The sequence below is a fragment of the Nocardia miyunensis NBRC 108239 genome (assembly GCF_001613065.1).
Taxonomy (GTDB): domain Bacteria; phylum Actinomycetota; class Actinomycetes; order Mycobacteriales; family Mycobacteriaceae; genus Nocardia; species Nocardia miyunensis.
The window spans coordinates 1-57,144 of sequence record NZ_BDBQ01000095.1 but is presented as its reverse complement, the minus strand read 5'-3'; the positions used below and the strand labels follow the sequence as shown (position 1 = coordinate 57,144).

Annotated in this window: 55 protein-coding genes (1 of these 55 only partly in view); 30 read left to right on the top strand and 25 right to left on the bottom strand. The window is 65.4% G+C overall.

The genetic code is table 11. The annotated features are described in order from the left end of the window. Positions 1–7,210: part of a LuxR C-terminal-related transcriptional regulator coding region (locus NM2_RS37205; RefSeq protein WP_169816312.1), annotated on the bottom strand (this coding region is incomplete at its 3' end). The annotated region extends 8,307 nt beyond the left edge of the window; the window shows 7,210 of its 15,517 annotated nt. 94 nt (positions 7,211–7,304) lie between these two features. On the opposite strand from NM2_RS37205, the gene NM2_RS50435 reads away from it, so the two are divergent. Then, positions 7,305–8,981 (top strand): hypothetical protein, encoded by a 1,677-nt coding sequence (locus NM2_RS50435; protein WP_169816311.1) that lies wholly within the window; start codon positions 7,305–7,307, stop codon positions 8,979–8,981. Beyond that, positions 8,978–9,664 carry a hypothetical protein gene (locus tag NM2_RS50430; protein WP_169816310.1) on the top strand — a complete coding sequence of 229 codons (687 nt, stop codon included), beginning with the start codon at positions 8,978–8,980 and terminating at the stop codon, positions 9,662–9,664. Before NM2_RS50435 ends, NM2_RS50430 begins: the two co-directional genes overlap by 4 nt. Here NM2_RS50430 and NM2_RS37200 read toward each other — a convergent pair. Together NM2_RS37200 and NM2_RS37195 are read right to left on the bottom strand one after the other, a co-directional pair. Beyond that, positions 9,594–10,025: a YbaB/EbfC family nucleoid-associated protein gene (locus NM2_RS37200; RefSeq protein WP_067679355.1), complete on the bottom strand. Its 432-nt coding sequence runs from the start codon at positions 10,023–10,025 to the stop codon at positions 9,594–9,596. The genes NM2_RS50430 and NM2_RS37200 overlap by 71 nt on opposite strands. A 61-nt stretch (positions 10,026–10,086) precedes the next feature. Then, a complete protein-coding gene (locus NM2_RS37195; RefSeq protein ID WP_067679352.1) occupies positions 10,087–11,724 on the bottom strand; it encodes a hypothetical protein in 1,638 nt (545 codons plus the stop codon). A gap of 194 nt (positions 11,725–11,918) precedes the next feature. On the opposite strand from NM2_RS37195, the gene NM2_RS37190 reads away from it, so the two are divergent. Genes NM2_RS37190 through NM2_RS37180 form a run of 3 tightly spaced genes read left to right on the top strand, consistent with a single transcriptional unit; the run spans position 11,919 to position 16,209 of the window. Beyond that, positions 11,919–12,971: an NAD(P)-dependent alcohol dehydrogenase gene (locus NM2_RS37190; protein ID WP_067679349.1), complete on the top strand. Its 1,053-nt coding sequence runs from the start codon at positions 11,919–11,921 to the stop codon at positions 12,969–12,971. 41 nt (positions 12,972–13,012) lie between these two features. Further along, positions 13,013–14,839, top strand: a complete 1,827-nt coding sequence (locus NM2_RS37185; protein ID WP_067679384.1) for a glycoside hydrolase family 15 protein — start codon at positions 13,013–13,015, stop codon at positions 14,837–14,839. Next, positions 14,836–16,209 carry a glucose-6-phosphate dehydrogenase gene (locus NM2_RS37180; RefSeq protein WP_067679346.1) on the top strand — a complete coding sequence of 458 codons (1,374 nt, stop codon included), beginning with the start codon at positions 14,836–14,838 and terminating at the stop codon, positions 16,207–16,209. Before NM2_RS37185 ends, NM2_RS37180 begins: the two co-directional genes overlap by 4 nt. A 70-nt stretch (positions 16,210–16,279) precedes the next feature. On the opposite strand, the gene NM2_RS37175 is transcribed toward NM2_RS37180, so the two are convergent. Next, the gene (locus NM2_RS37175) at positions 16,280–16,999 is read right to left on the bottom strand and encodes a MerR family transcriptional regulator (RefSeq protein ID WP_067679344.1); all 720 of its coding nucleotides are present in this window, start codon (positions 16,997–16,999) and stop codon (positions 16,280–16,282) included. 41 nt (positions 17,000–17,040) lie between these two features. Then, the gene (locus NM2_RS37170; RefSeq protein WP_218026061.1) at positions 17,041–18,465 is read right to left on the bottom strand and encodes a serine hydrolase domain-containing protein; all 1,425 of its coding nucleotides are present in this window, start codon (positions 18,463–18,465) and stop codon (positions 17,041–17,043) included. 155 nt (positions 18,466–18,620) lie between these two features. Between NM2_RS37170 and NM2_RS37165 the strand changes: the two genes are divergently transcribed. After that, complete coding sequence (locus NM2_RS37165) at positions 18,621–18,857, top strand: hypothetical protein (protein WP_218026060.1); 237 nt, start codon at positions 18,621–18,623, stop codon at positions 18,855–18,857. Positions 18,858–19,086: 229 nt separating this feature from the next. On the opposite strand, the gene NM2_RS37160 is transcribed toward NM2_RS37165, so the two are convergent. Both NM2_RS37160 and NM2_RS37155 read right to left on the bottom strand, forming a co-directional pair. Continuing rightward, entirely contained in the window at positions 19,087–20,556 is a 1,470-nt protein-coding gene (locus NM2_RS37160; protein ID WP_157121597.1) for a flavin-containing monooxygenase, read from the bottom strand. After that, positions 20,549–21,622, bottom strand: coding sequence for an FO synthase (locus tag NM2_RS37155; RefSeq protein ID WP_245718395.1), 1,074 nt, complete (start codon positions 21,620–21,622; stop codon positions 20,549–20,551). Before NM2_RS37155 ends, NM2_RS37160 begins: the two co-directional genes overlap by 8 nt. A gap of 792 nt (positions 21,623–22,414) precedes the next feature. Here NM2_RS37155 and NM2_RS37150 point away from each other — a divergent pair. Further along, entirely contained in the window at positions 22,415–23,227 is an 813-nt protein-coding gene (locus tag NM2_RS37150; protein WP_245718394.1) for an SAM-dependent methyltransferase, read from the top strand. Positions 23,228–23,258: 31 nt separating this feature from the next. Here NM2_RS37150 and NM2_RS37145 read toward each other — a convergent pair whose 3' ends face one another. Together NM2_RS37145 and NM2_RS37140 are read right to left on the bottom strand one after the other, a co-directional pair. Further along, a complete protein-coding gene (locus NM2_RS37145) occupies positions 23,259–23,924 on the bottom strand; it encodes a TetR/AcrR family transcriptional regulator (RefSeq protein ID WP_245718393.1) in 666 nt (221 codons plus the stop codon). 186 nt (positions 23,925–24,110) lie between these two features. Continuing rightward, complete coding sequence (locus tag NM2_RS37140) at positions 24,111–25,409, bottom strand: AMP-binding protein (protein WP_245718392.1); 1,299 nt, start codon at positions 25,407–25,409, stop codon at positions 24,111–24,113. A gap of 213 nt (positions 25,410–25,622) precedes the next feature. On the opposite strand from NM2_RS37140, the gene NM2_RS37135 reads away from it, so the two are divergent. The 6 genes from NM2_RS37135 to NM2_RS37120 all read left to right on the top strand — a co-directional run bounded on the left by NM2_RS37135 (position 25,623) and on the right by NM2_RS37120 (position 29,307). After that, positions 25,623–26,483, top strand: a complete 861-nt coding sequence (locus NM2_RS37135; protein ID WP_084531960.1) for an oxygenase MpaB family protein — start codon at positions 25,623–25,625, stop codon at positions 26,481–26,483. A 113-nt stretch (positions 26,484–26,596) separates the two neighbouring features. After that, positions 26,597–27,820: an oxygenase MpaB family protein gene (locus NM2_RS37130; RefSeq protein ID WP_067679326.1), complete on the top strand. Its 1,224-nt coding sequence runs from the start codon at positions 26,597–26,599 to the stop codon at positions 27,818–27,820. 93 nt (positions 27,821–27,913) lie between these two features. Next, positions 27,914–28,234 (top strand): hypothetical protein, encoded by a 321-nt coding sequence (locus NM2_RS49705; RefSeq protein WP_157121595.1) that lies wholly within the window; start codon positions 27,914–27,916, stop codon positions 28,232–28,234. Then, positions 28,231–28,947, top strand: a complete 717-nt coding sequence (locus NM2_RS52105; protein ID WP_245718391.1) for an FAD:protein FMN transferase — start codon at positions 28,231–28,233, stop codon at positions 28,945–28,947. Before NM2_RS49705 ends, NM2_RS52105 begins: the two co-directional genes overlap by 4 nt. Beyond that, positions 28,845–29,204 (top strand): hypothetical protein, encoded by a 360-nt coding sequence (locus tag NM2_RS52100; RefSeq protein ID WP_245718390.1) that lies wholly within the window; start codon positions 28,845–28,847, stop codon positions 29,202–29,204. The genes NM2_RS52105 and NM2_RS52100 overlap by 103 nt, the downstream gene beginning before the upstream one ends. After that, positions 29,125–29,307, top strand: a complete 183-nt coding sequence (locus tag NM2_RS37120; RefSeq protein WP_245718396.1) for a ferredoxin — start codon at positions 29,125–29,127, stop codon at positions 29,305–29,307. Before NM2_RS52100 ends, NM2_RS37120 begins: the two co-directional genes overlap by 80 nt. Before the next feature lie 241 nt (positions 29,308–29,548). Here the strand turns inward: NM2_RS37120 and NM2_RS53145 are convergent, their stop codons facing one another. Both NM2_RS53145 and NM2_RS37115 read right to left on the bottom strand, forming a co-directional pair. Then, a complete protein-coding gene (locus NM2_RS53145; protein WP_369690355.1) occupies positions 29,549–29,707 on the bottom strand; it encodes a TetR family C-terminal domain-containing protein in 159 nt (52 codons plus the stop codon). A gap of 31 nt (positions 29,708–29,738) precedes the next feature. Then, entirely contained in the window at positions 29,739–30,923 is a 1,185-nt protein-coding gene (locus tag NM2_RS37115; RefSeq protein ID WP_084531959.1) for a DUF5005 domain-containing protein, read from the bottom strand. A gap of 166 nt (positions 30,924–31,089) precedes the next feature. Between NM2_RS37115 and NM2_RS37110 the strand changes: the two genes are divergently transcribed. Together NM2_RS37110 and NM2_RS37105 are read left to right on the top strand one after the other, a co-directional pair. Next, positions 31,090–31,992, top strand: a complete 903-nt coding sequence (locus NM2_RS37110; RefSeq protein WP_067679316.1) for an alpha/beta fold hydrolase — start codon at positions 31,090–31,092, stop codon at positions 31,990–31,992. A gap of 261 nt (positions 31,993–32,253) precedes the next feature. Next, entirely contained in the window at positions 32,254–32,940 is a 687-nt protein-coding gene (locus tag NM2_RS37105) for an arsenate reductase/protein-tyrosine-phosphatase family protein (protein WP_067679313.1), read from the top strand. 51 nt (positions 32,941–32,991) lie between these two features. Here NM2_RS37105 and NM2_RS37100 read toward each other — a convergent pair whose 3' ends face one another. Then, positions 32,992–33,171 carry a hypothetical protein gene (locus tag NM2_RS37100; RefSeq protein ID WP_067679310.1) on the bottom strand — a complete coding sequence of 60 codons (180 nt, stop codon included), beginning with the start codon at positions 33,169–33,171 and terminating at the stop codon, positions 32,992–32,994. Between the two features lie 18 nt (positions 33,172–33,189). On the opposite strand from NM2_RS37100, the gene NM2_RS37095 reads away from it, so the two are divergent. Genes NM2_RS37095 through NM2_RS37085 form a run of 3 tightly spaced genes read left to right on the top strand, consistent with a single transcriptional unit; the run spans position 33,190 to position 35,999 of the window. Further along, positions 33,190–33,867, top strand: coding sequence for a hypothetical protein (locus NM2_RS37095; protein ID WP_067679307.1), 678 nt, complete (start codon positions 33,190–33,192; stop codon positions 33,865–33,867). A gap of 54 nt (positions 33,868–33,921) precedes the next feature. After that, positions 33,922–34,764, top strand: coding sequence for an aminoglycoside adenylyltransferase domain-containing protein (locus NM2_RS37090; RefSeq protein WP_067679304.1), 843 nt, complete (start codon positions 33,922–33,924; stop codon positions 34,762–34,764). Continuing rightward, on the top strand, positions 34,761–35,999 hold the full coding sequence (locus NM2_RS37085) for an alkaline phosphatase family protein (protein ID WP_369690354.1): 1,239 nt from the start codon (positions 34,761–34,763) through the stop codon (positions 35,997–35,999). Before NM2_RS37090 ends, NM2_RS37085 begins: the two co-directional genes overlap by 4 nt. On the opposite strand, the gene NM2_RS37080 is transcribed toward NM2_RS37085, so the two are convergent. Further along, the gene (locus tag NM2_RS37080; protein WP_245718389.1) at positions 35,915–37,333 is read right to left on the bottom strand and encodes an MFS transporter; all 1,419 of its coding nucleotides are present in this window, start codon (positions 37,331–37,333) and stop codon (positions 35,915–35,917) included. The two genes, NM2_RS37085 and NM2_RS37080, sit on opposite strands and share 85 nt — an antisense overlap. Before the next feature lie 54 nt (positions 37,334–37,387). Further along, complete coding sequence (locus tag NM2_RS37075; protein ID WP_245718388.1) at positions 37,388–37,825, bottom strand: MarR family winged helix-turn-helix transcriptional regulator; 438 nt, start codon at positions 37,823–37,825, stop codon at positions 37,388–37,390. 124 nt (positions 37,826–37,949) lie between these two features. On the opposite strand from NM2_RS37075, the gene NM2_RS37070 reads away from it, so the two are divergent. Continuing rightward, positions 37,950–38,738, top strand: a complete 789-nt coding sequence (locus NM2_RS37070) for an acyl-CoA thioesterase domain-containing protein (RefSeq protein ID WP_067679297.1) — start codon at positions 37,950–37,952, stop codon at positions 38,736–38,738. 105 nt (positions 38,739–38,843) lie between these two features. On the opposite strand, the gene NM2_RS37065 is transcribed toward NM2_RS37070, so the two are convergent. Next, positions 38,844–40,466 (bottom strand): class I adenylate-forming enzyme family protein, encoded by a 1,623-nt coding sequence (locus tag NM2_RS37065; RefSeq protein WP_067679294.1) that lies wholly within the window; start codon positions 40,464–40,466, stop codon positions 38,844–38,846. After that, complete coding sequence (locus NM2_RS37060; RefSeq protein ID WP_067679291.1) at positions 40,463–43,507, bottom strand: alpha-mannosidase; 3,045 nt, start codon at positions 43,505–43,507, stop codon at positions 40,463–40,465. The genes NM2_RS37065 and NM2_RS37060 overlap by 4 nt, the downstream gene beginning before the upstream one ends. Positions 43,508–43,790: 283 nt before the next feature. Between NM2_RS37060 and NM2_RS37055 the strand changes: the two genes are divergently transcribed. From NM2_RS37055 to NM2_RS37045, 3 genes are all read left to right on the top strand, one after another. Then, a complete protein-coding gene (locus tag NM2_RS37055) occupies positions 43,791–44,900 on the top strand; it encodes a hypothetical protein (RefSeq protein WP_067679288.1) in 1,110 nt (369 codons plus the stop codon). Between the two features lie 16 nt (positions 44,901–44,916). After that, entirely contained in the window at positions 44,917–45,705 is a 789-nt protein-coding gene (locus tag NM2_RS37050; RefSeq protein WP_157121593.1) for a hypothetical protein, read from the top strand. A 179-nt stretch (positions 45,706–45,884) separates the two neighbouring features. Beyond that, positions 45,885–46,202 carry a hypothetical protein gene (locus tag NM2_RS37045; protein WP_157121591.1) on the top strand — a complete coding sequence of 106 codons (318 nt, stop codon included), beginning with the start codon at positions 45,885–45,887 and terminating at the stop codon, positions 46,200–46,202. Between the two features lie 68 nt (positions 46,203–46,270). Here NM2_RS37045 and NM2_RS53140 read toward each other — a convergent pair whose 3' ends face one another. From NM2_RS53140 to NM2_RS53500, 5 genes are all read right to left on the bottom strand, one after another. Next, complete coding sequence (locus NM2_RS53140) at positions 46,271–46,561, bottom strand: VOC family protein (protein ID WP_369690353.1); 291 nt, start codon at positions 46,559–46,561, stop codon at positions 46,271–46,273. 372 nt (positions 46,562–46,933) lie between these two features. Continuing rightward, a complete protein-coding gene (locus NM2_RS37035; RefSeq protein WP_067679274.1) occupies positions 46,934–47,701 on the bottom strand; it encodes a hypothetical protein in 768 nt (255 codons plus the stop codon). Between the two features lie 82 nt (positions 47,702–47,783). After that, the gene (locus NM2_RS37030; protein ID WP_067679261.1) at positions 47,784–48,692 is read right to left on the bottom strand and encodes a hypothetical protein; all 909 of its coding nucleotides are present in this window, start codon (positions 48,690–48,692) and stop codon (positions 47,784–47,786) included. A 75-nt stretch (positions 48,693–48,767) separates the two neighbouring features. Next, positions 48,768–49,166, bottom strand: a complete 399-nt coding sequence (locus NM2_RS37025; RefSeq protein WP_067679258.1) for a VOC family protein — start codon at positions 49,164–49,166, stop codon at positions 48,768–48,770. Between the two features lie 43 nt (positions 49,167–49,209). Next, entirely contained in the window at positions 49,210–49,491 is a 282-nt protein-coding gene (locus NM2_RS53500; protein ID WP_439956963.1) for a DUF397 domain-containing protein, read from the bottom strand. A 567-nt stretch (positions 49,492–50,058) separates the two neighbouring features. On the opposite strand from NM2_RS53500, the gene NM2_RS49690 reads away from it, so the two are divergent. Genes NM2_RS49690 through NM2_RS49685 form a run of 4 tightly spaced genes read left to right on the top strand, consistent with a single transcriptional unit; the run spans position 50,059 to position 52,305 of the window. Further along, positions 50,059–50,595, top strand: a complete 537-nt coding sequence (locus NM2_RS49690) for a hypothetical protein (RefSeq protein ID WP_157121589.1) — start codon at positions 50,059–50,061, stop codon at positions 50,593–50,595. Next, entirely contained in the window at positions 50,595–50,909 is a 315-nt protein-coding gene (locus NM2_RS37020; protein WP_067679255.1) for a hypothetical protein, read from the top strand. Before NM2_RS49690 ends, NM2_RS37020 begins: the two co-directional genes overlap by 1 nt. Then, entirely contained in the window at positions 50,909–51,754 is an 846-nt protein-coding gene (locus NM2_RS37015; RefSeq protein WP_067679252.1) for a hypothetical protein, read from the top strand. The genes NM2_RS37020 and NM2_RS37015 overlap by 1 nt, the downstream gene beginning before the upstream one ends. Continuing rightward, positions 51,739–52,305: a hypothetical protein gene (locus NM2_RS49685; protein WP_157121587.1), complete on the top strand. Its 567-nt coding sequence runs from the start codon at positions 51,739–51,741 to the stop codon at positions 52,303–52,305. The genes NM2_RS37015 and NM2_RS49685 overlap by 16 nt, the downstream gene beginning before the upstream one ends. Before the next feature lie 360 nt (positions 52,306–52,665). Here the strand turns inward: NM2_RS49685 and NM2_RS37010 are convergent, their stop codons facing one another. Together NM2_RS37010 and NM2_RS37005 are read right to left on the bottom strand one after the other, a co-directional pair. Continuing rightward, entirely contained in the window at positions 52,666–52,872 is a 207-nt protein-coding gene (locus NM2_RS37010; protein WP_067679358.1) for a DUF397 domain-containing protein, read from the bottom strand. Positions 52,873–52,877: 5 nt separating this feature from the next. Then, positions 52,878–53,762: a helix-turn-helix domain-containing protein gene (locus NM2_RS37005; protein WP_067679248.1), complete on the bottom strand. Its 885-nt coding sequence runs from the start codon at positions 53,760–53,762 to the stop codon at positions 52,878–52,880. Positions 53,763–54,220: 458 nt separating this feature from the next. On the opposite strand from NM2_RS37005, the gene NM2_RS37000 reads away from it, so the two are divergent. Next, positions 54,221–54,409, top strand: a complete 189-nt coding sequence (locus NM2_RS37000) for a hypothetical protein (RefSeq protein WP_067679245.1) — start codon at positions 54,221–54,223, stop codon at positions 54,407–54,409. A 143-nt stretch (positions 54,410–54,552) separates the two neighbouring features. On the opposite strand, the gene NM2_RS36995 is transcribed toward NM2_RS37000, so the two are convergent. Then, positions 54,553–54,795, bottom strand: a complete 243-nt coding sequence (locus NM2_RS36995) for a hypothetical protein (RefSeq protein WP_157121585.1) — start codon at positions 54,793–54,795, stop codon at positions 54,553–54,555. A gap of 75 nt (positions 54,796–54,870) precedes the next feature. Between NM2_RS36995 and NM2_RS36990 the strand changes: the two genes are divergently transcribed. The 3 genes from NM2_RS36990 to NM2_RS36980 all read left to right on the top strand — a co-directional run bounded on the left by NM2_RS36990 (position 54,871) and on the right by NM2_RS36980 (position 56,649). Continuing rightward, a complete protein-coding gene (locus tag NM2_RS36990; protein WP_067679239.1) occupies positions 54,871–55,305 on the top strand; it encodes a MarR family winged helix-turn-helix transcriptional regulator in 435 nt (144 codons plus the stop codon). Next, positions 55,302–55,751 carry a hypothetical protein gene (locus NM2_RS36985; RefSeq protein WP_067679236.1) on the top strand — a complete coding sequence of 150 codons (450 nt, stop codon included), beginning with the start codon at positions 55,302–55,304 and terminating at the stop codon, positions 55,749–55,751. The genes NM2_RS36990 and NM2_RS36985 overlap by 4 nt, the downstream gene beginning before the upstream one ends. Before the next feature lie 64 nt (positions 55,752–55,815). Continuing rightward, positions 55,816–56,649, top strand: coding sequence for a class I SAM-dependent methyltransferase (locus NM2_RS36980; RefSeq protein WP_067679233.1), 834 nt, complete (start codon positions 55,816–55,818; stop codon positions 56,647–56,649). Positions 56,650–56,749: 100 nt separating this feature from the next. Here the strand turns inward: NM2_RS36980 and NM2_RS49680 are convergent, their stop codons facing one another. Beyond that, the gene (locus tag NM2_RS49680) at positions 56,750–56,920 is read right to left on the bottom strand and encodes a hypothetical protein (protein WP_157121584.1); all 171 of its coding nucleotides are present in this window, start codon (positions 56,918–56,920) and stop codon (positions 56,750–56,752) included. Between the last annotated feature and the right edge of the window lie 224 nt (positions 56,921–57,144).

The following is a 57,144-nucleotide window of genomic DNA, read 5'->3' as shown; positions in this document are numbered from 1 at the left end:
GCATCGCGTAACGAGCCGCTACCCACGCCGCGCGGGTGAAATTACCTGGCGGAACGAAATTCAGCATGGCCGCGAGTATCGCCTCGGCGGCCTGTTGCATGAGGTCATGGCGCAGGTCATCTGAAGTCGCCCAGCGCGGAGCTACCGCACCCGGGATCCATGCGTGCTTTTCGTAAATCTGGTTCCGAATCGTCCGCTCTTCGTCGGATCCTGGCCGGGTTGCGATAAGATCCCAGAACAGACCTTCCTCATCCATATCGATTGATGTCGCACCCGAGCCGGAATAGAAGCGCCGCAGCGCCCTGACAAGGATTTCGTTAGGGAATCCGAGAGCATCCCGGAGTGTGCGTAGGTAGGTGATGGTGGGCTTGGTGGGATTGTCGTGGATGGAATCAGGAACTCCCGCTCGGCCACGCCGGTGAAGGCCACGTTCAATCCTTCGAATCGATGAGCTATGCCTTCCCGTGAGTTCGCCGAGCTTTTCCGGGCTAACCCTTTTATTCAGACGTACTGCCTTGAGCCAGTCGTGCAGCGAACCGAAGAGCTCCGGATCGAAGTTGATCTCTCCGTCCGGATACACGCGGTACTTGAATCCCCATGCTTCGGCCAGGTCGTTCCAGGATATCCCTCGCTGTGAGAAGCGGCGGATCATCTCCAGAATGTGGAGTTCGTCGATCTCGTCCGTTTCTCCGTCTTCATGCAGCCGCAGCGTCAGCGGATGCAATCCTAGGATTCGCGCCGCATTCGCACGTGTCAGATTGTTTATCCGGCGCAGGTGGCGAAGGTACTCGCCGAACGATTCGGAGGCACGGGGATCCGGAAAAACCAACGGTTCCCGCGGCAGGTACGGAAAGCACGCGGCGACCTCGTCGTAAGTGGCTGCAATGCGAGGGGAGAAGCTCCGCAGGTACGTATCGACAATCTCTGGGGGTGGCTGCGCCCGGCCCGTCTCTATGTTTCTGATAACATTGAGAGGCATTCCGGAAATATTGGACAACTGCTGTCTGGTCAGTTTCTGCCGGGCGCGCAGCGAGCGAAGATAGTCGCCGATGAAAGTGTAGCCTTCGGGATTCCCGGGTGATGCATCTCGCGTGTGCAATTCTGGGTAGGACTGCGCGATGTTCGAGTAAAGATCGCGGGCTCCCGGCACCAGACGCAGCAGCGCCCGCAGGTGACGAACTGCCAGCTTGCCTTCACCCCGCTCGGCTGCCTGCCATGTCCCGGGCCGCGCGTCCAGTAACTCATCCATTCGTTCCGGTGAGATTCCCAGGAACCGACGCATTTCCGACAACCATGCTTCTACCCCGTCAGCTCCTGGTTCCGGAAGCGGTTGTGCCGGCTCGTTTTGGTAATGGCCGATATCCAATTCGGATTCCATCAGCCATCGGCGAACCTGGCTCATCTCCAGCCGGTGCATTTCGACGTAACCCGTGAGACTCAGGCGCGGCAGGCCCGACTCGTCATTCAGCCGGTTTCGGAACCATTCCAAGAAGTTTTTCTGCTCGGAAGGCCTGAGATAGAATTTGCGCAACGCCGCTGCCGATATTTTATCCGGAATTCCCAATACAGCGCGTAGGTCGCGAGTGAAATCAATACCCGGCGAACCGGATGTTTCCATCTCGGCTATCCGTGCTCGGGATCTCCTCATCCGTGCGCCGAACTCCGACTGAGACATTCGGTAATACAGTCGCACCGCTCTCACCCAATCGGAGGGCGTTTTACAGTCAGCGGGGTCCGGAATTTTCTCTCCGGCCTCATCCATTCGATAGCCGAACCCCCAGGCTTCGGCGATATCGTTCCACGGGCCGGAACGATGCAGCGCGCGGTCATACGCCTGCAACATTACCAGTTCGTCACTGGTCTCCCTAGTGCCTTCTTCGTGTGCCTGTATGGTCTGCTTGGACAAGCCGAAAATGCGTGCTGCGTCCGCCCGTTTCAGATTGTTCAGCAAGCGAAAGTGCTTCAAATACTCGCCGAACGACTCGGCGACGCGAACGCTTGGGAATGCTACCGAATCTTTTTGCAGGTGCGAATAATTTTCGGCTAGCTCTCCGTATGTTACCTCGGATGGAAATGGGAGCACTCCGGTCAAGCGTTCAATTGTTTCAGCCGGAGGGGCAGCTTTCCCGTTCTCCCATAGTCTTACAATGCTACTGGAGTTGCCGATGCTCTCGGCGAGCGCAGTACGAGAAAGATTGGCAGATTCGCGGAGTGACTGGATATATTCCCCAATATGAGAATATCCTTCCGGATATGCGGCAGCCCCGTCCGCGGTCAGCAGAGCGGGGTAGTGATGTGCCGCATCCGGGTATGTATCACGGGCGCCCGGGACCCTCCGTAGCAAGGCCCGTATCTGCTCTGTGCTCAGGTCTTCGGTACCCCGCTCGGCGGCACTCCACCCGCCGCGTCGCATACCCAGCAACTCGTCCATATGTTCCGGGTCGACGCACAGGAACCTGCGTATCGCCGACAACCAGGTCGTCGCATTTCCCCCACTCGGCGCGGGGAAACGACCAGCCCCGGTAGCGTGGAGCGCATCCGCATCCAGTTCGGCTCGAGCCAGCCACCTGGCTACCTGCGACGGCACCAGACTGTGCATGGCTGCATACTCGGCAAGGCTTTGGCGCGGCTGTCCGGATCGGTCTGCCAGTCGTGTCCGGCACCAGTCCACGAACAGTTGCTCCGCGACGGACGTCGCCGTGTTGATCGGCCCGGGTTGGGCGGACGGCTTGCCTCCGACGGCGGTGTGCGAGCCGATGGGGTTGTCGGGGTTGATCGCCGTTACGAGGGCGGGGTCGAACTGGCCGACCGGTTTGGCGACGCCGGGCTCATCGAACGCCTCGTCCAGTCCCGCAACGGGTGCTTTCGAGTTGGCAATCGGTTCTGCCGGGGCCGGATCGGCCGGTTGCGCCGGGGGCGGAGAAGGCGCTGCGACGACGTCGGTCCGGGCGGTCGGCCCGGTGGAGTCCTCACCCCGGGACCGTAGATGTGCCACCGTCGCCAGGCGCTCGATCGCGGCGACCTGGTCGTCGTCGAGGTCCTCGCCGCGGTGCGATGCGCCGATCGCGGCCGAGACGAGTTGGCGGTCGGCAGTGCCCAGGTGGTCTAGATTGTCGAGCAGTGTGTCCTGAGCTACGGCGAACATCCAGTCGCCGATGTCCTGCCCCGCGGGGACGGGCCAACGGTTGTTTCGGGCGAAAGTCAGGACACCGAAGTGGATCGCGTGTGCCAGCCGTGCGATCTGCGTGGGCGGCTCGCCGCGCGCCGGGTCCCAGCCCAGCAGCGCCAGCACACGCCGGACATCGGCGCGACTGTACCGGCGATCCAGCGACTGCGAGGCAGCCTTGTCGCCCGCCTGTGCCCGGGACAGCGTCGAGGTGTCGATCGGCCACTCGTCCAGCGCGACGAGACCCGGGGGCGTCGGCCTGCCACCAGGATGGACGGCGGTGACGACAGACCCTGGGCCCGAAGGGGATTCGGCTGTGGCGGTTCCGTCCCGGTTCGACCACCCGGGACCGTTGACGTCGACCAGACCCTCCCGAATCCCGGCCGCCACCAGGCATGCGGGTGCGGGGTTGCCGAGCCTGCCGGCGATGTCGTCGAGGTGGTTCTGCAGTTCCGCGGCCGGCATGGACAGAATTTCCGCGACGGACTGCCGGGTCAGGCCTTTGGCGGTGAGGGTCAGCACGTTGGTGTGGTTTCCGGAAAAGCCTGCTGTCGCTTGATGTTTCATCGCGGGGAAGGAGGTGATGTCGAGGTCTCCACGGCGTGTCGCCTCGGCCACCGATGCGGCCCGGTTGGGTACGTTCAGTTTTTCCGCGGTTTGCCTGGCGGTGACTGTCACGGTCTGCCGCGGCAGGCCCAGGCGCTGCGCGATCACCGCCCTGGACAAACCCTGTGCCGTCAGTTCGAGGACGGCGAGTTCCTCGGCGGTGAGCTCGGCGGGCGTTGCGGGAATCCCGTGTTCCGCGGCGATCGATCGGGCGATGCGGCGCAGCGCGCCGGCGGCGAGGGCTCGCACTCCCGTAGCGTGCCAACGCATTCCGGTGGTGACGCGCGCGTTGTGCACATAGGCCGTCTGTTCTTCCGACAGTCCTTGGCGGAATCGTTGCCGCAGGGCCTCTCGCTGGCTCGGGTGGAGCCGATCGACCAGCCGCCCGAACAGGGCGAGGGGGGCCAGGGCGAGGGCCGCGACGACGGGATCGGATTCCGAGACCCCCTCGAGGGCCATGTAGGCGGCCACGACTCCACGTTGCAGTGCCTTCAGATCCAGTGCGACGCCCGGATCCATCTTCGGTGCCGTGGTCGAATGCCCCTGTGCCACAATGAGATCGAATGGAAACCGAGCATCGGTCGCCCGGTTCGGCGTGGATGGCGCGGCGGCGACCGGCCCGGCAGCGGGCGCGAGTGGTTCGCGGGAATCGGCCGGTGCGAGGGAAACGCTCGGCCCGGCGGTGCCCGGTGAGGTCGGCTGTGGTGCGCTCGTGAGCGGGCCCGTCGGCTCGGGCGCTCCGTCGATCGTGTCGTCGGCGCGATGCTGCGCGTGCACCACCTGTGTGAGCCGCTGCAGCACGTCGATCTGATCCGGAGTGAGATCACGCGGCTGAGCGTGGAGCGCGGCCTGGACGAGGTGGCGCTCGGCATCGTTCAGCCGGCCCAAGCCGTCGAGCAGCGCATCGTCGGTCTTCTGGTGCAGCCAGTCGGCGAGGTCCGTGTCAGCGGGCACAGACCATCGGTCGAGTTCCGCGCTGCGAAGTCCGGCGAAGGCGAGTGCGTGTGCCAACTGCTGAACCGGCTGTGCGGGTGTGCCGCTGGTGAGGTTACAGCCCAGCGTGGTGGTCACTTGCTGGAGAGTGGTGGGCCAATAGGTATTCACCAGTGTCCGGACAGCGCCCGGGTGGCCCTGTTGGGCTTGCGGCAGCGCAGCGCTCACACTGGCCGTCTGTGCGCCGGAAGCGTGGACGGGCTGTCCGGCCGCAGCGTCGGGGGCGGTGCTCGACGACATCTGCACGGGCGCGGCAGAGCCACTCGCGGATATCCCTGGCGCCGAACCTGTCGATGCCGGAAGCTGTTGTGGCTGTCCGGGTTTCGTGTTGTCCGGTGTTGCCTCATGCGCGGCGACGCCCGGATTGCCGGTCGGCGCTTCGCCTTCGGGGTGGACCGGGGGTGGGTGCCCGGGTTGCCCAGGGGTGTGCGCGTCGGCGGTGGGGTCTGTCGTCGGCGGTGAATTGGGGAGGTGAGCGGTGGCGGGGTCGTGGGTGCTGGGCTTGCGCACGCCGAGGGGCTGCAGCTTGTGGGTGACCGACCGGATGTTATCGATGGCCTCGTCGAGATTCTTCTGGGAGGCCGCGAGTTTATTGGTGGCCCTGTGCAGTTTCGATTGGGTTTCTTTGGTCGGTGCCGCGGCATGTTCGGCGAGTGCCGCTCGGTGTTCGTTGACCGCGTTTTCATGCTGGACGCTACGGATGATGGCAATCTGGGCCTGGGGGGTATGCGCGTAGAGGGCGTCATCGGGTGCGGTGAAGTATTGGACGCTGCCTTCACCGCCGCTGCGGGCAGTGCGATTTTCGGCCTGGATGTCCACGGCGCGAGATTCGGCGGAGCGGCCGGAGATGAGGACGCGCAGGCCGCCTTTGATCCCCGGGTCGACGGGGATGTCGACGCCGCGTCCGCCTTGCCGGTTGATGACGAGGACTTTGCCCTCTTTTCCGGCTTCGGCGATGATCTTCTGTAGTTCGGCTTCGGCGTGGACGCCGTGGCGGAGAAAGAATTTCGCGTCCACGACAACGTGCTCCACCCCGAGGTCGCCGAGGAGTTTCGAGAGTTTGGCGGGTTCGCTGTTGCGGTTGCAGATGGCAAGTATCGGATTGCCCTCGGGTTGGCCTTCGGCGATGACGTGGGCCATGGCCAGGAGTTTCGCATCCTGATGGGAAATTACTCCCTCCTGGCCGATAGCGTGGTGGTCATCGATGCGTTTCAATTGCGATTCTTTGAAGCGCGGAATATCGACCACGCGCTTGACACCGTGGTTTTCCGCCAATTCTTCGGCGACGCCGTCGGCGGTGCCGGAGAAACCGAACAGCTCATCGCTTTTTTCGGAGGAGAACAGTTTCCCTGCGGTAACCGAGGCGGAGCTGGCGGGATCATCCCGGATCTGGATACCGTGTTTGGCTTCGACAGCTTGCGCCAAGCCGCCGTTCCAGCGGCTTTCGGTGGAGGTTTCGGCGTCGAACATCACCTTGTGGGAAGTTTGGTCGATGATGTAGATCTTGTGCGAGGCCGGATTGCGTACCGGGTCACCGGCATCGTTGGTCACGATATTTCCGTCGGAGTCGGTGAGGAATTCCGGGCCGAGTTCGGGGTGGTGCCACACCACGTAGTGGTCGTCTTCGATGTATTCCCATCCGGCGGTGGCGGCCATGGTCAGCCGGTGGGTTTCCTCGGTCGTGAGCGGCCGGCCGAGGATGTCTTCGATCTTGGCGCGGCCGGTGTCGGTCAGTGCGGTGCCGCCACCGATCTGGCCGGGATCGCGACCGAAATCGAATTCCGTGATCAGTCCGGCCTTCAGGGCGTCATGAAGGAAGGCGTGGGCGTCGGTGACCTGCGCTTGGACCTCGGCGCTGGCGGGGTTTCCGGAGCCTTCGGAGAGGATGAAGGTGGTGTCGGCGTGGACGAGCGCCTCATCGATCTCGTCGACGCCGTTTATCCGGGCGGGTGCGACGTTGCCACGGAGTTCGCCGAAGCCGGCGTCGTTCATGGTGCCGATGTATATGGTCGGTTTCCCGTCGACGGGTTCGGCATAGGGGTGGTCGGGGTTCATGCGCACGATGTCGAATCCGAACTTGCCCAGGATCATCCGGTACTCGTCGAAGGCTTCGTTGGCGAGGACGTCACGGGTGGTGATCACCTTCACCGGTCCGCCGCGGGCGGCCTTCAATGCCGCCGCGCCAAGGAACACCAGGGTCTTACCCTCACCGGCCTGCATGTTGCCCACACCGCCGTCGCGGGCTACCAGTATGGCCATCACCTGTGTCCACCGCAGCAGCCTGCCCTTGGGATCGCCGCGGCGGATTATCTCGATCACCGCCATCATCGCCTCACGTTCGGTGCCGTGGTGGAGCATCCAGTCCACACCCTCCGGTGACACCGTGCTCCAGTCCATCGCCTCGTAATCGTGGAGGATGGCGTCGGTCTCGGCCTTGTATTGCATCGCGAGATCGGCCGTATCCGCGGGCGCGTCCGGTTCGGGCGTGGTGGTGGTCGTATCCGATTCATCCTGCGCGGGAGCGGGTTCGGGTTCCGGCGTGGCGTCCGGCGGCGTGCCGGAATCGTCGGTGGACTCACCATCGGTCTTCGGTGCGCCGTTCTGTTCCGCGGACTCGCCGGGCTCCTGGGCCTCCTCGGAAGATTTTGGCTTCGAGGTTTTTTCGGCGCTCTCGGGTGCCTGGTCGGTTGGTTTCGAGGCGGACTCCGCATCCGGCTTCGCGGCGACCGGTTCGGCGGCGGAGGTACTGTCCGGCTCCGGTTTCGTGGTCGGCGGTTTCGGTGGGGGACTGGTCTCCGAGGCCGAGACCGTCTTCTCCGGTGCCGCCCGCGTTGTGCCGATCGGCTCCGCTGTCTTCGGCGGCTTCGCCTCCGCTGATGTCTTGGGTTGCGCTGTCTCCGAAGGAGTTTCCTCTGCGGTCGGCAACTTGGTCGATGGCTCGGCCGCGGATGCCTTCGTCTGCGCGGTGGCGGGCGCCGCATCGTCGCCATTGGCTGCCGGTGGCGCATCGGGGTCGTCCGCTGCCGACATCCTCGAGTCCGGTTGCCGCGGGGTGCTGTCATCACCGGTTTGCGCCGAATCCTGCACCGTGGCTTCGCTTTCATCCGATACGGGCGATTGCGGGGCATCGTCGGTGGGGCGGGATAGTAACTTGGCAGGTTCGAGGTCGGCTGATGCGTTTGCCGAGCCGGAGTCGTCGGCGCCGGTCGCCGCGGATTCGGGTTCGGTGTCGGGGCGCGGTGGTGCGCCGCTGAAATCCTTGCCGGACAGCGTGTTCGGCTCTGCTGCCGGGCCGGTGGGTTTGTCCGTCTTGGTGATGTGGGGTGGTGCGGCCATGGAGTCGCCGCCGGGCAACGCATTGAGATCCGCGGACACCTGGTCGGTGGCTTTGTGCGGCTTGGCGACGAACTCGGGTGACTCGTGCGCGGCGATCCGCTGGAGCAGACGAGCGTGCAGTTTCCCGGCCGGCCGCGGGGTTTGTCCGGCCGACAGGTTGCCGGTGTCGTCACCAGGCTGGGTGGGTTGGGCACCCGTCCGGGCCGGGGGTCGGTCGTTGTCCGGTACCAGTGCGGCGCTGGCTTTCTGGTCGCTTGCCGCCTTCGGCGCGGGACTGGTGTCCGATGGAAACGAGACCGTCTTCACGGGATTGACGTTGTCGGGCAGTGCAAAGCCCAGATCGGGCTGCCAATCGGTCGAGTTGTGCTCGGGCTCCTGGAGCAGTGCGGAGAGCAGGTCGTTGAGTTGTTGTTGGCGAGACCTCGGTGTGTCGCCGGCGGGGACGATGCCGTGCGCGTCCAGTGCGTCCCTGAGCGCCTGCCGTGCGCGTGCCGCGTCGACCGGTGCCCCCGGTGCCGGTGCGGCGGCGCGGATGCCGGCGAGGCCGTGGGCGGCAGCACCGAGGAATCCGCCGGCGACGGCGGGGAGGAGTCCTTCGGTGAAGCCCTTGACGGTGAATTTCTCACCTGAGGCCGCGATCGACACTGCGGCACCGGCGATCCCGCCGACGAACCCGCCCACTGTCCCGACTATCACCGTGCCACCGACTTGGAAGAACACTCGTCCGGCGGCGCCGGTGGCCTGTTCGGCGCGGGCGAGCGCGCTCGGGATGATCCAGCGGTCGCCGATCACCTTGCCCGCCGCAGCGCCGAAGCCGCCGCCGACGCCGCCTGCGGCCGCCGTGATACCCACGGTCTTCCAGTCCACCGACTTGCGGTGATCGTAGGCGACCTGTTTGGCCTGCACCGCCAGGTTGATGCCGCCACCCTGGAGCGCTCCGATGGCCGCCGCTTTACCGGCCAGGACCAGGGTGCCGCGTTCGGCTGCCGCCTTCGCGCCTTGCCCGGCAAGGTATTCCAGCAGTCTGCGCGAGGCGATCTGCAGCGCTGTTCTGGTTTCCATCTCGGCGAGATAGGCCTCGATCGCGCCGCCGGCGGCGAACATGATCACGGCGTGAGCCAGCGTCCACGCCAGGATCACCAGGAACCCGATGACCGTCCACTTCTGCAGCTCGAAGCTGTTGGCGCCCTCGTACAGGTGCTCGGCCTGGATGTCGTTGTGATCGGCCTGCGCACGGAACTTCCCGGCCAGGTCGCGATACTTTTCCTCGACCTTGTCGCCTGCCGCGCCGCGGATGATCTGGTGCCGGGTGTCGGCCTTGTGCTCGAAGTACTCCGCTCGTTCTCGGCACCATTCGGCGGCATCCGACAACCGGTCGGCGTCGCGACGCATCCCGTCTTCCCGGGCCTCGGGAAAATGACCAGCCGCGATGGCTACCACGGGCGCGGGCAGCCACGGCGGCAACCGCAAAGTCATATCGAATCCAGACCCGTCAACCCCGTGGGTTCTGCTCGCCCCGGAGGTAGGCGCGCATGCCGTGCAGGCCGGATGCCTCCGGCATGATGTCGGCGAGCTCGGGCATGTCATCGAGCTCGGCGGCGACAGGGGCGATGAGGGCCTGATGCTGTTCGTGGACGTGCCCGGCAGCCGCCTGGACCGCTTCGACGATGATGCGGGCGAGCTCGTCGGGCGTCTTCCGCATCGCGGCGGTGGTCAGCGTCAGGTCGGCCAATACGCCGGCCGAGTCCACGGTGACCTCCACCGACCGGTCGGGCGAACCGGCCTGCGCCCGAATAGCTTCCAGCTGCCTGTACGCCTCGGTCAGTCGGCCCTGCTTCTGCTCGTAGGCGTCCAGGAGGTGCTCGACCTGGTTACGCAAGCCATTGTTGGCCGAGAGCAGGCCTTCTCGCTTCCACCGGTCCATAGGTGACAATCTTTCCGGCTCACCACTGACGGGAAGGGTGCGGCCCGCGCCCCCGATGTCGCTACCGCTTGTCCGGCAACGTGGCTCGCGCCATCACCACCAGCAAGCGATGCAACACCTTGGCCGGGCCGCGGGCCTTGCTGCCGTGCATTTCGACCGCGGCGAACCCGGCGGCCAGAGCTCGACCGGGCGAGAGCGTGTCGTTGTCGAAGCTGTAGTCGTCCAGTTGGGCCCGCCAGCGCTTGTAGCCGCTGACGATGCGGCCCAGGTTGTTGTCCTGAGCGCCACTGATGCGCAGGTATTCGGTGATCAACGCGCGCTGCGCTTCGCGCTGGGCGCGCAGGCCACCGGTGAGGTCGAGCACGTGGCCGAGTTCGAGCAGCATCGTCGCGTACATCGGACGCCGCGGTGTCTTGTCCGTGAACCGGGTTGCCACACGGTCGCGTCCGATGAGCAGACCCGGGTCCTCCACGGCCATCCGGGTGAAGACGATCCACGGCTCCGGAGCCTGCGACGAATCCGGATGGGAGCCCGATGTGGCTGTCTCACAACGATTCTCGACGCGCGACAGCGGCCCGTTCGCGGCGATCGCGATGCCGCGGAAGATGATCGAATACTTCGCGAGTACCGCGTCGACGGCGTCGGCGATGTCCTGCGCGGTCTGTTCCGCGACGCTTGCCGCCTCGAATCCGGCGATCTCGAGGCCGTGCCGGGCCGCCAGCTCACGCAGGATACGCATGGCCTCGTCATCGGTCCGCGGCCGCGGCCGCACCGCCGCAGGCTCCCTGCGCGCCGGTGTGGCGCGGCGTTCTTCTTTGCCCGGCTTGGCGGGGCTCGGTGGGCGGTCGGCTTTGCGTGGTGGGGAAACCCTTGGGGGCGTGCGGCTTTCAGGAGAGTTCGCAGTCTCCGGTGTGCTCGGTCCCGACGAGTTTCGAGCCCACGGCGTATCGGCTGCCGGGCGGGAGGAGACGGTGCGGGCCGCCGCGTTCGGAACGGCCGGAGTCGTGCTGGTGCGGGCATCGGCGCCACGGGCTGCCGAGGGGGCGGAGGTGCTCGATGCGGGCGCCGTGGGCTGCTGCTGGTCTGCGTTCGAGCTGTCGTCGGCCGAGCCGGAGCCGTTGCTGGGAGAGCCCGAATCGGACGAGCCGGGCTGTTGTTGTGCGGCGGGTTGCTGCCGCGTGGCCGGTTGCTGGTTCGAGGTGCTGGCAGGGCTTGCTGTGCTGTCGGACGGCCCGGAACCCGTGTCGTGCGCCGCGGCGGTCGGTGTGCCCGACGATCCGGTGGATTGCTGGGTGGGTTGGGCGCGGTCCGGGTAGCCGGAGGCGGGCGAGGAGGTCGGCGAAGCCGACGCCGTCGGATTCGTAGTCGAGGTGTCGGTGTTCGCCGGATCGGCGTTGCGAATCCGCGTTGCGCCGCTCATGTCCTGATTCTCGAACGCATCGGTGAGGTCGCGGAGGTCGGCGCCCATCGCGCGCACGGCGGCCACCAGGTTGTCCAAACCATCCATGCCCTGTTTCTCGCCCGGGACATAGGTTTTCGCGAACGTCTTACCGGGTTCGTCGTTACCCCAGCAGTCGCCCTCCTGGGCCAGCGCGGCCTTCAATTCCGCCACCATCTGTGCCGTCTCGTCGGCGACCTGATCCAATTCCCGCGCTGAAGCGCGCACCTCGCCAGTGTCGATCCACAGTGACTCACTCACATGATCTTCCGTTCGTCTGCACCAGTCTCACCGAGACCGCGCCGAGAGACTTCGATCCCTTCTCCAGGTTGGGAAGATCTCGAGTATCGAAACATCAGGTCGGACTCATTTCCATGCCGAATGCCGACTGATAGCCTGACTGTTGCTGTCGCCGTCGATGCACGTCACACCTACTGGACGAGGAGGGCGGGGCTGTGAAGACATTCGTCATGAAGGAAATCGGATCGGTGGGTTTCGCGGAGAAACCCGTTCCGGTACCCGGTCCCAACGATGCCGTGGTACAGACGACCGCGGCGCTGATCTGCACGTCCGACACTCACACCGTCAAAGGCGGTATCGGACCGCGGACCGACCTGACGCTGGGGCACGAGGCGGTGGGCATCGTGCACGCGGTCGGAAGCGAAGTAGCGCATGTTCGCCCCGGTGACCGCGTCCTGACCGGCGCCATCACTCCCGACTGGGGCGATGTGGCGGCGCAGAACGGATTCCCGTCGCAGACCGGCGGGCCGCTCGGCGGCTTCAAATTCGCCAATTCCAAAGACGGCGTCTTCGCCGAGTATTTCCATGTCAACGACGCCGACGCCAATCTGGCGAAAATCCCCGGCAATATTCCGGACGAGCAGGCCGTGTACTGCGCGGATATGCTCTCGACGGGATTCATGGGAGCGGAGAAAGGCAATATCCCGATCGGCGGAACCGTGGCCGTGCTGGCGCAGGGGCCGGTCGGGCTGATGGTCACCGCGGGGGCGCGGCTGCGCGGGGCGGGGTTGGTCATCGGGGTGGAGTCGGTCGCCAACCGCCAGGAATTGGCCCGCGGCTACGGCGCCGACGAGATCGTCGATTTCACGCGGGAGGACGTCGTCGAGCGCGTGCTCGAGCTGACCGATGGCCAGGGCGTGGACACCGCGGTCGAAGCGCTCGGCGCGGACGCGACATTCCAGACCGCGGTCGAGATCACCAAGCCCGGCGGCACGATTTCCAATGTCGGATACTTCGGCAACGGTGAGTTCGTTCGCATTCCGCGAGCGGCATGGGGAGTCGGCATGGCCGACAAGACGATCAACAGCGGGCTGTGCCCGGGCGGCAGACTCCGTATGGAACGCCTGCTCCGCGTATTGGCCTCGCAGCGCGTCGACCCGTCGCTCATGACGACACACGAATTCGATTTCGACGACATGGAACAGGCGTTCGAGGTAGCGGACAAGAAGATCGACGATGTGGTGAAGGTACTGATCAAATTCTCCTGAGTCGCCCAGCGCCGGGCGTCCCACTCGTGGAAGAGGACGGCATGCATGATCCCGATCCGCCGTTTCGCCCCATCCGCCGGCACGACGGGTATCTGCCGCTGGAGGACTACGGTCTGATCGGAGACGGCGCTACCGCCGCGCTCGTCGGGAGGGACGGTTCGATCCCTTGGCTGTGCCTACCACGTTTCGACGCGCAACCGCTGTTCTGTGGTTTGCTCGATCATGCCCGCGGCGGCAGTTTCACCGTGGCGCCCACCGAACCGTTGGAGGGCCGTCAGCGTTATCAGCCGGACACCGGCGTGCTGGAGACCGAATTACGCAGTGCCACAGGCATTCTCCGGATAACCGACGCGATGGTCCTGCGCCCCGGCTCCGACCTCGGCGACGACGCGCCCGCCGATCGGGCCGAACTCGTTCGGTTCGCGACCGTCGTCAGCGGGCACGTCCAGGTGCGGGTCGAGATCGATCCGCACGGCGGTGCTCAGGTACGCCCGGTGCTCAGCGGGCTGGAGATCCGGACCGCGGCACAACCGAACCTGCGGCTGCATCTGCGCGCCGACCCGCCGCTGCGCGGCTTGCGTACCACTTTCGACATGGCCCACGGTGAGCGGCTGGAACTGGTGCTGTCCTGGGGACGTTTCCAGCGCCACCATCGCTTCGACGCCGCATCGATGGTGCGCCACACGGCCGACGCGTGGCGGTCGTGGATGGCGCGGTGCGCCTACGACGGTCCCGAGCAGGCGCTGGTCCGGCGCGCCGCGATCACCCTCAAACTGTGCGATCACTGGGTCAGCGGGTCCGTCGTCGCCGCACCCACCTCCTCGCTGCCCGCGCCGATCGGCGGCGTCCGCAACTGGGACTACCGCTACGTGTGGATCCGCGACGCGTCGTATGCCGTTTTCGCCTTGCGGCGCATCGGATTCCAGAACGAGGCCGACGCCTTTCTGGGGTGGGTGCTCGACGCGTTCGAGCGCAGCGGCCTGCCACGCATCATGTACGACATCGACGGTGATCCGGTCCCCGACGAGATGGAGGACACCGGTCTGGCGGGTTACCGCCGATCCGGTCCGGTGCGATGGGGCAACGGCGCCGCCGACCAACGCCAGCACGACGTCTACGGCGAGATACTCGACTGCGCCGATCACTGGTTGCGCGCCGGCGGCGACCTGCAGCCCGTGCTGTGGTCGAACCTGGCCGACCTGGCCGAGGCGGCCGGCCACTCGTGGCAGGAGCCGGACCAGGGGATCTGGGAGGTGCGAAGCCAGGGCCGGGTGTTCACCTACTCCGCCGCGCTGTGTCACGTCGCTCTGCACCGCGCGGCGGCCATCGGTGAACGACTCGGCCTGCCCTGCCCGGTCACGCAGTGGCGTACAACCGCTCGCGAGATCCGCGACGCGATCCTGAAGAACTCGTGGGACGAGCGGGCTCGGACGCTGAGCGCTCACCTCGACGGTGGTGGAGAACTCGACGCCAGTCTGCTGGCGCTCCCGCTGCGGCACGTCGTTCCCGCCGATCATCCGCGCATGGTGGCGACGACGGCAGCGGTGGCGAGTCGGCTCGGCGCGGGTGACGGACTGCTGTATCGCTATCTGCACGATGAATCCCCGGACGGATTGCCCGGCGACGAGGGCGCATTCGTGCTGTGCAGTTTCTGGCTGGTCGACAACCTCACCGCTCAGGGGCGTGTCGAGGAAGCCGAGCGGCTCTACGCCTCGCTGTGCGCACGAGCGAGCACGGTGGGCCTGCTCGCGGAGCAGATCGACCCGTCGACCGGCGCGTTCATGGGTAACTTCCCGCAGGCCTTCAGTCATATCGGCATCATCTCCAGCGGCGTGAATCTCGCGCGAGCAAAGGCGGCTGCAGCATGATCACGCGTCTGATCGTCTTCGGCGGCACCGGCGATCTGGCCGGTCGCTACCTGTTGCCGGGCCTGGCCGCGCTGTTCGGCGCCGGCCATTTGGACGCCCGCTTCGAGGTGGTGTGCGCCGACCGGACGGGTCGCAGCCAGGAGGAGTTCCGCGAGTGGGTGGTGGCTCAGCTGGATCGTCATGCCGCGGACCTGCCGTCCGTGGCGCGTAAGGCGGTCGCGGCCGCCACGCGATACCAGCGAGCCGACATCCGAAATCCGGACGATGTGGCAGCGGCGATCCGCGGCGATGGCCCGATCGCCGTCTACCTGGCCCTGCCTCCGGCGGTGTTCCCGGCGGCGGTCACGACACTGCACGAGGTGGGCCTGCCGACGGGCAGCCGGATCGTGCTCGAGAAACCGTTCGGCGAAGATCTGGACAGCGCCGAGAATTTGAATCGGCTACTCGCCGACCTCGTGCCCGAGCGGGCGGTCTTCAGGGTGGACCATTTCCTCGCCATGACGACGGTGCAGAACCTGCTGGGCAGCCGGCTGGCCAATCGCGTGCTCGAATCCATCTGGAACAGTGCGCACATCTCGAAAGTGGAGATCGTGTGGGACGAAACCCTCACCCTCGAGGGCAGAGCCGGATACTACGACCACGTCGGCGCTCTCGAGGACATGGTGCAGAACCACCTGTTGCAACTGCTGTGTCTCATCGCCATGGAACCCCCGATCACGCTGTCCGAGCGAGACCTTCGCGACCGCAAGGTGGACGTGCTGCGATCGGTGCGCCCCCTGACCGATGCCGACCTACCCGGCCGCACCCGCCGCGGGCGTTATCTCGCAGGCCGGATCGGTGACCGCGAAGTGCCTTCCTACGTCGACGAGCAGGGCGTGGACCCGCACCGCCGGACCGAGACGTTCGCCGAAATCGAGCTCGCGCTGGACAGCTGGCGGTGGTCGGGAACGACCTTCGTGCTCCGCAGCGGCAAGGCGCTCGGGGCAGATCGCAAGGAGGTCGCCGTCCACTTCCGCCCGGTGCCCCATATGCCTTTCGGCCACGAGGGGACGGCGGAACCCAACGTGCTGCGATTCGGGCTCGACCCCGAAAGCCTGTCTCTCGAACTGACATCGGTCGGATCCACCGTCGGCACTCTGGTCCCGCTCACCCTGACCGCACAGGTCCAGCCTCCGGAGCTACCGGCCTACGGCAGGCTCCTGCTCGACGTGTTCAACGGCGATCCGGCCCTGTCCATCCGCGGCGACGAGGCGGAACAGGCCTGGCGGGTCGTGAGCCCGATCCAGTCGGCGTGGTCGCGTGATCTGGTGCCGCTCGACGAGTATTCGGCCGGGTCACAGGGCCCGGCCGACGCCGATCACGGTAGGTGACTCATCGGCGGTTGGCCGACGAGCGTGGTGAATCGCCGGCTGAATGCGGCGCCCGCGTCTCGGGGACTAGCTAGCCTTCGGCGAGTCGGGCCAGGCGGTCCCAGGCAGGGGAGGAGGCTCCGGGCTGGGATTGCGCGACCAACCGGGCGGCAGCCGGGTTGTGCACGGTGCGGGCCTCGGATCTGCTGTGGTGCTTGGTGAACCAGCTCCGGAGACGGTCGGCGAGGGCCGGAAGGCGAGGATCGTTCGGCGACCAGTCGTAGGCGGCGTCGTATTCGAGGTACAGGGCACGGAATTCGGGATCGGTGATGAGCTCGCGTTTTTCGGTGATCCACACGGCAGCGTCCTCGGGTGAGGCCGTTTGCAGGAGAATCCAGCCGTCGCGTTCCAAGTGAATGTGGCGATCGCTGACGCCGAGCTCGCGGAGCTCGTCGAGATAGTCGGCGACCTCCGGGGAGACGAAAAGCCGGTCGCCGCCGCGCAATTGGGCGAGCCGATCGCGAGTGCGCCGCAGCTGGGCGATTCGATCCCGCAGGCCGCGGTCGATCTCGGCGATGGCCGCGGTGAGCGCGTCCGGGTCGTTGTCCAGCAGGTCCTTGATGCGGGCCAGTGGCACACCGGCCTCGGCCAAGGTTCTGATCTTGACCAGGTCGATGGCGTCCTGGGCGGTGTAGCGCCGGTAGCCGGACGAGTCACGGTCGGGTTCGGCGAGCAGGCCGCGCTCGTGATAGTGACGGACGGTCTTGGTGGTCACCCCGGCGTAGTCCGCGAGCCGGCCGATCGTGATCATGCCGGATATCCTTCCACTCGGCGGTCGGGTCGTCTGGAATGTCATGCCCGCCGGGTCAGGCGGCCGCCTCCGTTGCGGAAACCTGCTCGGCCGCCGCGGATGTCGTGGTACGAGACGAGCAGCAGTCGCAGGTATCCGTCGAAGGTGCCGAGCGGGTATCCGGCGGGCGCGAAGAGGCCGGGCCGGATCGGCACGTACCGCTGCGGCGGGGCCGAGGTCGTGCCGCCGGCGAACGCGGTGAAGATCCGCCGCTGCGATTCATCCGCCGGTTCGTAGGTCATCCGCTCCTCGAGCTGACCGTCGACGACGGTGACGTCGATGCGGAGCTGATCGGAGCGGTAGGTGCCGACGTAGGGCGTGAGGTCGACGTCGGGCTCGGATTCGGTGATCAGAGAGGGGATTCGGACCCCGAGGTGCTCGCGCAGCAGGCCTTGCAGGATCTGGTCGTGCAACACGATGGCACCGCCGGTATTGCCGTAGGCGGTGAAGACCAGATCGTGTTCGGGCACGACGCACAGGATCGACACACCGCCGGGCGATGCGCCCGACATGGCCAGAACGGTCGTGTCGCCGAACGGATATCGCACCCAGCCCAGCCCCATCGGCGGAACGTTCGGGGTGGCCATATCGTGGCAGACCTGCTGCATGAGCGTGGTCGACTCGGTCGACAGAACCCTTGTGCCACAGGGGGATACACCGCCGGCGAGGTGGGTGCGGCCGAAGGCGAGCAGGTCGGTGACGGTGCCGATCGGTGTGCCGCCGGCCGGTCCCCAGGTATCGGGCAGCATGAACATGCCGGTGGTCTCAGCCGCCATGGTTTGCGGGTTCGGGAAGTGGCCCACCGCGGTGCTGCGCAGGATGGCCCGCTCGGCGGAGGTCCCGGAGGTCGTCATTCCCACGGGTGCGTAGACATCGCGTTCGAGCAGATCGGAGAAGGGTGTGCCGGTAACCACTTCGAGCAGGCGGCCCGCGACTATCATGCCGCCGTTGGAGTAACTGAGCTGCTCGCCGGGATCGAACAGGGTGCCGCAACTGGTCGCGAGGCGCCGCACGTATGCCTTCAGTGCGTCGCGGCCTTTCGCATCGGGGAAGAACAGATCGGCATCGATGCCGTTGGTGTGTGAGATCAGGTGCCGCACAAGGATCTTGTCCGCCGCGCCCGGTTCGGTCAGAGCGAATTCGGGCAGATATTTCACGACCGGCGCATCCAGATCCAGCAGTCCCCGCTCGACCTGCTGGAGGACCAGCGTGGTGGTCAGGACCTTGGTGACCGAGCCGAAGAGAAATCCGGTGTCCTCCAATATCGGTGCACCGGTGGCGATATTCGCGATGCCGTGGGCAAGGACGATCTGCTCGCCGGCGTGATAGACCCCGGCGACGAACCCGGGAATGCTGTTGGACTCGCAGTAGGCGGACACCTGTTCGCGGATCCGGGTTTCGGTGGTATGCAGTGCGTTGCTGTTCATGCGAACCATCGTCGAACCTTGCCCCCGGGGCAAGGTCAAGCCCGGATGCGATGTCAGTCGATCATGGCCCGGTCTCACGACAGCCGGGCACAGTTCGTCGGGGACCGAGGGGAATCAGCCTCCAGCGCGAACGCGGCGGTTTGACTTTCCAGTGGGTGGAAGGTGCAGGTTGGGGATATGGACGACGCGGTAGTGCGATTCTCGACCGCATCGTGCCCGCCGATCTCGGCGTGGCCGACACCGCCGCACTGCTCGAATGGCTGGATCTGGTGGCCGAACCCCGAGTCGAACGATACTGGGAATTGCTGAGCCTGATCGACGATCGCCCGCCGGGGCCGCGCGCCGTACCCGCGTTCGTCTGGCTGGCGAATGCCATCCGTGCGCACCGATGATCCCGGGGGCGGTTGTCCACCGATCGATGATCGTCGGGACCGATGTCGTGAGATGTGCACTGGCTCAGTGTGATTGAAACAAACGTCTGCTCAACCCCACGCATCGCGGCCGGGGCGATGGTGGTCTGAGCAGCTGTGCGCAGGTCGGATAAGACCGGATGTGTTGCGGCACACCATTACCGGCCCGCGTTCACCCGAGAAGTGGTGGGCGCAGGTGTAACGAGTCGGCTCAGCCGGTCGACGCTCGGTAGGCGCTGATGTCGAACGTCGCGTTCTGCTGGCGGAACGATGTCGCGGAGTCCGGCCACAGCAGGGTGAGGCGGCCGGTGCGCTCGTCGCGGTACCAGTTTGTGCAGCCGCCTTGCGTCCAGACTGTGTCGCGGGCCAGGTCGTCGATGAGGCGGGCGGAGGACTGCACTGCCTCGGGGGTGACCTCGAGGACCGTGCCAGGGGTGGAGGCCAGGTGGTCCAGGGCGCCCAGGACATAATCGATCTGCGTCTCGATGACGTAGATCGCCGAATTGTGCCCGAGCGCGGCATTCGGGCCGTCCAGGACGTACATGTTCGGGAAACCGTCGACCGTCGTGGAGGCGTGCGCGACCATGCCGTCGCTCCAGCGATCGGCCAGGGCCAGGGATTCCCGGCCCACGATCTGGCGGGCTATCGGCAGCCGGGTGGTGTCGAAACCCGTTGCGAATACGAGTATCTCGGGGTCGTAGACGTTTCCGCTCGAGGCGTGGACGCCGTCCTCGGTCACCCGCGTCACCTCGGTCGGCTCGAGCCGGACGTGGTCGAGTTGCAGGGAGGCGTAGTAGTCGTCGGAGAACAGGATTCGCTTGCAGCCGATCTCGTAATCGGGTGTCAGCTGCCGACGCAGTTCCGGGTCGCGCACCTGACCCGACAGATGGTCCACCGCTCGCTGTTGCAGCAGGTCGATCTCGGGATGCCGCCGCTTGCGGGCTGGGATGCTGCGCTCGGCCTCGGCGAACAATTCGTCCCGCAACGTCGTGATGGCGGCCGGGTCGGCGGCGAACTGCAGCATTTCCTCGTGGCTGTACAGCCGGTCGCCGCGCGGCAGGACGTAGGGCGCCGAACGTTGGAAGACCACGACCTCGCTGGCCTCCCCGGCCAGCCGCGGCAGGATCTGGATCGCCGAGGCGCCGGTCCCCACCAGCCCGACCCGTTTGCCGACCAGCGACACCCGGGGATTCCAGCGCGCGGAATGCCAATGCCTGCCGCGGAATTCGCGCAAATTCTCGACCTGCGGGATCTTCGGTTCGGTGAGTCGCCCGGTGGCCACGACCAGGGTGACGGCCGAGAAGCTGCCGCGACTGGTGTGCACGATCCAGCGGCCGTCCGACTCGCGCCAATGTGCCTGGCGCAGAGTGCAATTCAGCAGCAGATGCGGTTCCAGGCCCTCCTGCCGCACGCAGGACCGCAGGTATTCGTGAATCTCCGCGCCCTCGGCGAAGATTCGCTTCCATCGCGGATTCGGCAGAAAGGAGAACGAGTACAGATGCGCCGGAATGTCGCATGCCACACCGGGATAGCGATTGTCCCGCCAGGTGCCGCCGACGTCGTCGGCCTGCTCGATGATCACGAACGATTCGCGCCCGCGGCGGGCCAGTTGCGCGCCCATGCCGATTCCCGCGAAACCGGCGCCGACGATGAGCACGTCGACGTGGGTGAGTTCAGACATCGGCATATCCGGTGGTGCGCTGCTTGGCGGTCCGGCCGAGGGTGTCCGCCGCCCGCTCGACCTCGTCGGCGGAAAGGGTGCGTCCGGCCTCGGCGAAGGATTCGGGCGCCAGGCGTCCGTCCAGGAGCAGGCCGCCGAGATCGTTGGCCCCGCCGCGCAGCAGGGAGACCGCCGCGTCGAAGCCGAATCTGGGCCACGCGGCCTGGATGTTCGCGATCCTGCCGTGCAGCATGAGCCGTGCGACGGCATGGATCGCGCGCGTCTGCCGCCAGGAGGGACCGGGCAGTGAGCCGACGCCGGGCGAGACCGGGCCGGATACGAACGGCATCGCGATGAATTCGGTGAAACCGCCGGTGCGGTCCTGGATCTCGGCGATCAGCCGCAGATGGGCGACCTGCTGTGCGGGTGTCTCGATGTGGCCGTACACCATCGTGGAGGTGGAGAACAGGCCCGCGCGGTGGGCGGCCTCGATCACCTCCGTCCAACTGCGCACCGGCAGATCCGGGCCGCCCAGCAGGCGGGCGCGCACGTCGTCGTCGAGGATGCGCGCGGCCGTGCCGGGGACCGAGCCGAGCCCGGCCTCGCGTGCCGCGGCCAGGAAATCCGGCAGGGGCATCTTGCGGCGCGCGGCGCCGTCGAGCAGTTCGGGGGCGCGCAAGGCGTGCAGATGGATCGGCCCGGCCTGCGCGATGGCATCGATCAACGCCAGATAGTCGTCATCGCTGTCGGCCGGGAGTGGCCCCTGCATGCAGATCTCGGTCGCGCCCAGCTCCCGCGCCTCGCTCACCAGGGCGGTGAGGCGGCGTCGGGCAGGCTCGCTCGTACCGGACACCGCCGCGGTGTCCAGATTGCGGTTCACCGCATAGGTCAGGACGTCACCGGTGGCCCGGTGACGCAGCAGATCGGCGGCTCGGCACAGTTCGTCCAGCTCCGGCCCGTCCGCGCCGAGCAGCGCGATATATCCCTCATCGGGCAGCCCCGCCGGGGCGTCGGCCGCCTCGTCGAGCCACTTGCGCACCAAGCCCGCGTCGGGCAAACCGGATCCGGCGACAACAACATCACCCACGAGGCCAACCATACCGCCGTGCTCCGACATGCCTCGGGGCGTAGCTGTAAGACGCCGTATCGGACCTTCGTCCACCGGCTCGCCCCGAAGGAGGAGACCTCGCTCATGAACCGGGAGCGCGACGGTAGTGAACGGTCTCAGAGGGATCGCGGGCCGGGCAGTGGCCGCACCGGGCTCCGACGGATACACCGAGGGGATCGGCGGCGGTGTCGTCGAGGTGCTGCGCAGCGCGCGTGACCGACGGTGATGCTGTGGGTTGCGGGTGACCATCCGCCGTCCACGACGCGGCCACCGCGAGCGGGTGCTCTCGGGGCCGAGCGGACCGTGCGGGCCGAGGCCGTGACGGCGAAGTCCTCCGCGGAACCCGAATTCGAACGACCGTCGCCCCTTCCGCCCGCGATCAGTGACACGACAAGCCGAACGAGCGGTCGCGCGGACTTTACCGCCGCATGCGAAAGATATTGTGGCGCAGTATCTTCCGGTCGATCACAGTCCGATCATCGTACCCCGCGCCGCAGTCTCCGCCGGATGTGTCGGTTCGCGCGCTCACCGTCGCGGCGCCGGCCTGGCTCGGCGATGACGGGCAACCGATCAGTTGATCGTTTGCCGAGCGGTCCTGCGGTCAACTAATAAGGCGCGCAACGATTCCGGTCACAGCTGGAACGGCATGTTCGCGAGCACCGGGTGACCGGAAGGCGTCGGCTCGGGTTCGGTGTGCCGGAATACGTTGGGCTACTTGCCCGAATGGGGTATATCTGCATGGTAAAGAATCGACCTGACAAGGAGTTCGCCGTGGCCGACGGCCCGATCGACCTGCGTACGGATGTAGCGCATCCCGCCCGGATGTACGACTATTTCCTCGGCGGCAAGGATTTCTACGATGCCGACCGGGCCGCGGCGGAGCAGGCGCTGCAGAATTTTCCGGCGGTCCGGGTGACCGCGCGCACCAATCGCGATTTCATGCGGCACGCCACCCGTTTTCTGGTCGGGCAGGGTGTGCGTCAGTTCCTCGACATCGGCACCGGCATCCCGACCGAGCCCAATCTGCACCAGGTGGCTCAGGAGGGCGCGCCGGAGGCGCGGGTGGTATACGTCGACAACGATCCGATCGTGCTGGCGCACGCGCGGGCGCTGCTGGTGAGCTCCGATGAGGGCCGCACCGCCTACGTGCAGGCCGATGCCAGTGATCCGGGCGCGATTCTGGCGGCCCCCGAACTGACCGAGACGCTGGATCTCACGCAGCCGGTGGCGGTCTCGCTGATGGCGCTGCTGCACTTCGTTCCGGGCGACGTCTACGAGATCGTCAAGGCGCTGATGGAACCGCTAGCCCCCGGCTCGTATCTCGCGATGTCCCACGTCACAACGGATTTCGACGACGGCCCGGAGGATCCGGACGGGATGATGCGGCTGCTGCAGGTCTACATCGACCGCGGCATTCCGGTGCGCCCGCGCAGTCGCGTGGAGGTGTCCCGCTTCTTCGACGGCCTGGAACTGCTCGATCCCGGCGTCGAGGTGATCCACCGCTGGCGCAACGAAGGCATCGAACATCCGAAGGGCCACGACAAGCAGGTCTCGCTGTGGGGTGCGATCGGCCGCAAGGTCTGAGTGCCGCCGGGCGGCGACCACCCTGTACCGGTCAGTCCGCGACCTCGAGCATGGGGACCAGGAAACGCTGGGCCAGGGTGGTGAGCTGGGCGTCGTCGTCGAGGTCGACGAGCCGGCTCGGGATGGCCAGGAAGGACGCGCAGACGCGGACCATCAGTTCGGCGACCAGTTCGGTGTCGACCGTCGCGCCGATATTGCCCGCGCCCTGTTCGCGGCGCAGCTGACCGGCGACGAACTGGCGGACCGCGGCGACCGTACGTCCCTCGTCGCGCATGAGAATGCTGACCAGCAGGTCGGGGTCGGTGGCCAGCAGGCCGCCGATGAGCGGATTGCTGCGAATCGCCCGCAACGAACTCACGAAGCCCAGGACCACCCGGTCGCTGACGGTGTGCGCGTGGCGGATGTCCAGCAGGAACTGGTCGAAATAGCGCCGGAACTCCCGCAGGATCACCTGTTCGACCAGCGTGTCCTTGGTGGCGAAGCGGCGGTAGACGGTGATTCGCGAGACCTCGGCGCGGCGGGCGACGTCCTCCATGGTCGAGCGCTGGATGCCCATCCGGCAGAACTGTTCGTACGCCGAATCCAGTAGGCGCAAACGGATTTCGTCGACCTCGTCGACCTGCTCGAGCGCCTCGGTGTAGGCGCGGGCGAGCAGCCGTTCCGCGCCCGAGGCCGTTCCCGATTCCGCACCTGCCACGACTCCTCCTACCCGCACGATCCACGCCCAGACGAGACGACGAGATATGTGACATACGCCGACGTTGATCTCGTCGAATGGTACTGAGATACGACGTTCGATTCAGCGTATCACTCGGTTTGCCCGACTCGGTGCGGCGAATGCGCCGGAGCGACGCGGTGCGAGGAAGACGGGCGGATCGTTCGGTCAGCCGATATCGAGTTGCTCGAGCTCCCTGCGCAGCAGTTTGCCGGTGGCGTTGCGCGGCAGTTCCTCGAGGAAGATCACCTCGCGCGGCACTTTGTGACGGGCCGGATGCGTCCTGACATAGGCCATGATCTCCTGTGCGTCGACGCGGACGCCCTCGGCCGGGACGACGAACGCGCGCAACCGCTTGCCGAAATCGTGGTCGTCGACGGCCACGACCGCGGCCTCGAGTACGTCGGCGCGGTCGACGAGCAGATTTTCCACCTCGAGCGGATAGACGTTCTCCCCGCCGGAGACGATCATGTCGTCTTCGCGGCCGTCGATGAAAAGCCTTCCGGCCGAATCGAAATGACCCAGATCGCCGCTGCAGAGCAGGCCGTCGACGATCTCCTTGTGCCTGCCGTCGGTGTAACCGGCGAAGCCCAGGCCGCTGGAGACGAAGATCGTGCCGATCACGCCCGGTTCGGTGATCCGGCGACGTCGCGCGTCGTAGATCGCGACCCGGCAGCCCACCGGCGGGCGCCCGACGGTTCCGGGTGCGCAGCGCATGTCCTCGGGGGTCGCCACGGCGGCGACGGCGACCTCGGTGGAGGCGTAGACGTTGTAAAGGACCTCGCCGAAGACCTGTTCGGTGCGGCGGCCGAGGTCGGGGGACAGCGACGATCCGGCGGCGAAGACGACGCGCAGGGTCGAGGTGTCGTACCGGGCCAGCACCTCCTCGCCGAGATCGACGATCCGTTGCAGCATGGTCGGCACCAGAACCAGCACTGCCGCACCATATTTCGCGATGTCGGCCAGTGTCTGTTCGGCGTCGAACCGCCGTCGGCGGCAGACGATCGCGTTGCCCAGCGCCCAGCCGAGGGTGAGCTGGGACAGGCCGGTGCCGTGGAAGGTCGGTGCGGCCATGATCATGACCGCGTCGCGCGGCAGCGGTATCCGATCGAGGAACTGCGCGGACTGTAATGGTGAAACCTTGTCGCGCGGAGCGCCTTTGGGCGTACCGGTGGTCCCGCTGGTGAGGATGACGATGCCGCCCGGACGTTTCGGTGCCCGCATCGCGCCGGTGGGGTGGGCCTGGATCAGGGCGTCGATCGTGGTGATCAGGCCGGACGCGGTGTCCGGATCGTCTGTCCAGGTGAGGAATCGGGGGACGGTCTCGGGAATGTCGCCGAGCAGACCGAGGAATTCCTCGTCGAGCAGGATCGCGCCGACGTTCTCGCGTCGGACAGGGCCGCGAAGGCTTCCGCGATCGCCGTCGCCGCCGCTCGTAGATTGTTCGATGGTGGCCTCACTTAGCACTCCTGATCGATCGAAAAGTATGAGTGAATTCACCTGTGTATCAGCATTTTACTGACGACTCAGCGCTGGGCCCGACACACTAGGCGACCAAGAATTTTGGGTAACTTATAACATCCGTTGGCGCGAGACGCGAGCCCCGCCGCGCGCATTGTCAGGCGCTGCCCGCGCTGACATGATGGTGTGAAAAGTATCTCATCAACTCGTGGAGCATCCATGTCTCTCCCCATGCGATTCCTGCGCCGGCACGATCCGGCCGACGATGCGCCGACCGATCGAAAACGGTTCATGGCGGGCCCGGCGGCACTGCTCGGCGGTCCGGCGAACGTGATCATGCAACTGGGCCTGCCTCCGGTGGGCCGGGGCGTGATCGAGAGCAAGGTCGACAGCGGCCGCTTCGATCTGCATCCGCGCAAACGCGGCCGCACGACCCTGACCTACCTGGCCGTGGCGATGCTCGGCACCGACGAGGATCGCCAGATCTATCGCGAGGCGGTGAACACCTCGCATCGGCAGGTTCGCTCCGATGCGGACAGCCCGGTGGCCTACAACGCCTTCGACCCCGAACTGCAACTGTGGGTCGCCGCATGCCTGTATCGCGGCACGGTGGACGCGCTGACCTTCCTCTACGGCGGCATCGACGACGAATCCGCCGACGAGCTCTATCGCGAGGCCGCACGATTCGGCACCACATTGCAGGTCCGCCCGCAGATGTGGCCGCCGGACCGGACCGCGTTCGCGGAGTACTGGGACACCCATGTGAGCGCGATGTCCTTCGACGACGAGGTGCGCCGGTATCTGCTCGACCAGGTCGTGGATCTCGGGCCCTACTCCGCGGTCGAGCGGATCCTGTTCCGGCGGGTCAACCGGTTCTTCACCACGGGCTTTCTGCCGCAACAGTTCCGGGACGAATTGGATCTGGATTGGGGGCCGGGCAGGCAGCGGGCGTTCGAGGTGGCGATGCGGACGATCGGCACGGTCGTCACCGTCCTGCCCGAATGGTGCCGGCTGTATCCGTTCGAGACGTACTTGCGTGAGATGCGCACGCGTCACGGCCAGGGCAAACCGCTCGTCTAGCGCGGAAATCCGGTTCCTCCGCTTGTGATGGCAGACACAGTGTGCTGATATGGAGATACGCAGATGCAGACTTTGTATCTCTGTATCAGTGACTCGACGAAGAGGAACGTGGCATGGATGGAATCGGACTCAACAGACGTGACGCGTTGCGGGTGGGCAGCGGCTTCGTGGGAGCCGCGGGCGCACTCGCGTTAGGGGCGCGAACGGTCAGGGCCGAACCCTGGACCTGGTCGCCCAGCGGTTCGATCCTGGGCAGTGGCCATGGGGCGGACCCGATGACGGTGTGGGACGCCGAGGCCGATCCGGTCGTGGCCGACGTGATGGACCATGCCGATGTGCCGCAGGTCAATCGGCTGCTGGCGACCTGGATCAAGAACGACCAGCCCATTCCCGCCGGGCTGCCGAAGAACCTGCGCGATTTCATGGAGTACGCACGACAGCTGCCTTCGTGGACCGATCAGGGCAAGCTGGCCAGCTCGTTCCAGTTTCAGCAGAAGCGCGGAACCTACCTCGGGGTGCTCTACGCGTTCTGCAGCGGCATGATGTCGAACGTCATCCCGCACGAGGCGCTCGCGGTGTACTACTCCCGCGGTGGGTCCCACCTCAAGGAGCGCATTGCCAAGACCGCGAAATTCGGCTACGACATCGGCGCGGTCAACGCTTACGCGCCCGACGGCGAAATGATCGTGACCTGCGTCAAGACCAGGATCATCCATGCGGCCGTGCGGCATCTGCTGCCGACCGCGCCGGTCTGGCCCAAGGGACACACCCCGATCAGCCAGGACGATCTGATGGTCACCTGGCACAGTCTGGGCACCAGCATCATGCGGGTGCTGACCGAGTGGAAGATCCCCATCCCGGCCGCGGAATCGGTTGGGTACCTGCATAGTTGGCAGCTCGCGGGTCATCTGCTGGGTATTCGCGACGAGTACATCCCGGCGTCGTGGGATCAGGCCGACGCCCAGGCCGCACAGGTGCTGGACCCGATCCTCGAGCCCACGCCGGAGGGCAGGTGGCTGGCCAACGAGCTGTTGAATCTGGGTGCGGACCTGGATCTGACCCTGCTGAGCCGGGGGATCCTGGGCGCGTTCACGCGATTCATCCTGGGCGACAAGATCGCCGATGAGCTGAACGTCGCGCGGGAGCCGGTCTGGGGACCACTGCTGCAGTTCAGCTGGGGGCCGTTCCTGGCGGTGCGGGAAGGCATCCTCGGCGCTGTCCCGCCCACGCAGGATGCCTACTGGATGTTCGACGAGTTCCTGCGCCAGTTCACGATGTGGTACGTCTCCGAGCTGCGCATGCCGCTGAGCATCGAAATCCCGCAAACCAACCGGTAATTCACTGATCCACTCGGTCCGGTGAACGGGCGAGGAGATCCGCGGCGTGAGCGCCGCCGCGTTCAGGTGGTCGAGCACAGAAGGACGAACCTGATGAACAGCAGCTTGAATCTGCGGCGAATCCGTCGGGTCGCGGCCGGGATCTCCGTGGCCGCTGCTCTGGCGATCGCCGGACTCACCGTCGAAACAGCCAGGGAGGAAGGCGCTTTCGACCCGGCGAGTAACGAGGCGACCGGGACGGGCTGGGGCGTCCCGGTCGCCGCTACGCCTGTCCGTTTGGTGAATTCGGTTGCGCCGCAACGAGTGAGTCAGGTATCGGAAAGTGGTGATCGGACTCCGCAACCGTCGTGGACGCCGACGCCGCAGGTTCACACGACGAACAAGCCACCACACGCGAATACGGCCGGGTCATGAGCGGGTCGCGGGCGGCCGTCAGCGCATCGACGACCCTGTCCGCCATCGGAACCACCGTCGTGATCGTGTGCACCGACGCACGCGAGCTGGCCTTCGCCACCCGGCTGGTTCGTACCCGGCTGGACGAACTCGACCGGGCCGCCTCACGGTTCCGGCGGGATTCGGAACTGTGGCAGATCAATGCTCGCAGTGCGGAATCGGCGCGCACGGGTGGCTGCGCCCGGTTGCGGATCCCGGTCGGCTGGACCCTCGGTTCGTGTCTGCGTGCGGCGATGCGCGTCGAACATTCGACCGAGGGGCTGGTGTGCGCCTCGCTCGGCGCGATGCTGGCGGCATGCGGTTACGACGACGATCTGGATGCGGTCCGCGAGATCCTCGATCGCGCCGGGGGACTCACCGTGCCGGCGCGGCGGTGTGGCTCGGCGGCGGATTTCTGTCCGCCGCCGATGCCGAGAACGCGCTCTGGTCGCGAGAGACTCTGGCGCGGTACGGGATTCGCGCCTCGGTCGGGACGTTGCGCATCATCGAGGCGGGAATCGACCCGTGGGACGACCTGCTCGAGATTCTGGCCTACGCCGCCGGAGAGTCGGCCGGGCAGTGCGGGCCCTGCATGTTCGGGCTGCCAGCGCTGTTGGAGGATCTGCGAAATGTCCTGCGGCACCGCCCGCCCGTCGGCGCGGCCGATCGTCTCGCCCGCGGACTCGGCCAGGTGACCGGCCGGGGCGCGTGCGGCTTTCCCGACGGGGTGGCCGGATTCCTCACCTCGGCGCTCGAGGTGTTCGGCACCGTCCGGCCACCCGCCGAAACGTCGCTGTCCACCGCATCCCCAGGACGACCCCATGTCACCGATGAACCGCCTCCTCGGCACCGCCGCACCCTCGGAAACGAGCATCCTGGCCGTCGATCGCATCGCCTGCACCGGTCACGGGATATGCGCCCACATTCTGTCCGGCGCAATAGATCTCGATGACTGGGGTTATCCGATCCTCCGCGACGCCGCCCCCGATCCGGGGGTCGCCGCCGAGGCGATCAAACTCTGCCCGTCTCGCGCGCTGCGCTGGCAGCGGCGATGAATTCCGCGCCGATCGGCGCGGCCCGAGGTGAACGGATTCCGGCCGAGGGCCGGTCTCGGAGACAAGGAGTGCACGAATGGACATCTGGGTCACGATTCAGAACCTGCTCAACCAATTGGACCTGGGGTCCGCCGGGATCGGCAGCGCCACCCCGGTGACATCCGCGGGGTCTCGAACCCTGGAGTGAGCCAGGCGGATTCGGGTCGGTCATCGGCATCCGGTGGCCCGGCCCGATTCCGCATCACCTCGATGGGCGCAGGCTCTTGAGTAGTTCGATAGTCCTGCGGCCCAAGATATTTCGAGCCCGCCGCTCGTCTTCGGCGCGGGCGATGGTGAGCGCGGCGGCGGTCAGAGCGCCGTACAGGACGGTGCCGAGGGCCTCGACATCGGCGGTGCCGATCGAGCCGTCCTCGCGCCGGGCGGTAGGTGGGTCACCGGCAGGCTGGTTGCGGAGCGTCGGTCGGGGTGGCGTGTCGGCCGCCGAGTTTCACCACGATGAATCGGGGGCGGTAGATGCTCGAGTGGCGGTATACGGTGCTGCCGGGGGCGGTGTTCAGGCTGTTGACGTTGTAGGAGACGACAAGGGTTGTGGGGGTGGAGAATTCGGGGTGGAGGTGGGCGTTGTAGGCGTAGACGGCCGGGTCGCGGTACGAGCCTGATGCGCCTGCCTGCGGTGCCGCGTAGAGCAGGGTGGCGGGGCCGAACGGGCCCATCGGGGCGGGGGCGTAGCGGGCGGTGATTCGGGAGCCGAGTGCGCCGTCCTGCATGGTGATCAGCTGGTACACATTCGCGCGGAGGCGCTGGACGGAGAATTCGGCGGATACGCCGTCGGTGATGCGGGCCGAATCGGCTTCCGAGTCCGACCAGGTGTGGCCCGTCCAGTACGAGAAACGTTGCCGCAGATCGGTTCCCGCGACGCGGGCGAGGTGGAGGTATTTCGCGCCCGCGACCTGCTCGATGCCGTAGACGTACGTCCGCGCGCCCTGCGGCTGGACCCACTGTCCCCACTGGATGCCGCGCGAGCGGGGCCACGGCGTGATCGCTGCGGGCTCGTGCAGGTCGTCCGGGTTCAGGCGGGCCAGGGACGAGCCGACGAAGGTGACGTCGAGTGAGCCGGGTCCGGCCGAACGCCATTCGGTGAGCGGGATCTGTAGTGCGCCATCGAGATAAGTCGCCGCTCCCAACCAGTACCAATGGGTCGGGTCAGCGGGGGAGATCAACGAATCCGGTTGCGCGACGGTACCTCCCACGACGGTGGACAGGTGGCCGTCGGCATCGCGGAGGACGAGGGAATTGTGGACGAATCCGGCGTCCGGCGGACGCGTCGGCGGCGTGATGGGCGGCAGGAACGTATCGGAGAACGCGAACACCTCCCGGCCGCCGGGCAACGCGGCTGACCATGTCGAATCCCCGCCGGTCCACCCGCGGCCCGAATCGCCGTACGCCGTGAGGGCCTCGTCGAGGCAGGTGAGCGGCCGAGCGTCCACCAGGGCGGGGTCGATATCTCCTGAGGACGGCCACGGTGCGAAAAGCCCCAGACCTGCGGCTGCGACGACAACGACGGCCGGTAGCCGAGCCAGTGCCCACAGCGTGCACACGCGATCGGGCCCGCTCACCGGACCCGGCCCGAGGCGTCGTGCGCGATCGGAACTTTCACACCGGTCGGATCGGAGGTTGCCAGCGCCCGGCGGCCGAAATTACGGTGTCGGTTAACACAGTTCACTACCTCCCGAATCGAGGCCGAAGATTGTCCGAACTTGTGGTGAGAGTACGGGGTGTGGCGTGAGCGCGGCGGCCGGGCGGCGGACCTTCGATCTCGACGACGTCCGGATCCACGCGCTCACCTGGGGCGATCCGGGCGCGCCGCTGGCACTGTGCCTGCACGGGTACCCGGATACGGCGTGGACGTGGCGGCATCTCGCGCCCCGGCTGGTGGACCAGGGGTACTACGTCGTCGCACCGTTCACTCGTGGGTACGGGCCGTCCACGATTCCCCCGAACGGTGACTTCTCGGTGGGCGCGCTCGTCGCCGACGCACTGGATCTGGTCTCGTTGGTGGACGCCGAGGACGCGGTGCTGATCGGCCACGACTGGGGTGCGATCACCGCGAACAGCGTTGCGGCGATGCATGATTCACCGTTCCGGCGGATCGTCGCACTGGCCGTGCCGCCGTTCGGCTGTCTCACCCCCGTGCGCGGCCGCCTCACCGCACAGATTCCGCAGATCCTGCTGCAATCGGTGAGCAGCTGGTATGTCATGGTCAATCAGCTGCCGGTGGTGCCGGAGAAGGTGTTCGGCCGCATGACCGCATTCCTGTGGCAGACCTGGTCGCCCGGTTACGACGCGAGCGAAGACCTGCGGTACCTGTCCGAATCCGTGCCCGACGCGGCCCGGCGCGGCGCGGTCATCGGCTACTACCGCAGTTTCGCACGGCCCCATCGCCTTTCGGATCGGCACGCCGCCTTCCAGAACTACGTGATGGCCGCACCGCAGCAGCCGAGTCTGCAACTGCACGGGCTCGACGACGGATGTCTGCGACCGCGGTTGTTCGATTTCGCCCGGGGCAGGCTGCCCAGGGGTAGTCGCATCGTCCCGGTGTCCGGTGCGGGGCATTTCCTGCATCTCGAGCAGCCCGGGTTGGTCGGCGACCTGATCACGGAGTACCTCGCCGCGACAGCGACGTAGCGTCCACGAAATGCGCTCGTTCCGTTGATATGTCACCGATGAAGTAGGGTGGAGGCCGGAATTGCTCAGGGCGGCTTGGTGATCGTCGGCACGCCGGTCGTTTCCAGGTGAGAAATTCGCTGTGCTAACGATTTTCGCGGGGCCCTGATATCGTGCGGCTTCGTCGGACGTACGGTCGTTCGTTGCTGGAAGGTTCAACCGGATTCATCATGAGTTCGGTTGCCGCCGGGGTGCGCCGGTGCGATCGTAAATATCGTGGCCATGCCCGAACGGACCCGTGGGGCCGGATACGCCGAGATAACTCCGGCCTACCGGTTACTGGACATCGTGCACAGCACCGCGCTGGCCCGTGCCGAACGACGGTTGTGCTGTGAGTTCACCATCCTGTTCGAAGCCAATACGATTCACGAATATCTCCTCGACTCCTACGCCGAACTCGGGACGCAGGCTTCTGTGAAGCTGTACATGCCGCTGCTGGCGGAGCGTTTCGCCCGGCAGCGGCTGTACGCGCGCGCCCGCGTCGAGGGGCGCATCGAACACGCGATTCCGGTGGTGCTGTTCCTGTGCACGTTCAATGCCGGGCGTTCGCAGATGGCGCTGGGCTTCTTCGAACATTACGCGAGGGGCCGCGCACTGGCCTGGTCCGGCGGATCCGAGCCGAGCGGCGGCCTGAACACGGCCGCCGTCGCGGCCATGGCCGACGCGGGTATCGACATCTCCCACGAATTCCCCAAGAGCTGGACCGACGAGATCATCCGGGCCGCCGACGTCATCGTGACCATGGGGTGCGGGGATATGTGCCCGCTGGTGCCGGACATCCGGTACGAGGACTGGATCGTGGACGATCCGGCCGGGCTCTCGGTCGCCGAGGTGATCCCGATTCGCGACGAGATAGGTCGTCGCGTGCGGGATCTGCTGGCGAGCCTGGATCTGCCGATCGCCTGCTGATCCGGCTTCGGGACTGCTCGATTCCGTTGCCGGACTGAGATATTCGCGCTCTCAGGGCTTCCGGCCCGCATCGTCGCCGCCCGATTCGAGTTCGGCGACTCGCTCGTGCAACCGGTCGCGGATCTGATCCGGTGTGTAGGAACGCCGTTTGCGTTCCGCGCGCACGATCACCACTCCCGTGGCCGCGACACCTGCCGCACCTGCCAAACCGAGTACCTTCCACCAGCGCATGTGCCTAGGCTACTGGGTATGGCGAGTACGAGCATCGATCTGGACCGGGCACTCGAGCTCACCAGGACCGGGGATCTGTGGTTGTTCCGTGGACATTCGGCGGCGGACCGGGCGATTCGCATGACCACGAACAGTCCGGTGAATCACGTCGGCATGGTGATCGCGATGGACGACCTGCCGGTCCTGATCTGGCATGCCGAACTGGGCAGGTCGCTGCCGGACATGTGGTCCGGCCGCCACCAGCGCGGCGCGCAGCTGCACGATCTGCGAGATGCGGTGCTGGTCTGGGTGAATCGTTACGGTCAGCGCGCGTGGTTGCGTCAGCTGGACCGCCCGGTGACCTCCGAGATGGAGGATGCCGCGTTGCGCACGGTGGCCCGGCTGGACGGGCTGCCGTTTCCGTCGACCTCGACTCTGGCCGCGCGCTGGTTCGGCGGTCGGCTGGCTCGGGTGCCGCGGAGAAAGCGTGCGGCTCAGAAGGATTCGATATCGGAGCAGGATCTGCGCAGCGCATATTGTGCGGAGATAGTCGCCCTGACCTACCAGTCCATGGGCCTGCTGCCCGAGCGACGCGCGAATTGGTATGACCCGGGCCGGTTCTGGAGTGGGGATACATTGCGGCTCAACGAGGGATACCACCTCGGCGGCGAGATTCCGATCGACGTTCCGGGTGAGCCCGATGCGGGGCATCCGTGACGCGGGCGGAGGGCGTCCCGGGGTCCGGCTCGTGGGAGAGGTGATGCTGTCCCGATGACCGGCTTCCTCGCCGATCCGGAGTCCCTGCCGGTCGAGTTGCGCGCGTATCTCGCGGAACTCGTGCGGCGAACGCGTGCGGTCTGCGGACCGCGTCTGGTGAGTATGTTCGCCGTGGGTTCGATCGCACTGGGGGATTACCGGCACGGTCGCAGCGACGTCGATGTCACCGTCGTGGTCGATCCGTCGCTGCCGGGGTTGTCACTGCGGGACCTGGCGAACTCGCTGACGGCTCTGCCCTGTCCGGCCGCTGGCCTGGAACTGGTCCTGTACGACGCGGACTTCGCCGCGCGGCCCTCCGCCGAGGCGGGATTCCGGTTGAATCTGAATACCGGGCCGCTGCTGCGGTATCAGGCGGCCTACGATTCATCGCGCTCACCGGCGTTCTGGTTCGTCATCGATCGTGCGGTCGGGTATCAGTCGGGCCGTTTGCTGTTCGGAAGCCCGGTGCGAGACGTGCTTGCCGCGCCTTCGCGCGCGGATCAGCTCGCCGCGGTCCTGCACTCGGTGCGCGATCATGCGCGCGGTGAGGGCCATCTGTCCGACAACCGGGTTCTCAACGGCTGTCGGGCGGTCGTCTTCTGCCGGACAGGCCGGTGGGTCGCGAAATATGCTGCCGGACGGTCGGTCTCGGACACCGAGCCGAGATTCCGGGCTCTCGTCGACCGTGCGTTGCTCAGCTTCGAGCGTGCTCGATCGGAGGCATTCGAGCTGCCCCCGGACGAGGTGCGAGATTTCCTGGACCGGGTGCGGGAAATCGTCGAACGGACCGCGAGCAGCTCGGAATCCGAACGGACCGTGGGCGGGACCAGCGCAACCCTCGACGGCGATCCGTCATGACCGCCCATCCGTACCCGATTGCGGGCCAGGCGGATACGAGCGTCGCGGCGGCCGATCGGGCAGCATGGACGACGATGCCGCACACACTCGCCGATATCCTGCCGTCCGTCGCCGCATCCTTCGGGATGGCCGCGGAAGCCCCGCTGGGCCTCGTACCGCATCGCGACGTCGTGGTGCTCCTGATCGACGGCCTGGGAGCCGAGCTGCTCGCCCGGCACCGCGACGTCGCACCCACTCTCGCCGGTCACGTCGCCACGACTCTGACCGCGGGGTTCCCCGCCACGACCTCCACCAGCCTGACCAGTCTGGCGGTCGGCGCGCCCTGCGCCACGCACGGCGTCATCGGCTACAGCTTCGCCGTACCGGACGCCGGTGGTCAGCGTCTGCTCAATTCGCTGCGCTGGCGGCTCGACACCGCCGCCGGTGACGACGCCCTGCAAACCCATCCGCCGGAGACCATCCAGCAGCGGCCCAGTCGGTTACAGGATCTCGCGGCGCACGGCGTCGAGGTGCACTACGTGGTTCCCGCCTATCAGCGCGACTCCGGCCTCACCAGGGCCGCTTTCCGTGCCGCGGGCGCCCTCCACCCGGCCGCGACGCTGGACGAGCTGCGCTCCGGAATTCTCGCGGTCGCGGGACATTCCGGCGTCGAATCCCGGTTCGCCTACGCCTATTTCGCCGATCTCGACGCGACCGGGCATCTGCACGGCCCCGAATCACCGCAGTGGCTGGCGGTGCTGGGTCAGGTCGACGCCTGCGTGGCCGCACTGCTGAGCGATCTGCCCGCGACGTGCTCGTTGCTGATCACCGGCGATCACGGAATGATCCTGGCGGACAACGTCATCGACCTGGACTCTCGTGACCACCTGCACCGCGACGTGCGGCTGATCGGCGGCGAGGCGCGGGTACGGCACATCTACCTCGACCGCCTCGCCGCACTCGCCGATGTGCGGGACCGCTGGGCCGGTGAATTGTCCACGCACGCAAGGGTGGTCGCGCGGGAGCAGGCCCTGGACGAACACTGGTTCGGCCCGACACCACCCGATGAGGTCATCACCGCCCGGATCGGCGACCTGATCGCAGTGGCGCAGGGCGGCACCGTGCTGGTGCGTCCGGGCAGTGAACCGCTCGAATCGAACCTACTGGGACATCACGGCGCCTGGACCGCCGACGAGCAACTGGTGCCCCTCATCGCCACCGCCGAGACGATCTCCGAGCGCGCGACCGCGAGCTGACGGGGCACGAACGCGACGCCACGTCGCGAGACCTGCAAACGCAACCCGCTGCGGTGGACCAGGATTCGCGCGACCACCAGCGCCGCCAGCGCGGAGACCGCACCGCAGGCGAACAGTCCCATCCGGGGGCCGAACCGCTCGGTGACCCAGCCGACGACCGGTCCGCCGATCGGACTGCCGCCGGTGAACACCATCATGTAGAGCGACATCACCCGCCCGCGCATCGACGCCTCGGTGGCCAGCTGGACCATCGAATTGCTCGATGTGTTGAAGGTCATCCCGGCCAGACCCACGATCGTCAGCCCCGCGGTGAACACCCAGTACTCCGGCGCGAACGCGGTCACCGCCTCGAGCACTCCGAAGCCGATCGCGGTGAACACGATCATCCGCAGCCGCATCTTCGTGCGCCGCGACGCCAGTAGCGCGCCGACCAGGGATCCGATCGCCAGGGCGGTGTTGAGCAGACCGTATCGCCCGGCGTCGATGTGGAAGATGTTGTACGCGAATCCGGACAGCACGGTGGGGAAGTTGAAGCCGAACGTCCCGATGAAGCCCACCAGCACGATCGGCCAGATCAGTTCCGGCCGCGCCCGCACATAGCGCAGGCCCTCGCGCAGCTGACCTTTCTCCCGTGGCACGCGCGGCATGATGTGCAACTCGGCGGGACGCATGAGCAGCAGCCCGCCGATCACCGCCGCGAAGGACAGGGCGTTGATCGCGAAGGCCCAGCCGGTGCCGACCGCCGCGATGACCGCACCGGCGACCGCGGGCCCGATCAGTCGTGCGGTCTGGAAGTTGGCCGCATTGAGGCTGACCGCGTTGCGCAGTTGCCCGCGCGAGACCATCTCCGAGACGAAGGTCTGCCGGGTCGGATTGTCCACCACCGTGACCATGCCCAGCAACAGGGCCAGCAGATACACGTGCCACACCCGCACCGCGTCGGTCAGGGTGAGTACCGCGAGAATGGCGGCGAGCAGGCCCATGACCGCCTGGGTGAGGATCAGCAGTTGTCGTTTGCGGAAGCGGTCCGCGATCACCCCGCCGTAGAGGCCGAACAGCAGCATCGGCAGGAACTGCATGGCGGTGGTGATCCCAACAGCAAAAGAACTACCGGTGAGGCTGAGCACCAGCCAGTCCTGTGCGATGCGTTGCATCCAGGTGCCGGTGTTGGAAACCACCTGGCCGAGGAAGAAATATCGATAGTTGCGGACCCGCAGCGAGGTGAACATACCGACCCGGGAGTGGGAGGGCGGCACCAGTTCGGTGTGGTCCGGATCATCATTGTTACGGGTGTTGTGGGTGAGGTCCTTCTCGTCGGTGTCGCTCGATGTCACGTATCGCCTCTCCGGGTCGCGATGTGCTCGGTCGCGGCACCGGAAGGTCGGCAGTCACAGCTGCGCGAGACGATCCAGCACCGGAGCGGCCGAACGCAACAGCGCCCACTCCTCATCCGTGAGCTTGCCGACCAGGTCCGCCAGCCAGGCGTCCCGCAGTCGACGGCTCTGCTCCAAGATCTCCGCGGCGGGTTCGGTGGCGATGACTAACACCTGCCTCCGGTCCTGCGGATGTGGTTCGCGCCGGACCAGCCCCTTGTCCTCCAGCAGCGCGATGATCCTCGTCATCGACGGCGGCTGGACGTGCTCCTGTCGGGCCAGTTCGCCCGGAGTCGCCGGGCCGGTGCGGGAAAGCGTTGCGAGCACCTGCATCTCGGTCGGGCTCAGGGAGTGCTCGATCCGTTGGTGACGCAGGCGGCGAGCGAGCCGCATGACCGACGCTCGAAGCGTGGTCACCGTGGCGAGATCGCCCTCGGAAGTCCTTCCACCCACGCTTATTAGTTTACCTTATTAGAACCTCTAAGTTAATTCGGTTGTGGGTGAGAGCTGTCTCGGAAGCTCAGGATCGGACACCGTCGGTGCGAGGTGTGTTCGGCGATACGGGAATATAGGACACATGAGTGATATGCCGGCCATGTTCACGGTCGACGATGACGGGCGTTACGTCCCGGAGAAGTGGGCGTACGGGCGCTGGGGAGCGGACATGCTGAACGGCCCGGCGGTCTGTGCCGCTGCCGCGCGCTCGCTCGAGCTGGAACACGGCCAGGACGGTTTCATCCCGGCTCGATTCACCATCGATCTGTTCAAGGCCGCCAAGGGGCAGCCGCTCGAGGTGCGGACCGAGGTGGTGCGCGCGGGTCGCCGGGTGCACGTCTCGGGGGCCAAGGTGTTGCAGGGCGACATCGAGGTCGCCGAGGCGCGCCTGGTGCAGTTGCGCGCCACCGATGCGCCGCCCGGGGACGAGTGGCATTCGGAGCACCCGTTCGATCCGCCCGCAGACGCGGGCCTGGACTGGTGGCATCGCAGCGACCACGACTGGTCGACGAATATGGCCGACCATCAGAACTCCGGGCGCAAGAGTCTGTGGATCGTGCCGTTGAACGCGGTGGAGGGTGAGGAACGCAGTCCGTTCGTTCAGGCGGTGATCGCCGCGGAGTCCACGAGCCTGGCGACCAACTGGGGCTCGCGGGGTGTCGGGTATATCAATGCGGATCTGACCGTCGCACTGGATCGCCTCCCGGTCGGGGATCGGATCGGTCTGCGCGCCGAGACGCACTTGGCGGCCAATGGCCTGTCCGTCGGCACGGCCACGCTGTTCGATTCGTCGGGTCCGATCGGGACCGGCATGGTGACCGCGCTGTCGAACGCCGCGGCGCAGTTGGATTTCTCGGCAGAGAAGAAGTAGCGCTCCGCCGGTGCTGCGGTGCTGCGGTGCTGCGGTGCTGCGGTGCTGCGGTGCTGCGGTGCTGCGGTGCTGCGGGTTCGACTGTGCGGCGAGGCTTTTCGGACTTTATCCGAGATGCAGTGCGCGAGAGGCCTCGTCCCGGGCGGCACGGCGATCGGTTTTGCCGCCCGGACCCAGTTCGAGCCGCTCGACCGGGACGACGTACTCGGGCAGGTACTCGGGGCTGACGCCCTCGGCGCGGAGCCAGCTCGCGAGGGTTTCGGTGGTCAGGTCTGTGCTGCTGGCGAGAACGACCACGGCGCAGACTCGTTCGCCGAAGATCGGGTCGGGCACGCCGACGACCGCGACATCGGCCACCGACGGGTGCGCGCGCACGAGCTGCTCGATCTCCACGATCGAGATGTTCTTCCCGCCTCGGATGACGAAATCCGCTGTGCGTCCGACCACTCGGACCCGGTCGGTGTCGTCGACCTCCACGATGTCGCCGAGCAGCATCCAGTTCTCGTCGGTGAACAGCTCGGCATTCGCGGCCGGATCGTTCCAGTAGCCGGGGGAGACGAGCGGTCCCCGCACCGCCGGTCGCCCCCGGCGCGGGCTGCGCGTGGCGTCCGCGCCGGTGTCGTCGAGGATCCGGACGTCCATCGACGGCAGGATATGGCCGCAGGTGCGCAGGCGGGTGTCGAGGTCGTCGTCCAGTGTGGTGCTGCTGACCGCGCCGGACTCGTTGGATCCGTAGAACTGGAGAACCTTTGCGCCCGTGAGCTTTTCGAAGGCGAGTGCGTCATCGTAGGGGACCGGCTCGCCTCCGGTGTACAGGACGCGCAGGCTGGACAGATCGCGCTCGCGGGCGGCCTCGGAGCGCAGCAGCATCTTGAATTGGGTACTGACGCAGCACAATACGGTCGCTCGTTCGCGCTCGATGAGCATGAGGGTCTCGTCCACGTCGAACCGTGCGGTGAGCACGACCGGGATGCCCAGCAGGGCCGGGAGGAAATGTGCCGACCAGAGGCCGAAGCCGTACGGGGCGGGGACGATCGAGCAGATCACGTCGTCGGGGCCGATTCGCCCGCCGGACATGGCTTCCCGGGCGAAGGCGACCCAGCGACGTTCGGTGTGGCTGACCACCTTCGGCAGTCCGGTCGTGCCGGATGTCGAGTTGAGAATGGTGATGTCGGAGGTTGTGAAGGGTTCGGCGGATTCGCGCGGAGTGTCATAGTCGGCGAGCTGGTATCGGGTGACGCTGCCCGATTCCGCTTCCAGGACAACGACATTCGTCGGTTCGATATCGTATTCACGCAACTCGGCGAGTAGTTCACGCCACGAACGCCCGCGAATCGAGTCGATGGTGACCAGCGTCGAGGCTTCCGCCCGGCCCATGATGTGCGCGATCTCGCGCACTCCGGAGCGGATCGCGATCGCCGTCGCGATCCGGTTCGCGCGATAGGCCCCGCACAGTGCGGCATGGATGACTGCGGTATCGGGCAGCAGCAGCGCCACGCGCGAGCCGGGTTCGCCGATCTCGCGTAGTTGTTCGGCGATATCGTCGGCGAACCGGTCGTACATGCGCCACGTAATCGATCGGTCGGCGGTCACGAACGCCGCTGAATCGGGCATCTGCCGTGACCACGCGCGCACGAGTTCGCTGACGGACCGGTCCATGTACAACTCCGGCGTGCTCGCGAATCCACCCGCGCGGAGCGGTTCCCGCCTCACCTGGTCGTCGGTCATTGCGATGACTCTACTTCGGTGGCCTCGGCTCCCGGAGAACGACGGAAGCGAAGGGTGATCAGCTGGAAAGGTCTGAGCTGCAAGCGAACTCGTGATCCATCGGGAAACGCCGAGACCTCGTCGGCGACGGGACGTTCGAGGAGGTCGCAGATCTGGACTCCCGAGGCTTCGAAACCGGGTGTCACCAGGGCCGTGGCACGACCGCCGTGTGCCTCGTACACCCGGAGCACGATATCGCCGCTGCGGTCGTCGGCGAGTTTGATCGCGCTGGTGACGACGGCGTCGTCGTCGACGGTGAACAGCGGCGCGACGGATTCGGCCACGCCGCGACGCGGTGTGGTGAGATTGATGCGGTAACCCTCACGCACTGCGTCGCCGATGCTCGCACCGGGAATCAACATGTGCCGGAAGCGATGTGGGCCCTGGTCGGCGTGGGGGTCGGGGAAGCGGGGCGCGCGCAGCAGCGAGGCGCGCACGGTCGTGGTGGTCCCGGCGTCGGGCCGGACCGTCCGGGTGACGTCGTGTCCGTAGGTGCCGTCGTTGACCAGGGCCACGCCCCAGCCGGGCTCGGCGAGGTGTACGAACCGGTGATTGCACGCCTCGAATTTTGCGTACTCCCAGCTGGTATTGGTGTGGGTGGGCCGGAACATGTGCCCGAACTGGGTCTCCGAGGCGTAGCGGTCCGCGTGGATGTCCAGGGGGAACGCCAGTTTCAGGAATTTCTCGCTTTCGTGCCAGTTGACGTCGGTCTCGATGTGCAGGGCCCCGTCGCGCAGTGACAGGGTCTGCTCGACGGTGGAGGATCCGAACGAGCGGCCGATCCGCACGACCGTGCCCACTCTCGAATCCGGCTGTACGGCAAGGAAATCGGTGTCGGTCAGGTCCGTTACGCGGTTGCGGTAGAACAGATCGACGTCCCAGGCGTCCCACGCGTTGGGCAGATCCTGGTGCAGTTGCAGCAGATTCGCGGCCGCGCCCGGTGGCAGCGTCTCGCGATGCCGTTCGAGATCGAACGCCGAGACCACGAGCCCGCGCGCGTCCACCTCGACCCGGATCAGTCCGTCGTCCAGGACGTATCCGCCCTCGGCGCGCTTGGTGACCGCGCACCGACGATGGGCCCGCGCCGGTCCCGCCGCACCGGCTGGAATCGAAAACCATTCGTGCGGAGTGGGATTGAAGACGTTTGGCCCGGCCTCCCCGCCGCCCAGCGTCCACTGCGCCTGCTCGATCATCGTGGTCAGCTCCCGTGCCACCTCCGCGTGAGCCTGTTCGGTCTCGCGATGCACCCAGGCGATGGACGAGCCGGGCAGAACATCGTGAAACTGGTGCAGCAGCACCGTCTTCCAGATCCGGTCCAGCTCCTCGTACGGGTAGGCCGCGCCGGTGCGGACCGTCGCGGTCGCGGCCCACAGTTCGGCCTCGCGCAGCAGATGTTCACTGCGCCGGTTCCCCTGTTTGGTCCCGGCCTGGCTGGTCAGCGTGCCGCGGTGCAGTTCGAGATACAGCTCGCCCACCCACACCGGGGGATCGGCGTATTCGGTCTCGGCGCGGTCGAAGAAGGCGGCGGGCTCGGTCCACACCACCTTCGGCGAACCCTCGAGGTTCCGCATGCGGGCGGCCTTGGCGATCATCTCGCGCGTCGTCCCGCCGCCGCCGTCGCCATAGCCGGTCGGTGCGAGCGAGGTCGACGTGCGGCCCTTATCCTTGAAATTCCTTGCGGCATGGGCTATCTCGCGACCCATCATGGAACAGTTGTAGGTGTCCACCGGCGGGAAATGGGTGAAGATCCGGGTGCCGTCGATACCCTCCCACAGGAAGGTGTGGTGCGGGAACTGATTGGTCCGGCTCCACGAGATCTTCTGCGTGAGCAGCCGCGTACAGCCTGCCGCGCGAATGATCTGCGGTAGCCCGGCTGCGAATCCGAACGTGTCCGGCAGCCACACCTCGCGGATCTCGGTGCCGAACTCCTCGAGGAAGAACCGTTTGCCGTGCACGAACTGTCGCGCCATCGCCTCCGAGCCCGGCATATTCGTATCCGCCTCGATCCACATGGCGCCGGTCGGCACGAACCGCCCCTCGGCGACGGCCGCGCGCACCTTCTCGTAGACCTCGGGCCGGTGGCGGGCGAGCAGATCGTACTGCGCGGCCTGGGACATCGTGTAGATGAATTCGGGTTCCTCGGCCAGCAGCGCGGTCATGTTCGCGGCGGTGCGCGCGACCTTGCGAACCGTCTCGCGCAACGGCCACAACCACGCGGTGTCGATATGCGCGTGCCCGACGGCGCAGACCGTGTGCGCCGAGGGGATGGCGGGCGCGGCGAGCGCCTCGGTCAGGCAGGCGCGTGCGGCGGCCGCGGTGGCGTTCACGTCCTGTAGGTCGATGGCGTCGAGTGCGCGTTCGATGGCCAGGACGATGTCGTAACGTCGCGCGGGATTGTCGGGCATTTCGTGCATGAGTTCGCCGAGCACCTCGAGATCCTGGACCAGCTGCCAGACCTCCTCGTCGAAGATCGCCAGATCCAGCGGCCCCAACCGGTACTGCGGCTCGTCCCCGGCGGTGGTCCGGTCGCCGAGCGCGGTCGGTCCGGGGAAGGGGACGACTGGATTCGAGGCCGCCTCGACATGCAGCAGGACCTGTTCGCCACCGACAGCGGGCGACGCCACCCGAACCCAGCTGTTCTGCGGGTGCAGCCCCTTCACCGGCGAACCGTCCGACCGGTACACCAGCCCCTCGCACTGGAAACCGGTCATCCCCGAATCGAATCCGAGATCGATTATCGCCTCGACGGTCCGCCCGGCCCACGCCTGCGGCACCGTCCCCTCGACGGTGAGCCAGCTGGTTCCCCACGGCGCACCCCACGCAGCGCCGGACGCGATCGGAGTCCGGGGCGCGGCCAAACCCTCCTCCACCTGAACCGGCTCGCCCGGCGCGACCCAGATACCCGCCGTGAGCGGCGTGGACTCCGGATAAATCGCCGGAACGATCCGTTCGCTGAGGACGCGCGCGAGGCGCCCCTCGATCAAGAGGCGGTCATCGTGCATGGCGCTGGCTCCCATCGGACCGGGGACGTGCAGACCGTCCTCATTGTCCGGCAACAGGGGGAACTCTCCGTGTCACGTGGTGAATTCCGCTGGGCGCGTGTGGGTTCCGGGAGTGTCGAGCCGGGTGCCGTTGCTAATGCGGCTCGAACTGCCGAGTAAGCGACACGAAGCCCCCAATTCGTCTGGCTTCCGCATTCGTGCATTCCATGTCACGGTTTATCTGGGAGTCGATGCAGCGTGGTGAGCAATGATCAACGAGGCACGACTGACGTAGGGAGGCGTCGTGGACAAGCTCGAAGTCGAAATGCCGAACCTGGCTGGATTTAGGCTGGATCTGGGGGACGTTATGACAAATTTCTCGTCGAACGCCAGGCGGCTGCTGCCAGGGGTGGCACTGCCCAGGGGGACGAGCGAACTTATGGCTACTCTGGCTCCGGCGTTCGAAAAATTCAACTCCGCGGTGTCCGCCGCGCATCACAGTGACTTGGCCGTAGTCGACAGCCTGGGGTCACACCTCGACACCGCGAAGCGCGAATACCGTGGGGCCGAAGACAACTCCACTGTTGCGCTCGCGGCAGCCGTGCACATGCGAGCTCCGGACCAGTCCGTGGATACGGCTGGCATCACCCGATTCAGCGGATTACACCTACCCGACCTGCCGGAGGTCCAGGAGACGCAGGCCAGTCTCCGCAACGTTGTTTCCGCGGGTATCGACTTCATTACTCCCTTCGACGAGCCGTTGAGCCAGAGAATCGGTATCAAGCCGGCGGCGGATTACCTCGCGCCGCTGGTGGCCGACTGGGAGTCGCTCCAAACTGTGGGTGAGCGGATCGGCCTACTCGGTATAAACGACTATGCCACATCGGAGAATATCGTCGGTGGAACCAACTGGCTGCAAACGGGGTGGACCAGGTTGGGCTCGCAAGCGTTCGGCGACCGGGCGAGTGTCCTCGGGGACACAATTGCCACGCGCAGTTGGGACATGGATGCGATATCGAAAATCGTGCAGAACGCCGGTGCCTGCATCGAGCGCTTGGTGTACAACCAGACGGTAGGGTTGAGCAATGATCTCACGAAGCCGATGACCTTTGTCGGGCTGACGCTCCCCGTGGGAGTGTGGGCTCTGTTGACGGACCACTCCATGCAGAGCGCGTACAAGTCTCAAATCCTGTCGGCCGTCGATTCGTTGAAGACGGCGGCGGAGTCCAGGAAAGACGATTTGGCCGGTTTCATCGAGCGCATCTCGTCCGCCCTGGATTATTCCCCTGAGCGGACATCGCCGAAATTCGATACGGCTTCCTTCGATATTCCGGAAAAGTTGGTCGCCAGTCCGGGTGCCATACGTTATGGATTCGGAGACAATGTGTGGTGGCAAAACGGAACCTCATTGTAGTGACGATTGAGTAGAAATGAAGAAACTCGAGCCCACCCCCAGTCCGGAAGCCGGGCCGCTGGCTACTCCGCCGCCCATGCCGCCTTCGATGCCTGGTCCACCGGCTGCGCCGCCGACCGATTCCGGATCTGGCAAGTGGGGCTCACAGCCGTGGTACGACCGATTCGACGATGTCGGATTTGCCGAAGTAGCGGGAGCGGTGGTCCTGGCAGCGGATGCGTATGGATATACGCACGCGGCCGCACACCTGGCGCACTACCTCGACAACACCGGGGATCTGCTGAACCTCAATGTCGATTCGGTACTACACGATGTGCCGGATGCCAACACCAGAGCGAACGAGATAGCAGAAGAGGAAATCAGAAGGGTCGCCAATAATGCGATAGCGGCCTCGGACTACGGTACGTCCATGACATTCCAGTCGGGCTGGAATGGATTTTACATCTCGCAGGACCTGAGCGCTGATTGGTTCTTCGCGATGGGCGGCATTCGAATGGCGGCGAGTGGCGCGGTTACCACGCTCGAGCCGGCGAAGCGAGCCGAGCCGAGCGTGGTCGTAGCGTATCGGGTGCATATTTTCGACCGGTACAACTGGGATGAAGGCAAGAGCACGGATATCGCCGGCGTGACGGTCACCGACAAAAGTATGGGAGAACTGGTTACGGCCGGACTGGCGCGTGAGTACAATATCGAGGGCTCGAGCGAGGTTCGCTGGTACAAGGGAACCATTCCCGCGAATGGGCCGCTGAATCTGCCGGGGTCGAAGGACAGTCGGGACGGGGAAAGGAGTGATCCAACCAGATGAGACGAAGAAATTTCGGCAGTGCACGGATGGTCTGGCTCTCGATCGGCTTGGTGGTCGCGGCTGTTGCCGGAACAGCCGGGTGCTCCGGCTCAGGTCACGACGAAAACCCTCGATCGGGGGCGACACCGTCGGAAAGTTCAACCATCATTACCAAGGAGGCCACCGAATTCGGTGGCATCGTGATTCCGGATGATGCCTCGGTACTCGATGCTCGAACCGAACACGGTAGGGACACCCTGTACCGGCTCGCACTGTCAACAGGGCCGGAGGGTGTCCAGCAGCTTCTGCGGGCATCGAATTTCTCCACGCCCCTGGTCAAGGTATTCCGGGTCGCCGAAACCACCATCGCGGGCCCTCCGCTGGACACCTCGCCGTCGATCCTGCGAGCCGAGGACGAATACCGGGGCTCCGACGGCAAATCCATATACCGGATAATTATCGTGGACGAACGGGACCAGGCGACTCGCTATGTCCATATCCAGTTGTTCGATACGTAAGCATGTCGTGTTCTCGGCGGTGTCGGATGGCTTGCGCCGCCGGGGATTTCGCTCCAGCAGCGGTGCGTTCAGAGAGCGGGCGGCTCGACTGCTCGGCGCGGGACTTCGGCCGCTGCGGTAGTAGCGATGCAGAAGGGGTGCCCAGCCGGGTCGACCAGCACGCGGAATCGATTGCCGCCGGGCTGATGCGGTGCGAGCGTGGCACCGAGGCCGATTACCTGCTGTTCGATCTGCGTCAAATTGCCGACGCAGAAGTCGAGGTGGAGGCGACGTGGTGCGGAGGAATCCGGCCACGCGGGTGGCTGATGGTTGGCTACCCGTTGGAGGTCCAGACGCACCGCGTCACCACCGGTCAGCACAACCAAATTCGCGCTGACCGAACGGAGTTGCCCACCCAGGAAGCCTTGATAGACCGAGCAAGCTGGATGGGATTCGGACAGTCGATGGTGACAGCGAACAGACGTGTGGTGATGGTCATCCGGAAATGCTGCCACCTGAAGCGGGCCTGTCGCTGAATAGGATTGTGACGGTGTGGCTTTGATGTACGGCCCGGCCCCGATGATGTCGGAACCGGGCCCTCGCGGGCGATCAGCAGGCGGTCATCGTGCATGGCGCTGGCTCCCATCGGACCGAGGACGTGTCGAACCTTGCGTCCTCATTGTCCGGTGGGATGGTGAATTCCCCGTGCGGCATGGTGAATTCCGTTGGGTACCTGCGAGTTCCGGCGCTGCTCAGCCTTGCTGACCGTTGCCGAGTCCGGTGGCCGCACCGAGTGCGTAGCCGACGACTCCGCCGAAGATGCCGACGGGAACACCGGTCATCACCGCGCCGGCCACACCGCCTACCACGACGCCGACGGCCGCCCCCGCGAGTGCGCCCCCGATGACTCCCACGGGAATGGCCAACCCCATGGTCGGAACGGCCAGGGCGATACCACCCGCGATGCCACCGATGCTCGCGCCGATCCCAAGGCCGACGATCGCTCCCGGTATCGCCCCGAGCACCGCGGCCGGGATCCCTCCCAGAGCCGTGCCGATGACGGCCCCGGCGGTTCCGCCGTTCACCGTCTGCTGGGTGACCCTGTCCGAATAGTTGCTGTCGACGGGGACCGGGCGTAGCCCGCCGATCCGCACGGATCCGGGCGAGTTCGGTTTTCGCCAGTCGGTCGCCCGCGTGGGTTCCGGATGCCGAGTCGCTCGGTGATTTTCGCGAATCGCATGGTCACCGCTCGGTGGGAGTAGCGGCGCGGCGACGCCGTAGTGCACCAGACCGAGGCTCCGCACGACCGAAGGAATTATCGTGCGCGGTGTGATGCTGTGTTGCGCAGCGCCGGTCCAGAGCTGTTCGACGGGCGCGGGGGCCGGGACGCTCGGCTGTGCCGCGGCGTTGCCCGCGGTGCCGGCGCAGGTCACCACGACGGCCACCGGTATCGCGCCGAGGGCCGGCAGCAGGGCGCGTCGCAACGCGCTGGTCTTGGAATGCTTGGACCGACGAGTCATGCGAACACCCTCTCGCTGTAGTCGACTGGGAACAGCTCTCTGGCCATCGGTTATCGAACACGTGCGCCGGGACGACGGGCCGTCACCGGAAGTAGGACGCGTAGGCGCCGAACGGGACCTGGCCGCTGGGGCTCGCCTTGATGGCGTCGGCGACCCGCGCGGGGATGGCAGCCCAGTGCGCGGGCATCTGGGCGGCCAGGGTCGGGTTCAGGACGTAGATCAGGGCGAAGTTCACGATCCACAGCGGCGGCGCCATCGACATGCCGACCTCGGATCGCACAGCGCCCTTGGTATTGGTCACCAACTGGGCAGACCCTGAAAGTTGTTGTGCTGCAAAGCCGTAAGCGGCTTGTTGCGAATAGGCCGACCGGTAGAGCGCGCCCAGGCTTCGCTCCGCGCCGTTGTCGCGTAGCCAGGTACCGACGTAACCGCCCGGCGCGATCAGGGTGTTCACCTGCCGGGTCGGCGCGTCCGCGTTGGCCGGGCTCTCCAGCATCCCGGCGGGGTTCACGTACAGCCCGTAGCTGGCCAGCACCGACGGTGTGCTTGTCCCATTGACCTGTGAATGCAGCGGTCGGCCAACGGTATTGGTGAGGATCTGGACGCAGGCATCGATGACATCGGCCGCTTGGCGGCTGCCGCCGACTCCGCCGCCGGTGCTCAGGTCGTGATACTGCTGCTGGGTCAGCGCGTCGGCCCTGCCGAGGCCGATCCGAGCGGCGATCGCATCGGCTTGCGCCTGACCGAGCGGCTGGTTGAGCTGGTTCCGGCCGGTCATCTGCGTCGGTGCCACCTGCTGGTAGGCGGGCGCCCCGGCGAAGGGGACGGCGAAACCGGTGTCAGTGGTATTCGCCACCGGTTCGCCATCGGCCGTCCGGGTGGCCGCCAACGAGAGCAGGCACGTACCGATCACTGCCAGTACCGATATGGTCCCGCGCCGAGCAAACGATCCGGCCCGCCGTCCCGGGCCCATTGACCAGGTGAAGTGCATATGTCGACCTCTCGGAGCGTTGTCGGATGAGGTAACACAAGCTTGGGGTAAGTCAAATCTGTGACAGGTGCTGTGTCAAGGCCCGATGGTTGCTGGGAGTTCGGCCGCCGCGGCAGTGGCGATGCAGAAGGGGTGCCCTGCCGGGGCGACCAGCACGCGGAAGCGATTGCCGCCGGGCTGATGCGGTGCGAGCGTGGCGCCGAGGCCGATCAGATGCTGTTCGATCTGCGCCAAGTCTTCGACGCGGAAATCGAGGTGGAGTCGGCGTGGTGCGGAGGAGTCGGGCCACGGCGGTGGCTGATGGTTGGCTACCCGCTGGAAGTCCAAACGCACCGCGTCACCACTGGTCAGCACAACGAAGTCCGCGCTGACCGAACGGAGTTGCCCACCGAGGAACCCCTGGTAGAACCGAGCGAGCTGCGCGGGATCCGGACAGTCGACGGTGACAGCAAACAGACGTGCGGTGATGGTCATCCGGAAATGCTGTCAGCATTCTCGACGAAGGCACGAACACCATCTACCGTTTCAGGTCATCGTTCCGGTAGTACAACTGTCGGTGCACGGGTCCAGCGCGGGGAATTTGTGTCGGACACCCCGAGCGGGATGGTATGTCCTCCGCAACCGTCTGTTGTCTGCGCGTGAACCAGGGCGCTAGCCTTCTGGGGGCTTGGCGGCCCTGCCACAGCAGCCCTTGTTCAAAGCTGGTCGAATTCTTCCTCCTGGATATCTGCGGTGAGCGCATCCATTGGCCGGGGGTGAAGACGAGCGCCGGGCCGGTCGGATTCTTGGAGTCGCGCACACCGATCAGGCCGATGTCGAGGAAGGCTGCCTCAAATGCACACCGTCCTGGCTACGACTGCTCTGGTTTCAGCCCGGGGACCAGACCCGTTACCTTTCAGCAGCACTGGTGAAGCTGGAAGTTGCCATGGCGTAGCCGTTTCAATCCGGTGTTAGCCGGATTGCACCGCCTGCTTTGAAGCTGTACCGTCGAGTGCGGATTGCTCGGGGGCGGGGAACTGGACCACCTCGGGGGCGGGAAAGTCCCGGTATCGGTGTGGTGAGAGGACAAAATGAGCAGCGGGGGAGAAGTAATCCACAGTGGTGTTGTAGTGGTAGACGCGGGGTCAGGCTCGAACTTTCTTCCTGGAAACAATGGGATTCTCTCCGGTGGCGGGGCACCAACACCCAGCAGTCCCTGTCAAATTAGGTCGGCTTATCTGTTGATATGGAACAGAGACGCTCTGTGTCTGAATGCATCACTTTAGTCTGTGGTATCAGTTGAACCAACTAATCGAAGTTCAAATTTTGGAGAAAAGCCTTGGGAAGTAATCTAATAGATCATTGGACAGCCCCTGGGCTGATTCAGATGACGCTCGATGAAGGACGGCTGCCGACTGAAGTCAAGGTAGGTCGAGAAATTCACAGCCGTGTCGACCCTCGGGAAATATCCAACGCAGTACTGACCGGATACTACCTCGCCCTTTGGAGACATGATGCGCCGGCGATAGCTCGTGGTGATTTCGAAGCACTGAGCGGGCGACCTGACCGCCGTAATTTTCTTACCGCCCTCCTGAACACTCGAACTCCGGAAGAATTCGAATCCCTCGAGCGCGCAGTCAACGGCGATATAGAGTTCCTGGGCTATGGGCCAATAACAGATTTCGGTAGACCATCGATTACGGTGACGGCGGGACTGGGGAGAATCTCGGACATACAGATCGACCCACGTTGGGCCGGTGCCACGCAACCTTCATATATCGGATACGATCTGATCGAATGTGCGAATCAAATTCGTCGACAACGACCAGAATTTCGTGACGATGATGGTTGGTCGGATCGATCCGAATCAGATCTCGAAAAAGAACTTCAAGAATATAAGCGGTACCTGGAGAGGAATTCCTGATGGCCGACTTTCAGGTGGATTTGAATCAATTGGTGACCGCCTCAGCAGCCTGGGGGGATGCGGGTGACAAGCTGGGTCAGGCAGCCACCCGGGCCCAGACGATTCATGATAGCCATAATGAGGTCGTATGGGGAATTTTCGGCCCAGCTTGGTCTACGCAGGTAGCCGCCGCAGCATATCTTCATGATCGTTTGACGGAGGCAAGCAACGAAGCGCATGCCATCCGTGACGTGCTCGTGCATGTCGCAAAGGTCTATGGCGCACACGATCAGGACTTTGCCGAGGCAATCAAAAAGCTACAGGCGGGAATGTAATGAGTGATGATAAAACGCTGGAAAATATTAATTCTGCAATTCAATCTTTTGCCGACAAAGTCGAGGACGTGAAGAATCAGCCAAGTAAGGTTGATGATGCGTTCAATATGCTGGCGGTTGCTGCGGCGTCTTATGAGGGCGGTCTTGTCCTCGGCCCCATCGGATCTGTTGTGGGCGGAATCTTCGGATGGGCGACTCATGATGATTTCACCGGAAATATGAGTAAGAAGAAAGAAGAGATCAAAGTCAAGATCCGAGAGCTGCTCCAGAAACTGCACGACGGCATCGAAGCGATGAAGGCTCCAGTCGCTTTTCTGGAAGTGAGCGGCGATTGGCTGGCGCTCAAGTCGAAAATTGGCGAAGCCCAGAACGATGAGGTGGCCAAGGGGAGCGTAACCGGTTATTGGCAGGGCACTGCAGCCGAGCGTTACGGAGACAGTCGTACCCTGCAGGATACGGCTATGGACTCTGCAAAAGGTCTATGCGACACGCTACATGGCAGCCTCGTCGCTATCTCCAATGCTGCCTGGACATTTTACTCGGACATGGCAGCAAAGCTGACAAATTTCCTGACGAAGTTTGCAGTTGCTCTGAGTAAGATATCTACGGTGGCCGAATCGCCGTGGGGTGTTTCTGACGCTCTCGACCTGCTCGGATCGGTAATATCCGAAGCGGTCGATATTGCCACCAAATTAACCACTGCACTTATGACCCAGAAACAGGTTATCGGCGAAATCGGAGAGGCCACCAAGGCTCCGAAGGGCTTCTATCAGAATAAATGGCCGCAGACCACGACAAAGAATTTTGACACAAGTGTGCAAGGAGCGGAATGGACAGCGGAATGAGCCGAGCGCTCGCGTATATCTCGACTGCGGCAGCGCTGGCGGTGATTGCTTCCGGTTGTGGTCATAGAGTGAATAGCGAGTCCGATCCGGTAGCGAACATAACGAGCAGCCACACACTGCAAGAGCTGTGCGACATTCCGAAGCAGTTCTACAAGAATGAATTCAATGCTGATAATCCCAGCGTCAGCTTGGCTGCGGGGCATCCGATGACGGACAAGATTGAAGGAGGTAATGCATGCGACTATGAAATTCTCGGACATGATACCAGCGACCGGAATTATCTTGGGCAGATCTCGTTGGTTCACTCCACTGAGGCTACCGGTGACACCACTGAGAATTCGGTTACGAAGACAATTGTCGTCGATAATACTGTAATTGATGAGTCGATTCCCGTGGACACGGGTGAGTTCACGACAACCGAACCGCATGTGACCCTTTCGATCACAGTGAAAGGATGGCATGGCAAGTTCACCTTCTGGGGTCGAGACGACCAGACGATAGCGGCGGGAGGGAAAGTGTTACTAAATATGATGCGAACTCTCACGAGCTAGTATCGATGAATATTCGAAATCTGGCTACAAATCCGGAGGTGTCTGCCAGTTCATGGCATGTTGCCCGAAAAGGTCATCCCGTTACTGCCAACCGGGAGCTGACTCCGAAGGGATGATCCGCGCCCGGTCCCGGTACCTGGCATCTGGTTCAGGATGCCAGCTGTACTGGCCGATGGTTGCCGCGGCGGGGTGTGGCGGTATCTGCGCGAGTTCGGCGGCGGTCACCAGTATCTGGCGACCGCCATCCGTGCCCTGTGGCTGGAACTGGTTGGTGTGCTTGAAGATTCGAACCGAGTGTGAATAGAGCAACGGCCCGGTTCCGACGAGGTCGGTATCTGGCCGCTGTGATCTATTCGCCGATCAAGGCTGGTCGAATGCGCCGCCTTGGATCCCTGCAGTGAATGCATCCCACTCGCCGGGTGCGAAGACCAGGGCCGGGCCGGTCGGGTTCTTGGAGTCGCGCACACCGACCATGCCGCCGTCGAGGAAGGCTGCCTCGACACACTCTCTACCGCCCTGGCTACGGCTGCTCTTGAACCACTTCGCGTCCGATAGGTCAGCGCTCACGTTGCTCATGCTCCCTTTGCCACCCGCCGAAGCAGGCTTCTGCTCGTTGTCTCGTCCAAGGCCGCCGCCTCGATGATCTCGTGCCGACCATAGTAGTGCAGCACGTCTTCTTCCTTCTCGAGATAGATCTCGCCCACGGCACCCTCGAGGAAGACCACCGATGGTTCGACCGGAGCACCGGTTTGATCCTGCCCGAAGTTCAGGATCACGTAGGGCGGCATGGACGTTCCGCCTGGGAATCCGGCCGCGAACGGCAGAACACGGACACTTACGTTGTCCATCGTGCTGATGTCAGCCAGGTGGCGAAGCTGATCGGCCATGATCGCTCGGCTTCCTGCGACGCGATGTAGTGCGGCTTCGCCGATTACGACATCCAGCTGGACGGGGTGGGTTTTCCTGGTCACGATTCTCTGCCGCTGAGTCTTGATCTGTACGCGCTGCTCCCACTGCTCCACCGTCTCGTCGGGCCAGATCAACTGGACCAAAGATCGGTTGTAATCAGCGGTTTGGAGCAATCCCGGAATGAGATCCGGTTGATACGTGATGATTTGCGTTGCAGCCGTTTCAAGTCCGACGTACACATCGAAGTTCTTCGGGATGAGATCGCCGTACTGATGCCACCACGACTTCACATTCGCTTGTTGCGCAAGCCCTTTGAACGCCTCCGCGAGATCCGGTGGGACGTTGTACAAGTCGCAGATGGCCTGGATGACCATGTTCTTGATCCGGCCCGTTTCGCCCTTCTCCAGACGGTTCAGGCTGGTGGCGCCCATCTCCAGGAGCTGAGCGGCCTTGACCTGGGTGTATCCGGCGCGGGTGCGCCAGTCCACGAGGTAACGCCCGAGTTGCCGCCGCGGCAGCGTTGATCCGATGGCTGGGGTCTCCGGCATTGGGGCTCCGTTTCGGGGATGTATGAATCTCCGGTTCGGGGAAATGCTCTCACTTCGTGCGGAGAACTAGCTGGCACTTCGGAGAGATTGGTTCGGAGACTCCGTTTCGGGGTGACTTCAGTGCGGCGCACGTGTGTCATAGACGCAGCGCCCGCTGGGATCCGGCTGGTCGTCAAGTCGAGATCCCTTCTGTCGTCCGGGTGCTGATCCCGCTGTGTGGATTTTGTGAGATTCCCAATCAACATCGTGAAATGTGAAGGGGCGGAACCATGTTGAAATCGCAACCGGACTGCGCATTGCCTCGGCGATCACCCGGTGTCCACCGAGTGTGGCCGGTGACGTGTCCGAGCGTACGTGATCTCGCGGAGGTGGACGAGCTTACGCCCGAACTGATCCGGCGTGTCCGAGATGCGTTGCGCGCGTGGCGTTCCACCGACACGGCGGCCGGGTGACGCGTCGTGGCCGAGATGCTTCCGCCGACCGATCATGCGCCGCTGGCGGTGATGTCGATCGAACTCGCCCATTGGATCATGCAGTGGCACATCGACTGTCCGGTGACGATCTGCGCGGTCAAACGGCAGGCGAAGGCGAGATTGATTCAGGCACACCGCATCGTCCCGGCGGATCAGCCGCACTTCGGGATGTGAGGTTGATCCGATGAGCCGCGAGGACGATCTGTGGTGCGACTGGTGCGGCGGCCCCAATCGGGTCATCTACCGACACGACGGCCGAGTGTTCTGCGGCTACGCGTGCATCCGGCGTTACCGGTCACAGGCAGGCGACTCGGATGTCATCGATCTTCCCGTACGGGAATGAGATCGCTGGAATGCGGACCTGAACAGGCCGAGTGGATCTGCTCGGCCAGTTCGGCGACGGGCCGGGTTCCGTCGATCACGAGGTCGCACCGGTGGCGAAGCGGCTCGACATACCGCTCTTCGGCGGCACGTCGGAATTGAATGTAGTTGTACAGCAACACTTTCAGCGGGACCGATCCGTCGACGCACTGACGTTCGATCTTGCGCGCCAGCCGCACATCGGCACCTCTCGCATCCCGCCGGCGGCCGCAAACCATAGGACATTTTAATACGATTTGGTATTATCCGAAATCGTGAAATACGATTTCGTACCTTCGGATCGATCGGCGCTGCTGACCCTGCAACGCGCGACGCACGCCACGCTCCGCGGGATTGCCGGCGAGCTGGTCGATCTCGACATGACCGCCTCCGAGATCAACGCCCTGGGCAACCTTGCCGATGGGCGGAGCCGGACCGTCTCCGAGGTCGCCGCCCTGATCGGAGCGCGCCCCACCACCCTGACCAGCGTGCTCGACCGGCTGGAGAAGCGTGAACTGATCACCCGGGTCGCCCGGGCGGGCGACCGGCGCTCGGTCCTGATCGAATTGACCGACACCGGGCGCGCCACCGCCGCCGCCATCCGCCGGACCTTCGCCGACCTCGAATCCCGCACGCTCGGCGGCCTGCCCCCCGAAGCCGTCGCCGGCTTCTACACCGTCCTGGATGCCCTGATCGAGGAAAATCGATGACCACGCAAAACAGTGCGCCGCACCCAGGCCAGGATCCGTCCGAGGAATCCGGGCCCTACGCCGACCTGCTCGCGGAGGTGACGGCAGACACCGACCGGTTCGGTCACCGCCAACACCTGCACCTCACCTACCTGGCCGTCCGCCGCTACGGCGCCTCCCGGGCGATCGAACTGGTCAGCGACGGCATCCAGCGCACCGCGCGCTACCAGGGCGCGCCGCGGAAATACCACGCCACCGTCAGCCGCGCCTGGGTCGAACTGGTCGGCCACCACGTAATCGACACCGACGCAGCCGATTTCGACACCTTCATCGACCACCACCCGGCACTGCTGGACAAGAGGCTGCTCACCAGGTTCTACCGCACCACCACACTGGCGAGCCGCACAGCCAGGACGGGTTGGGTCGAACCCGACCTGACACCGTTTCCTTGGCAGCACAACCACTGAGCGATCGGATACAACCGAGCGATCACGAACTGTCGGAGTGCGAATCGTTCCCGGAAGCCTCCGCATGAGTAGTCTCGCCGATGTGCGAGATATCGAACTCGTCGGCGCGCAGCAGACCCTCAGCCCGGTCCTGAAGGCCAAAGCGCTGGACAACCTGCTGCCCGACCCGATCCTGGGCGATGAATACGCCGACCGGGCGATGCGCCGCCTCGACCCCGACTACGACAGCCGCAGATTCGGCACCAGCCAGATAGGTCTGGTCGCCGTGGTGCGCGCCAAGGCGCACGACGACTGGGCCCGAAGTTTCCTCGCCGAGCACCCGAATGCGGTGGTGCTGCATCTGGGGTGCGGGCTCGACTCGCGGGCCTACCGGATCGACCCGCCCGCCACCGTGGACTGGTACGACCTGGACTACCCGTCGGTCATCGAACTGCGGCAACAGATACTGCCGCCACGCGAGCACTACACGTTGATCGGCTCCAGCGTCACCGATTCGGCATGGCTGGACCGTATTCCCCGCGGCCGTCCGGTGCTGATGATCGCCGAGGGGCTGGCGCCCTACCTGACCTCGGCCGAGCTCCGGCAGCTACTGACCGGCGTTGTCGACGCTTTCCCTACCGGGCAAATTCAGTTCGATACGGTGTCGGTCTGGGCCTGGCGCACCTCGAAATGGGACCCCACACTGCGCAGGTACGGTACCCAATTCCATTGCGGCTTCGACCATCCGGCCGCGCTGGCCGACTGGCACCCGCGCCTGGACTACGTCGACGAGGCGCCCATGAACGACTCACCGATCCTGATGGCCAAGGCGCCCGCGAACATACGCCGCCTGTATCGCCTGCTGAACCTGGTACCGGGCATGAAACGGTCCACCCGCATCGTGCGGTTCAGATTCTGACACCACGCCATCCGATTTCGATTGCGGCGAAGGCCGCAAGATGACCAGCCGGACCCTGCCTCGATCTCGACTCGAGCCATGGTCGGGTTACCCCCCGGCATCATGCTGAATTGGCCGTAATCCACCATGAGACGAGGCGGTCGGCCGTGGGGTCCACCTCGCAGTGTTCCGGGTGGTTCAGGCCGAAGTGATCTGCCAGTTCGTGCCAGAGGAATTCGCTGATCTGGTTGAGCAGGACTTGCAGATTGCCCTCGATCTCGCCCGGCCTCACAGCCTCATCATCGCTCGTCGGTCCGACGCACTCAATTCGGCATGTCGGTGCGTGCACGTGGCTGAGATGATCTCGCCGCGTTGACCTTTGGCAGTAGAGGCAGTTCGCGCCGCGCCTCGAGCTCGAACGGAAACCATTACCTCATCGGCCACGGCGACCGGCCGCCTCCACCCAGCCGAACTGCGGGCCGGAAACATCGTTGGATCCACCGTCCCGCACCCAGG

Excerpts from the sequence above, each read along its gene's own strand:
- NM2_RS37200 (WP_067679355.1), bottom strand. The coding sequence starts at position 10,025 with ATGGACCGGTGGAAGCGAGAAGGCCTGCTCTCGGCCAACAATGGCTTG.
- NM2_RS37185 (WP_067679384.1), top strand. The coding sequence starts at position 13,013 with ATGCATGATCCCGATCCGCCGTTTCGCCCCATCCGCCGGCACGACGGG.
- NM2_RS37180 (WP_067679346.1), top strand. The coding sequence starts at position 14,836 with ATGATCACGCGTCTGATCGTCTTCGGCGGCACCGGCGATCTGGCCGGT.
- NM2_RS37175 (WP_067679344.1), bottom strand. The coding sequence starts at position 16,999 with ATGATCACGATCGGCCGGCTCGCGGACTACGCCGGGGTGACCACCAAG.
- NM2_RS37170 (WP_218026061.1), bottom strand. The coding sequence starts at position 18,465 with ATGAACAGCAACGCACTGCATACCACCGAAACCCGGATCCGCGAACAG.
- NM2_RS37160 (WP_157121597.1), bottom strand. The coding sequence starts at position 20,556 with ATGTCTGAACTCACCCACGTCGACGTGCTCATCGTCGGCGCCGGTTTC.
- NM2_RS37135 (WP_084531960.1), top strand. The coding sequence starts at position 25,623 with ATGTCTCTCCCCATGCGATTCCTGCGCCGGCACGATCCGGCCGACGAT.
- NM2_RS37130 (WP_067679326.1), top strand. The coding sequence starts at position 26,597 with ATGGATGGAATCGGACTCAACAGACGTGACGCGTTGCGGGTGGGCAGC.
- NM2_RS49705 (WP_157121595.1), top strand. The coding sequence starts at position 27,914 with ATGAACAGCAGCTTGAATCTGCGGCGAATCCGTCGGGTCGCGGCCGGG.
- NM2_RS52105 (WP_245718391.1), top strand. The coding sequence starts at position 28,231 with ATGAGCGGGTCGCGGGCGGCCGTCAGCGCATCGACGACCCTGTCCGCC.
- NM2_RS52100 (WP_245718390.1), top strand. The coding sequence starts at position 28,845 with ATGTTCGGGCTGCCAGCGCTGTTGGAGGATCTGCGAAATGTCCTGCGG.
- NM2_RS37105 (WP_067679313.1), top strand. The coding sequence starts at position 32,254 with ATGCCCGAACGGACCCGTGGGGCCGGATACGCCGAGATAACTCCGGCC.
- NM2_RS37100 (WP_067679310.1), bottom strand. The coding sequence starts at position 33,171 with ATGCGCTGGTGGAAGGTACTCGGTTTGGCAGGTGCGGCAGGTGTCGCG.
- NM2_RS37095 (WP_067679307.1), top strand. The coding sequence starts at position 33,190 with ATGGCGAGTACGAGCATCGATCTGGACCGGGCACTCGAGCTCACCAGG.
- NM2_RS37090 (WP_067679304.1), top strand. The coding sequence starts at position 33,922 with ATGACCGGCTTCCTCGCCGATCCGGAGTCCCTGCCGGTCGAGTTGCGC.
- NM2_RS37085 (WP_369690354.1), top strand. The coding sequence starts at position 34,761 with ATGACCGCCCATCCGTACCCGATTGCGGGCCAGGCGGATACGAGCGTC.
- NM2_RS37070 (WP_067679297.1), top strand. The coding sequence starts at position 37,950 with ATGAGTGATATGCCGGCCATGTTCACGGTCGACGATGACGGGCGTTAC.
- NM2_RS37065 (WP_067679294.1), bottom strand. The coding sequence starts at position 40,466 with ATGACCGACGACCAGGTGAGGCGGGAACCGCTCCGCGCGGGTGGATTC.
- NM2_RS37060 (WP_067679291.1), bottom strand. The coding sequence starts at position 43,507 with ATGCACGATGACCGCCTCTTGATCGAGGGGCGCCTCGCGCGCGTCCTC.
- NM2_RS37050 (WP_157121593.1), top strand. The coding sequence starts at position 44,917 with ATGAAGAAACTCGAGCCCACCCCCAGTCCGGAAGCCGGGCCGCTGGCT.
- NM2_RS37035 (WP_067679274.1), bottom strand. The coding sequence starts at position 47,701 with ATGACTCGTCGGTCCAAGCATTCCAAGACCAGCGCGTTGCGACGCGCC.
- NM2_RS37030 (WP_067679261.1), bottom strand. The coding sequence starts at position 48,692 with ATGCACTTCACCTGGTCAATGGGCCCGGGACGGCGGGCCGGATCGTTT.
- NM2_RS37025 (WP_067679258.1), bottom strand. The coding sequence starts at position 49,166 with ATGACCATCACCGCACGTCTGTTTGCTGTCACCGTCGACTGTCCGGAT.
- NM2_RS49690 (WP_157121589.1), top strand. The coding sequence starts at position 50,059 with ATGACGCTCGATGAAGGACGGCTGCCGACTGAAGTCAAGGTAGGTCGA.
- NM2_RS37020 (WP_067679255.1), top strand. The coding sequence starts at position 50,595 with ATGGCCGACTTTCAGGTGGATTTGAATCAATTGGTGACCGCCTCAGCA.
- NM2_RS37015 (WP_067679252.1), top strand. The coding sequence starts at position 50,909 with ATGAGTGATGATAAAACGCTGGAAAATATTAATTCTGCAATTCAATCT.
- NM2_RS49685 (WP_157121587.1), top strand. The coding sequence starts at position 51,739 with ATGGACAGCGGAATGAGCCGAGCGCTCGCGTATATCTCGACTGCGGCA.
- NM2_RS37005 (WP_067679248.1), bottom strand. The coding sequence starts at position 53,762 with ATGCCGGAGACCCCAGCCATCGGATCAACGCTGCCGCGGCGGCAACTC.
- NM2_RS36985 (WP_067679236.1), top strand. The coding sequence starts at position 55,302 with ATGACCACGCAAAACAGTGCGCCGCACCCAGGCCAGGATCCGTCCGAG.
- NM2_RS36980 (WP_067679233.1), top strand. The coding sequence starts at position 55,816 with ATGAGTAGTCTCGCCGATGTGCGAGATATCGAACTCGTCGGCGCGCAG.